The 42,206-nt window shown below is 70.5% G+C and carries 32 protein-coding genes and 2 pseudogenes; 18 read left to right on the top strand and 16 right to left on the bottom strand.

Annotation, left to right across the window (positions count from 1 at the left end; translation table 11 throughout):
• Nucleotides 1-218: 218 nt before the first annotated feature.
• Together PUR53_RS00970 and PUR53_RS00975 are read right to left on the bottom strand one after the other, a co-directional pair.
• Entirely contained in the window at nt 219-1,574 is a 1,356-nt protein-coding gene (locus PUR53_RS00970; protein WP_329907051.1) for an MATE family efflux transporter, read from the bottom strand.
• A complete protein-coding gene (locus PUR53_RS00975; RefSeq protein ID WP_329907052.1) occupies nt 1,574-2,881 on the bottom strand; it encodes a condensation domain-containing protein in 1,308 nt (435 codons plus the stop codon). Before PUR53_RS00975 ends, PUR53_RS00970 begins: the two co-directional genes overlap by 1 nt.
• A gap of 224 nt (nt 2,882-3,105) precedes the next feature.
• On the opposite strand from PUR53_RS00975, the pseudogene PUR53_RS00980 reads away from it, so the two are divergent.
• Nucleotides 3,106-4,620, top strand: a pseudogene (locus PUR53_RS00980) (amino acid adenylation domain-containing protein); the annotation flags it as partial.
• Nucleotides 4,621-4,958: 338 nt separating this feature from the next.
• Here the strand turns inward: PUR53_RS00980 and PUR53_RS00985 are convergent.
• Genes PUR53_RS00985 through PUR53_RS00995 form a run of 3 tightly spaced genes read right to left on the bottom strand, consistent with a single transcriptional unit; the run spans nt 4,959 to nt 8,046 of the window.
• Nucleotides 4,959-6,464, bottom strand: a complete 1,506-nt coding sequence (locus PUR53_RS00985; protein WP_329896009.1) for a tripartite tricarboxylate transporter permease — start codon at nt 6,462-6,464, stop codon at nt 4,959-4,961.
• Between the two features lie 44 nt (nt 6,465-6,508).
• Complete coding sequence (locus PUR53_RS00990; protein ID WP_329907053.1) at nt 6,509-7,033, bottom strand: tripartite tricarboxylate transporter TctB family protein; 525 nt, start codon at nt 7,031-7,033, stop codon at nt 6,509-6,511.
• Nucleotides 7,034-7,038: 5 nt separating this feature from the next.
• Nucleotides 7,039-8,046: a tripartite tricarboxylate transporter substrate binding protein gene (locus PUR53_RS00995; protein WP_329896007.1), complete on the bottom strand. Its 1,008-nt coding sequence runs from the start codon at nt 8,044-8,046 to the stop codon at nt 7,039-7,041.
• A 127-nt stretch (nt 8,047-8,173) separates the two neighbouring features.
• Between PUR53_RS00995 and PUR53_RS01000 the strand changes: the two genes are divergently transcribed.
• A complete protein-coding gene (locus tag PUR53_RS01000; RefSeq protein ID WP_329907054.1) occupies nt 8,174-9,139 on the top strand; it encodes a LysR family transcriptional regulator in 966 nt (321 codons plus the stop codon).
• Nucleotides 9,140-9,181: 42 nt separating this feature from the next.
• Nucleotides 9,182-10,105: a 5-dehydro-4-deoxyglucarate dehydratase gene (gene kdgD, locus PUR53_RS01005; protein ID WP_329907055.1), complete on the top strand. Its 924-nt coding sequence runs from the start codon at nt 9,182-9,184 to the stop codon at nt 10,103-10,105.
• Nucleotides 10,106-10,280: 175 nt separating this feature from the next.
• Here kdgD and PUR53_RS01010 read toward each other — a convergent pair whose 3' ends face one another.
• The 6 genes from PUR53_RS01010 to PUR53_RS01035 form a co-directional block, all read right to left on the bottom strand.
• Nucleotides 10,281-13,472: an RICIN domain-containing protein gene (locus PUR53_RS01010; protein WP_329907056.1), complete on the bottom strand. Its 3,192-nt coding sequence runs from the start codon at nt 13,470-13,472 to the stop codon at nt 10,281-10,283.
• A 71-nt stretch (nt 13,473-13,543) separates the two neighbouring features.
• A complete protein-coding gene (locus PUR53_RS01015; protein ID WP_329907057.1) occupies nt 13,544-15,313 on the bottom strand; it encodes an amylo-alpha-1,6-glucosidase in 1,770 nt (589 codons plus the stop codon).
• 99 nt (nt 15,314-15,412) lie between these two features.
• Nucleotides 15,413-16,255, bottom strand: a complete 843-nt coding sequence (locus PUR53_RS01020) for a carbohydrate ABC transporter permease (RefSeq protein WP_329907058.1) — start codon at nt 16,253-16,255, stop codon at nt 15,413-15,415.
• Nucleotides 16,252-17,235 carry a carbohydrate ABC transporter permease gene (locus tag PUR53_RS01025; RefSeq protein ID WP_329896001.1) on the bottom strand — a complete coding sequence of 328 codons (984 nt, stop codon included), beginning with the start codon at nt 17,233-17,235 and terminating at the stop codon, nt 16,252-16,254. The genes PUR53_RS01020 and PUR53_RS01025 overlap by 4 nt, the downstream gene beginning before the upstream one ends.
• 21 nt (nt 17,236-17,256) lie before the next feature.
• Nucleotides 17,257-18,504 carry a sugar ABC transporter substrate-binding protein gene (locus PUR53_RS01030; RefSeq protein WP_329896000.1) on the bottom strand — a complete coding sequence of 416 codons (1,248 nt, stop codon included), beginning with the start codon at nt 18,502-18,504 and terminating at the stop codon, nt 17,257-17,259.
• Between the two features lie 291 nt (nt 18,505-18,795).
• A complete protein-coding gene (locus PUR53_RS01035) occupies nt 18,796-19,812 on the bottom strand; it encodes a LacI family DNA-binding transcriptional regulator (RefSeq protein ID WP_329907059.1) in 1,017 nt (338 codons plus the stop codon).
• A gap of 519 nt (nt 19,813-20,331) precedes the next feature.
• Here PUR53_RS01035 and PUR53_RS01040 point away from each other — a divergent pair.
• Complete coding sequence (locus tag PUR53_RS01040) at nt 20,332-23,985, top strand: LamG-like jellyroll fold domain-containing protein (RefSeq protein ID WP_329907060.1); 3,654 nt, start codon at nt 20,332-20,334, stop codon at nt 23,983-23,985.
• A gap of 195 nt (nt 23,986-24,180) precedes the next feature.
• On the opposite strand, the gene PUR53_RS01045 is transcribed toward PUR53_RS01040, so the two are convergent.
• Nucleotides 24,181-25,323, bottom strand: a complete 1,143-nt coding sequence (locus tag PUR53_RS01045) for an ABC transporter substrate-binding protein (protein ID WP_329907062.1) — start codon at nt 25,321-25,323, stop codon at nt 24,181-24,183.
• Nucleotides 25,324-25,731: 408 nt separating this feature from the next.
• On the bottom strand, nt 25,732-25,965 hold the full coding sequence (locus tag PUR53_RS01050; protein ID WP_329895996.1) for a heavy-metal-associated domain-containing protein: 234 nt from the start codon (nt 25,963-25,965) through the stop codon (nt 25,732-25,734).
• Between the two features lie 213 nt (nt 25,966-26,178).
• Between PUR53_RS01050 and PUR53_RS01055 the strand changes: the two genes are divergently transcribed.
• The 6 genes from PUR53_RS01055 to PUR53_RS01080 all read left to right on the top strand — a co-directional run bounded on the left by PUR53_RS01055 (nt 26,179) and on the right by PUR53_RS01080 (nt 33,648).
• Nucleotides 26,179-27,987, top strand: a complete 1,809-nt coding sequence (locus PUR53_RS01055) for a methylmalonyl-CoA mutase subunit beta (RefSeq protein ID WP_329907063.1) — start codon at nt 26,179-26,181, stop codon at nt 27,985-27,987.
• Complete coding sequence (gene scpA, locus PUR53_RS01060; RefSeq protein WP_329895994.1) at nt 27,987-30,179, top strand: methylmalonyl-CoA mutase; 2,193 nt, start codon at nt 27,987-27,989, stop codon at nt 30,177-30,179. The genes PUR53_RS01055 and scpA overlap by 1 nt, the downstream gene beginning before the upstream one ends.
• Nucleotides 30,176-31,171, top strand: coding sequence for a methylmalonyl Co-A mutase-associated GTPase MeaB (meaB, locus tag PUR53_RS01065; RefSeq protein ID WP_329895993.1), 996 nt, complete (start codon nt 30,176-30,178; stop codon nt 31,169-31,171). The genes scpA and meaB overlap by 4 nt, the downstream gene beginning before the upstream one ends.
• A gap of 111 nt (nt 31,172-31,282) precedes the next feature.
• A complete protein-coding gene (locus PUR53_RS01070; RefSeq protein ID WP_329895992.1) occupies nt 31,283-31,831 on the top strand; it encodes a hypothetical protein in 549 nt (182 codons plus the stop codon).
• 201 nt (nt 31,832-32,032) lie between these two features.
• Nucleotides 32,033-32,674, top strand: a complete 642-nt coding sequence (locus PUR53_RS01075; RefSeq protein WP_329907064.1) for a class F sortase — start codon at nt 32,033-32,035, stop codon at nt 32,672-32,674.
• A 152-nt stretch (nt 32,675-32,826) separates the two neighbouring features.
• Nucleotides 32,827-33,648, top strand: coding sequence for a carbonic anhydrase (locus tag PUR53_RS01080; protein WP_329895990.1), 822 nt, complete (start codon nt 32,827-32,829; stop codon nt 33,646-33,648).
• Nucleotides 33,649-33,763: 115 nt separating this feature from the next.
• On the opposite strand, the gene PUR53_RS01085 is transcribed toward PUR53_RS01080, so the two are convergent.
• Nucleotides 33,764-34,213 carry a DUF6299 family protein gene (locus PUR53_RS01085; protein ID WP_329895989.1) on the bottom strand — a complete coding sequence of 150 codons (450 nt, stop codon included), beginning with the start codon at nt 34,211-34,213 and terminating at the stop codon, nt 33,764-33,766.
• A 279-nt stretch (nt 34,214-34,492) separates the two neighbouring features.
• Between PUR53_RS01085 and PUR53_RS01090 the strand changes: the two genes are divergently transcribed.
• Nucleotides 34,493-34,681: a DUF5999 family protein gene (locus PUR53_RS01090; RefSeq protein ID WP_329895988.1), complete on the top strand. Its 189-nt coding sequence runs from the start codon at nt 34,493-34,495 to the stop codon at nt 34,679-34,681.
• A 19-nt stretch (nt 34,682-34,700) separates the two neighbouring features.
• Here the strand turns inward: PUR53_RS01090 and PUR53_RS01095 are convergent, their stop codons facing one another.
• A complete protein-coding gene (locus PUR53_RS01095; protein ID WP_329907066.1) occupies nt 34,701-35,099 on the bottom strand; it encodes a RidA family protein in 399 nt (132 codons plus the stop codon).
• Nucleotides 35,096-36,235 carry an acyl-CoA dehydrogenase family protein gene (locus tag PUR53_RS01100; RefSeq protein ID WP_329907067.1) on the bottom strand — a complete coding sequence of 380 codons (1,140 nt, stop codon included), beginning with the start codon at nt 36,233-36,235 and terminating at the stop codon, nt 35,096-35,098. The genes PUR53_RS01095 and PUR53_RS01100 overlap by 4 nt, the downstream gene beginning before the upstream one ends.
• Nucleotides 36,236-36,400: 165 nt before the next feature.
• Between PUR53_RS01100 and PUR53_RS01105 the strand changes: the two genes are divergently transcribed.
• The 7 genes and pseudogenes from PUR53_RS01105 to PUR53_RS01135 all read left to right on the top strand — a co-directional run.
• Complete coding sequence (locus PUR53_RS01105) at nt 36,401-38,053, top strand: AMP-binding protein (RefSeq protein ID WP_329895985.1); 1,653 nt, start codon at nt 36,401-36,403, stop codon at nt 38,051-38,053.
• Nucleotides 38,054-38,068: 15 nt separating this feature from the next.
• Entirely contained in the window at nt 38,069-38,887 is an 819-nt protein-coding gene (locus tag PUR53_RS01110) for a PaaX family transcriptional regulator (protein ID WP_329907068.1), read from the top strand.
• 84 nt (nt 38,888-38,971) lie between these two features.
• Entirely contained in the window at nt 38,972-39,868 is an 897-nt protein-coding gene (locus PUR53_RS01115) for a sulfotransferase family protein (RefSeq protein ID WP_329907069.1), read from the top strand.
• Nucleotides 39,850-40,275, top strand: a complete 426-nt coding sequence (locus PUR53_RS01120; protein WP_329907070.1) for a hypothetical protein — start codon at nt 39,850-39,852, stop codon at nt 40,273-40,275. Before PUR53_RS01115 ends, PUR53_RS01120 begins: the two co-directional genes overlap by 19 nt.
• A complete protein-coding gene (locus tag PUR53_RS01125; protein WP_329907072.1) occupies nt 40,272-41,510 on the top strand; it encodes a glycosyltransferase family 4 protein in 1,239 nt (412 codons plus the stop codon). The genes PUR53_RS01120 and PUR53_RS01125 overlap by 4 nt, the downstream gene beginning before the upstream one ends.
• Nucleotides 41,507-42,067 (top strand): adenylyl-sulfate kinase, encoded by a 561-nt coding sequence (gene cysC, locus PUR53_RS01130; protein WP_329895980.1) that lies wholly within the window; start codon nt 41,507-41,509, stop codon nt 42,065-42,067. The genes PUR53_RS01125 and cysC overlap by 4 nt, the downstream gene beginning before the upstream one ends.
• Nucleotides 42,064-42,206, top strand: a pseudogene (locus PUR53_RS01135) (sulfate adenylyltransferase subunit CysD); the annotation flags it as partial. The gene cysC and the pseudogene PUR53_RS01135, both read left to right, overlap by 4 nt.

Raw genomic sequence — 42,206 nt, forward strand, 5'->3', positions numbered from 1 at the left:
ACGGCCCCACTGAGGGCGTCAACACCAAGACCAAACGGATCGCGCGCCAGATGCACGGACGAGCAGGCTTCACCCTGCTCCGGCACCGCATCCTCCTCGGATAACAGCACGCTCCGTCACCACCGAATGTGAGACAGGGCCGCTCGTTTGACAGACCCCGTCGCGGAAGGCCGTGGGCGAGCTCGAAACTGCCCTGCTGCCCTGCTTGCCCTACTGCCCTACGGCGCCACGGCGGCTCGGCGCATACGGGCGGCGTAGCGCAGCGCGATCACCACGACGCAGGCACCGAGGGCGTTGGAGATCGCGACGGTGTCGTACAGAGCCTGCGCGTTTCCCGAGGCCTCCACCGCGAGCTTTCCCGCCACCGCGACCAGCCCGAAGTACACGGCGTTGAGCACGATGGCGAAGTAGCCTCCGCCGGTCTGCTCCATGAGTGTGAGCGCGGTGAGCACCGGGCCCTGGATGGCGTACGTCAGCGCGACCGTCCCCAGGTAGTGCGCTGTTGCGGTGGCGATGCCCGGGCTGCCGGTTATCGTTTCGGACAGTTGGTCACGCACCAGCCAGATGGTGCCGCCGAGCACCAGGTACAGCGCCGCGGACAGCAACAGACCGTCGCGCACCACGGTGTCGACGCGCTCCCAGAGGCCGGCACCACGGCGCTGGTTCACGACGACCGCCGTGGCGGAGCCCAGTGCCATGCCGGGCAGCAACGCGAGCCCCTGGAGCATGACGGCCACGGAGAACCCGGCGATGATCTCGGGGTCGAAATCCCTGAGGACCCAGAGCATCGCCCCGTTGTAGCCGGCGATGAGCAGCAGCGTGCCCGCGACGGGAAGCCCCACTCCGCGCACGAGCCCCCACACCTCGGACTGCCACAGGCGCAACCGGCGCGGATGCCAGAGCTCGGTCCGGCGCAGCATCGTCAGGCCGAGCGCGAGGCCGATGCAACCGGCCGACGCCGCGCCGACGGGGACACTCCACAGGCCCATTCCGGTGCCGAGGCCCAGCCCGGCCACACAGGAGATCCGGACGCCGGCCACCGTCAGAGTGATGACCGTGGCCAGTCCGATACGGCCGAATCCGCGGAGGGCGGAGGCGCACAGGGACGGGCCGATCACGCACAGTTCCGCGAGTGCGGTCCAGCGCAGGAACACCACGAAGCTGTGCCGCACCGAGCCGGTGACGCCGAACAGATCCGCCAGCGCGGGAGCGCCCAGCCCGAGCGCCAGGGCCAGGATGAGGCCGGTCCCGGCCCACACGCGGGCGAATCCCCCGCAGGCGGCCATGACGTCCTGCGGACGCTCCCGTCCCCGGTTGATCGACGCCGACACCTGGTTGCTGACGGCGAAGCCCACGGCGATCGCCACGAGCACGCCGCCGATGGGCTGGTACAGAGACCTCACGTAGAGGGCGTCGCCCTCCATCCGCGCCATGAGCGCGACCGTTCCGAGCAGGACCAGGTAGTCGACGACCTCGACGAGTGCCATGGGCCCGGCGAGCCGTCCGATGGCCGCGGTCTCCGCGGAGCGAAGCCGCCGCAGCCCGGCCGAGAGGATTCCGGACGAGGACGCCATCACGCCACCTCTGCCTGGACCACCGTACGTTCGACGTCCCTGAGGCAGGACTCGATCTCGGTCAGCGGGTAGTAGCTGGTGTCCGCGTACAGGGCGATACGGTCCGGCGCGAAGTAGTCGGCGAAGCGGAGGCGCTCGATGTCCGTCGCGGTCTTCCGTATCCAGTGGAACGAGCTCGCCGACGCCGGGGGCCGGCCGGCCTGCTCCTCGTCGCGCCAGAGGGGTTTGAGCGCGTTGAAGGTGGTTGCGAAATCCAGGACCCCACCTCGTTGCTCGCCGACCGAGCTGATCAGTGCGCGTGCAGCGGCGGGGTCGTACATGCCGAACCGGTAGCCGTTCAGCGCGGCCGTGTGCGCCCTGCGGGCGATGTCGGTGAAGGAACCGGTGAGATCGACCGTCAGGGGCACCCTCTGGGGGAGGTTCATCACGGAGTCCCGCAGCGCGGGCGTGTGCCGGTTGCTGCACATGACGGCCAGGCAGTATCGGTCCCGTCCTGCGAGTCGGCCGAGCACCAGTGCCACTGCGGCCGTGAGCACGGAGTATGTGCTGATGCCCGCCCGTTCCGCGAGCGCCGGAGCAGCCCGTCCCAGACCCGGCGACTCCAACAGCCCCTGCCAGAACCGTGGTTGCCCGGGCTCCACCGCCGGACGGTCGAAGACCGGAACCTCCTGGAGCTGGTGCCGCCAGTAGTCCAGGGCACGCCGGGCGCCCCGGGCACCGTCCGGTGACCTCTCATGCGCTGCCTGCTCCAGGGGCTGGCGGCAGGAGAGGTCGATGCCGTCGGCGTCCGGGGCACCGTCCAGCACACTGAGCAGGTGCCGGCGCAGGATCCGGGCTCCGGACGCGTCCGAGGCAAGGTGGGAGAGCATGAGCACAAGCCAGTGCGCGCGCCGCCCGGAACAGAGGACACCCACGCGGATCGGCCACTCGCGGTAGTGGTCGAAACCCTGACCCGTCACCAACTCCCTGAGCTCCGCCAGGGCGGCCGGCCCCGGATGGTCGCTCTCCACCACGGTGAGGGGCAGCTCCCCGTCGCCGGCCACGACCTGGGACGGTGGTCCGCTCGGTTCCGGACGCAACGTGGCACGCAGCGACTCGTGCGCGGACAACAGCACGGACAGGGCGTGGCGGACGTCCGCCGGCGTCGAGTGCGGCGGCAGCGCGATGTTCATGTGGAAGTTGTGCTGGTCCTCAAGGGCCTGACTGCGGATCGAATTCCAGATGTACGCCTGTCCGTAGGTCAGCGGTCCCGAGCGCGAGCGGCAGCCCCGCACCTGAACCGGTAACTGCTCCGCGCGGACCGTCAAGGAGACCTCACATGAGTGCGTAGGGGGGACCAGGTGTGGGGCAAGGTGTGGGACAAGGCCAACCGGCGACGAAGGTACTCATCGCTGCTCGGACATTTCAACGGCCTCTTCCGGCTATGCCGTTCCGTCCACGGCGATGGCGCGGCCGCTCGCGGCTGCCGCGCCGACGCGTCTCCCCACACGTTGTCTCCTGTGCGAAAACCGGGAGAAGGAACGGGAGACCGATGCCGGAGCTGGGTCAGGGAGTTCACCGCCTCGTCCTCGCGCGTGTCCACGAGTCGCCGCAGGCCCCGGCGGTCACGGATGAGCATGGGACGTACACGTACGCCGACCTGGACGGGCTGAGCAACCGCCTCGCGCGGACGCTGCTGGCTCAGGGGCTCGAGGCCGACGACCGGGTTTGTCTGCTGGTGCCCCGGTGCGGCGCGGCGGTCGCGGCCATGCTGGCGGTCCTGAAGTGCGGGGCCGTCTACGTGCCGATCGACGCCGACGGGCCGGTCGCCCGGCTCAGTGGTGTGGTGCGCCGCTCCTCGCCGACGTGGATCATCGCGCATCCTTCGTGTTCCGACGCGGTGGAACGGTGCGGGCTGACGGGGGGCGGCGACACTCCGCGGGTGCTGTGGCTGGGCCACGTCGACGAATCCCAGGTACGGGAGCGCGACGTCTCCTGGAAGGAAGTGGAGGCCGCCGACGGGAGCCTCGGCCCGGTACGTCTGGCTCCCAGCGGGCTGGCGTACATCATGTTCACGTCGGGCTCGACCGGTGTTCCCAAGGGTGTGCCGGTCACTCATCGCGGGGTCGAGCACTTCGCCGGCTGGGCCGGGGAGCACTTCTCGATCGGCGCGGGGGACCGGATTTCCGGCCACCCGGCGTTCCACTTCGACCTGTCGGTCCTGGACATCTACGCCACGCTGACCTCGGGAGCCCATCTGATGCTGGTCCCGGAGCGGGACCGACTGGTGCCGGAGAGGGTCGCGCGGTTCATCCGTGACGCCCGGCTCACACAGTGGTGCTCGGTCCCGTCCGTCCTGACGTCACTGCGGCTGCGGGACGCGGTCGGCCAGGGCGACTTCCCCGAGCTGCGCAGAGTCATGTGGTGCGGTGACGAACTGCCCGTCGACACGCTGCGCCACTGGATGCGCCGGCTCCCGCACGTGCGGTTCACCAACATGTACGGCCCCACCGAGGCGACGGTGGCCAGCACCTGTCACACGGTCACCGCGGCACCGATGGACGGGCAGACCGTTCCCATCGGCAGGGCGATCCCCGGTGAGCGGGTGGCCGTCTTCACCGGCGGCGAACCGGCCGGCGCCGACGTCACCGGGGAGATCTGCATCAGCGGCCCGGGGCTGAGCCCCGGGTACTGGCACGACCCGCAGACCACTGCGGAAGCCTTCTTCGAGCATCCTCCCGGGTCCGGCACCCGGTGGTACCGGACGGGAGATCTCGGTCGCGCCGACGCGTCGGGGCTGCTGTCCTTCCGAGGACGCAAGGACCGTCAGATCAAGTCACGGGGATACCGGATCGAGCTCGACGAGGTCGGCCTCGCGGTGAGCTCCCTGACCGGCATCGCCCAGGCGGCGGCGGTGGCGATTCCCGTGCCAGGTGTCGAAGGCCGCAGGATATGCGTCGCCTACACGCCGGAACAGGGCAGCGAGCGCGATCCCGCACACCTGCGTGCGGAGCTCCGGGAGCTCCTGCCGGCGTACATGGTGCCGACGCACTGGCTGGCCCTGCCCCAGATCCCGACGAGCGGCCGGTTCTCCAGACAGGTGAACCGCTGGGCCTTACCAGCCGGACATCTGTCTGAACCGTTCACGGCCTGTCGTGCTGCTTCTGGATCGCGAATGCCTCCGACGAGACCGTCTGTTGGCGACGGGCCCTACCGCATGCGGTGGCCGCCGCGCTGCTGCTGCCGCCGAGCTGTCGAGCTGTCGAGCTGTCGAGCTGTCGAGCAGCACAGTGACCACGTGTTACTGGGGTTCGACCACCGTCAGGGGAACCTTGGACCTCCGAGGGCGCAGGCGCGACCGTGTCACCAAGACGGTGACGGGGGGCAGGTGGCCGACGTGGACGGTCATACCGGTTCCTTGCTGTGTCGGTGGTCGGTTCTGCGGTTGCGCCGGATCGCCCGGGCGGTCGGCACCAGCGCGACGGCGAGGAAGAGCGCGAACAGCGTTCCCGAGATCGGGCGGGTGAGGAAGCCGCCGGGGTTGCCTTCGAAGAGCAGCAGTGAGCGGCGCAGTGAGCTTTCCAGGAGTGATCCGAGGACGAAGGCGAGGACAAGTGGGCCCGGGTCGAATCCGAGTTTCTTCATGAGGTATCCGAGGACGCCGAAGAAGACCACGAGTCCGATGTCGAAGACGCTGTTGTTGACGGTGTAGGCGCCGATGAGGGTGATGAGGACGGTGATGGGGGCGAGGATGGTCGGGCGTATGCGCAGGATGCGTACGAACAGTCCTACGAGCGGGATGCTCATGATGAGCAGAAGGATGTTCCCGAGGTACATCGAGTTCACCACGCCCCAGAACAACTCGGGTTGCTCGGTGACGAGTTGAGGGCCGGGGGTGACGCCCTGGATCAGGAGGGCGCCGAAGATGACCGCCATGGTGGCGTTGGCGGGTATGCCGAGGGACAGCAGCGGGATGAACGAGGATGTGGCGGCCGCGTTGTTGGCGGTCTCGGGTGCGGCGACACCTTCGACGGCACCACGGCCGAAGCGCTCCGGGGTGCGTGATCGGCGTTTTTCCAGGGCGTAGGCGGCGAGCGAGGCGAGGACCGCGCCGCCACCGGGGAGAATGCCGAGGACGAAGCCGATGACGCCGCCCCTGCCGATCGCGCCGGAGGACTGGCGCAGGTCGGAGCGGCTGGGCCAGACGTTGGCGACCTTGGTCGGTGCGTGGACTGCGCGGTGGCGTTCTTCCAGGGTGTGGAGGATCTCGCCCAGGCCGAAGAGGCCCATGGCGATGGGGACGAAATCCAGGCCGTCCGCGAGCGACAGGCTGTCGAAGGTGAACCGTTCGGCGCTGGTGAAGCCGTCTCGGCCGACGGTGGCGAGCAGCAGGCCGAGGGCGGCGGCGATGAGGGCTTTGAGCAGGCCGCCGCCTGAGACGGTGGCCACCAGCAGGATGCCGAGCAGCGCCAGCAACGTGTATTCGGGTGGTCCGAAGTCCAGGGCGAATTCGGCGACCAGGGGGGCGACCAGGCTGAGGGCGACGATGGCGAGGGTGCCGCCGACGAAGGAGCCGATGGCGGCGATGCCCAGGGCGGTGCCGGCCTTGCCCTGGCGTGCGAGGGCGTGGCCGTCGAAGACGGTGACGACGGAGGATGCTTCACCAGGTAGGCGCAGCAGTACGGAGGTGATGGTGCCGCCGTACTGGGCTCCGTAGAAGATGCCCGCCACCATGATGATCGCGGTGACGGGTTCGAGGCCCAGGGTGATCGGAAGCAGAATGGCTATGGTGGCGGCCGGTCCCAGACCGGGCAGGACACCGATCAGCATGCCGATGACGACACCGACAAGGCAGTACAACAGATTGGTCGGCTCGAGGACGACGGCAAAGCCGTCGAGCACGGGGGACACGTCCAACCATCCTCCCCAACGTGTGGTGGTGTGCGGTCACGCGATCAGAACAGGTGCGGGATGGTGACCTTCAGCGCGCCGACGAACAGGGCGTAGAACGCGCAGGTGGCGGCGAGGCTGACGACGATGGAGATCCGCGGGCTCTCCCGGCCCAGGATCCGTAGCCAGAAGAAGGCCAACAGGGCCGTGGGGATCTCGAAGCCGATCACGCCGATGACCGCTACGTAGGCCACCATGGTCCCGACCGCCACGATCACCAGGAGGCTGGTGCGGGTGAACTGCTCGGCGTCGTCCATGCGTCGGGCAGCGGCGGCCAGGAGCACGCCGAGAACGATCAGTGCCGCGCTCACCAGGGCCGGCCAGGTGCCGGGCCCGGGTTTCGAGGGGCTGCCTGTGCCCAGGCTCAGCGCTCCGGCGAGCGCCGCGCCACCGAGAACCACGACGACTGCGGCCGTGACGAGGTTGGTCACCGTGCCCGCTGTCGGCGGCCGGGTGTCGTCGGAGGGTTCGTCGGCGGTCGACGGGCTCTCGGTCGACGGGCTCTCGGTCGACGGGTTCTCGGTGGACATGGTCCTCAGTTCCCGCTCATGTCGATCTGGTACTCGTCGACGAGAGCACGGTACTTCTCCAGCGAACCCGTCCACTGCTTGAGCAGCTCGGTGCCCTCGACCTCGCTGGGTGTGAGGAGCCGCTGAGTGTTGAAGTCCTGGTACTTCTTGTCCTCGAACGCCTTGCGGAACGCCGTCCGCAGCCGGTCGACAACCTCCTTGGGAGTGCCCTTCGGGGCGACGACGGCACGCGACTGCTGCACCGGGACGTCGTAGCCGGCCTCGACCGCGGTGGGGATGTCGGCCATGTACGTGGGCCGCTTCTCCGCGAAGGTGACGAGGGGGGTGATCTTCCCGGCCTTGATCTGGGGCTGGGCCTCACCGAGTTGGATCGAGGCGACATCGACCTGACCGCCCAGGAGGGCGGTGAGTGTGGGTGCTCCGCCGTCGAACGGCACGGCGGTCGCCTTCACCTTCGCCTGGGAGAACAGCAGCGCCTGGCTGAGGTGGCTGCCCGTGCCGACGCCGGTCGTGCCGTACTTGACCGAGCGGTCGGCGTCGACGATGTCCTTGACCGTCTTGAAACCGGACTTGGGGCTGGCGACCAGGACATAGTCGTCCTGGGACAGACCGGTGACGACTTCGTAGTCGTTGATGTCGACGGCTTCGTCGGCGGATACGGCCAAGGGCGTGATGTAGGCCAGCGAGCCCACGAAGAGCATGATGGTGTGGCCGTCGGGCTTGGCGCCGGCCAGTTCCTTGGCGGCGACAGCGCCGTTGGCGCCGGGCTTGTTGACGACCGTGATGTTCTCTTCGAGGTCGGCGCCGGCGGGCTCGGCGGCCGCGCGGGCGATGAGGTCGGTGCTGCCGCCGGGGTCCTGACCGACGAGCAGGGTGATGGCTCTGTCCGGGAACGAGCTGTCGTCCTTGGACCCCTCATCTCCGACGTTGCCACCGCAGCCGGGCAGCGCGATCACGGCGGCGAACGCGGCGACCGCGGCTATGCGGCGGTGAAGCCGAAGCCTGGTGTGCATGAGCGTCTCCCTCAAGCGAGTTGGGCGGAGATGTGACATGGGTCTCGGTTCCACGGTGTCGCGCAGCCTATGACCGCCCGTCATGCCTGTCCAACTCCGTTAGCGCATGGGGTGATACCTTTTTTGCATGACGTATACCTTGGGGCAATTACGGGGATTCGTCGCCGTTGCCGAGGAACTTCACTTCGGCCGGGCGGCGGCACGACTGTGCATGACCCAGCCGCCGCTGAGCCGTCAGATCCAGAAGCTCGAAGCGGCCGTTGCCGTACAGCTCCTCGAGCGGGACAAGCAGCATGTGGCTCTCACGCCGGCCGGTGCGGCGTTCCTGGTCGAGGCCAGGCGCATCCTGGCGATCGCCGAGGCCGCCCCGGACCTGGCCCGCCGTATCCACTCGGGTTCCCGTGGCGTGGTGCGGCTCGGCTTCACCGCCGCGTCGACCTTCGGCACGCTCGGCCGCATCCTCAACCGGCTGGAGCAGAGCCTGCCGGAGGTCCGCATCGAGCTGTTCGAGATGGTGACGCGCGAGCAGATCGACGCCCTCGCCGGCGAGGACATCGACCTCGGGCTCGCCCGTCCGCCGTTCGACTCCGAACTCTTCGACTCGCGCCTGATCCAGCAGGAGGCGCTGTTGCTCGCGGTGTTCGACGGCCACCGGCTGGCCGGCCTGGACCGGCCCGCTCGCGCCGACGACCTGGCCGGCGAACCGCTGATCTTCCACTCGCAGCGCAAGGCGCGGTACTTCCACGACCTGATGGTCAGCATGGTCCCGCTGGCCCAGGAACGGGTGGTGCACAGCGTGAGCCAGATCCTCACGATGCTGTGGCTGGTCTCCGCCGGGCGGGGTGTCGCCTTCGTGCCCGCCTCCGCCACCTTGCTCCGCATTCCCCATGTCGCGTTCGTCCCGCTGGCCACGCATGTGCCCCGACCGGTGGAGCTGCATCTGTTGTGGCCGCGGCAATCGCGCAATCCCGCCCTCGCGCAGGTGCTGGCCGTGCTCGAGGACCTGGAACCGCGGGAACACCCGAGCGGGCCGGTGGTTTCGCCCCGTGCCGGTGAGGAGACCGATACCGCAGCGGCATCACACAATGCGTGAACACTCTTGGACAAGCATCATGGCCGCTCCTAACGTGGCGGGGTGACGCTGACTCCCCCTGCTGGACTCGCCCGTCAATTGACCACCGGCCTGCTCTCCTTCCCTGTGACGCACTTCGATGACCAGGGCTCCTTCGACGAGACCAGGTATCGCGACCATCTCGCATGGCAAGCCGACTTCGACGTCGCCGGGCTGTTCGCCGCCGGCGGCACCGGCGAGGGTTTCTCGCTCACCTCGCAGGAGATCGACGACGTCGTGCGCAGCGCCGTCGACGAGGTCGGATCCCGTGTTCCGGTCATCGCCCCGGCCACCGGCGGCACCGCCCAGGCGACCGCTCAAGCCGTCGCCGCGCAGCACGCCGGCGCGGCCGGCATCCTGCTGATGCCGCCCTACCTCACCGAGGCCAGCCAGGCCGGACTCATCGCGCACATCAGCGCTGTCTGCCGGGTGACCGACCTCGGTGTCATCGTCTACAGCCGGGCCAACGCGGTGCTGGAGGACGACACAGTCGCCGAACTCGCGGAGCGCAACCCCAACCTCATCGGCCTGAAGGACGGCGTCGGCGACATCGAGCGCATGACCCGCACATACGCCAAGGTCGGCGACAGGCTCATCTACATCGGCGGCCTGCCGACGGCCGAGACCTTCGCCCTGCCCCTGCTGCAGCTGGGCGTGAACACCTACTCCTCGGCGATCTACAACTTCGTCCCGCAGTTCGCCCTGCGGTTCTTCGCGGCGGTCCGCGCCCAGGACAGGGACTCCGTCTACGGGATGATCAACGACTTCATCATCCCCTACATCGACATCCGCAACCGTGCCCGAGGCTACGCGGTCTCCATCGTCAAAGCGGGCCTCACCGCCGTCGGGCGCGACGGCGGGCGGGTCAGACCGCCGCTGACCGACCTGACCATCGAGGAGCGCGAGGAACTCGCCGCGCTGATCGACAAGATCAATCGGCCGTCATGAACGCGAGCCGCGAGCAGGACGTCATCGCCGCTGCCGAGGCCGGCGCCCCACACCCGCTTACGCACGCGTCGGAGTGATGCCCGTCCCGGCCGCGACAACATGCTGCCGCGGATGCCGCCGCGCCCCGTCCGAATCGGGTGCGGCGGCGATTCCGCTCAGCTGGGGTGACGTGTGGTCAGTCCTTGCCGGTGAGCCTCCAGATCTGGTTCTTCTTGGTGGTCAGGGTGCTCCCCGTGTCGCACGGCCACTGATGGACGAGGGCGCCGGGTGCGGTCGAGATGGTGCTGACGTCGACGCACTTGCCGCTGTGGACGGCGACGAGCTGGTAGTCGTGGCTGTTGCCGAGCGCGGTCACCGCCGCCAGTCTGAACCGCTGGTTGTTGCCGCCGTGGCAGGTCCACTGCTGGACGGCGGCGCCGTTGGCCGTCGAGATGCCCGCGACGTCCAGGCACTTGCCGCTGGAGTGGTTGACGACGGTGTAGGTGTCGGTCGTGCCGGAGACACGGTGGAAGTCGAAGACCTGCTCCTCGCCGCTTCCGCAGGTGTTCTGCCGGTACTGGGTGCCGTCCGCGGTGGACTTGGCGGGGTTCTCGAGGCAGAGCCCGCTGTGCTGGGCCACCGCGGTGGAGGAGAAGGCGGCCGGGGCGCCGATGTGCAGGCTCGCCGGTGCGAAGGAGACCTGGTCGAGGTGCGGGGCGGAGCTGGAGCGCATGGGCTGTCCGATGTCGCTGCCGCCGCCCGAGTACACCTTGCCGATGGTGGTGCCGTCCCAGTCGTAGAGCTGTGACGAGGTGAACTTGACCGTGTTGGCGCCCTTCTTGAGGGTGACGTGGGCGGTGTAGTCGGCGAACTGGTTCCAGTGCAGGGTGCTGGCGAAGTGGACGCGGGTGGCGTCGCCGCCGTTGACGCTGACGTCGGCGTGCTCGGCGTACAGGTCGGGGTTGTAGTGGTTGGAGGGCAGTTCCTCGGCGTTGGCGTAGCGCATCGTCATGGCGTAGGTGCCGGCCGAGGGCGCGTCGACGTCGAGGGTGAGGGAGTTGGCGGTTCCGTCGGAGATGCCGGTGACGACACCGCCGTCGGCCTGGCTGTAGCTGGTGGAGACGTCGGCGGTACCGGTGAGGGTGCCGTCCTCGGCCTGGTAGGTGACGACGTTGCCGGTGGTGACGGCCGAGGTGGCGCTGAACGGGGTGACGGCCAGGTCGTCCAGGGCGAGGGTGCCGCCGGCGCCGGTCACCTTGACCTTGTTGATGCCGGCCTTCAGGTACACCCGGTTGGTGGAGGTGGACCATGCGTCGGGCGTCGCGCCGGAGAGGGTCTGGTCGTCGGCGGTCCTGCCGTTGACGGTGAGGCCGGCCCGGCCGGTGTTCCGGTAGCGGGCCGTCAGGTCCGCGTATCCGTCCCGCGCGGAGTAGACCCAGAACGTCGCGGACTTGCCGGAGGTGAGGTTCACCGCGCCGGCGCCGGACTGGCCCTGGGAGGTGTAGGTGGTGCTGCCGTTGTCGGAGAGGGTGGCCTGCTCGGCCTCGTAGAGCGTGGTGCCCTGGACGTCGGCGTCCCGGTACCGGAGGTCGATCTTGTCGATGATGGCGTCGCCGTCGGTCTTCGCGCCGTTGTCGCCGGTGGTGGCCAGGGTGATGGTGTGGCTGCCGGCGGTGAGGTGCGCGGTGGTGTCGCTGTGGCCCCACACCACCCACTGGAAGCCCACCGGGATGTCGACCCTCTTCGAGGCGCCGCCGTCGACGCGCAGGTACACATCGGTCGGGCCCTTGACCTCGGCGTCCTTGGCGTAGCTGCTGCCGAACACGGACAGGTCGTAGTCGCCGGTGGTGGGGACGGAGACGGGGAACGAGATCACCGTGGTGGAGCCGGTGCGCAGACCGCCGACGTCCTTCGTCCCCGAGGCGGGGAACTTGCTGACGTTGCCGGTGGTGCCCTCGGTGTTGATGTTGTAGCCACTGCCGCTGAGTGTGGCGTTCTCGGCCTCGTACGTGCCCGTCCAGGTGCTGTCGGAGGGGGTGGCGCTGCCGGTGCCGCCCGGGGAGACGATCACCTGGTACGCGGACATCGCGTCGAGGGTGACGGGGACGGTGATCGAACCGTCGGATCCCACGGCGACGTCGGCGTCGGAGAGCCGGGTCGGGGTGGCCGCCGCGCCGAGGTAGCCGCTGTAGCGGTCCTGGAAGACACTGACGTGCACGGTGTTGCCGAAGACCGCGGGATCGATGTTCTTGATGACCGTGTCGGAGGCGCCGCTGGTGCCGCCCCCGGCGAGGATGACGCGGGCCTGCTTCTTGGCCGTGTCCAGGCTCGCCAGGCCCTGCAGGGTGTACGCGGCGTTGTTCCCGGAGCTGGTGACCTTGACGGTGTTGCCGCTCATGGAGCTGTACCAGTTGTAGAGCCACCACTGGGCGTTGGGGGTGTTCTGGGCGGCGGCGGAGTCACCGAGGTTGCCGTTGATGTTCCAGTAGGGCAGGTTGCCGTCGATCTTCTTGTCCTCGATGGCCGAGATCCACTGCACCATCTGACCGGGGTCGGTCAGATGGTAGCGGTGGGCGTACTCGTTGAGGTTGACGGTGATCGGCGAGGTGATGCCGGCGGCGGTCTCCACCGCGCGGTAGGAGTCGACGGTGCTGCGGACGTCCGCCGGGCTGCCCAGGGTGTGCCAGGTGACCACGTCGGGCAGGCAGTTGTTGGTCTTGCAGTAGTTCAGGAAGCCGCTGAGGGAGGAGGAGGTGTAGCTGGAGGTGTTGGGCCCCGCCAGCCGCGCCTCGGGCCAGATGCCCTTGATGAAGTTGTACGTCTGGCGCCACTCCGCGTTGAAGTTGTTCAGCGCGGTGGAGTTGGTGCGCATGCCGCTGAACCAGTTCAGGTCGGGCTCGTTGTAGGGGACGAAGACGATGTGGTCGGCGTGGGGGCTGGCCTTCGCCTGCTCCACCTGGGTTCTCATCGTCTCCTGGTAGGCCGCGTAGCTCGTGCGCTCGTAGTTGGCCCGGTAGACGTCCGTCATGTAGATGAAGACGTCCCCGCCACCGCTGTCCACGAACGGATCGGCGATCTCCAGGGCGTCCGATCCGGGGTGCTGCTGTCCGTCCTGGTACTTGGTGTTGGTGGTCTGCACCCCCATCCCCTCGATGAGGTTGTTGGTCGGCACGTCCGGGCCGTACAGGCCGTACAGCACCCCGGAGGCGCCACCGCGGAAGGCTCCGGTGGTGGTGCCCAGGTCGACGGTGAGGGTGGGGTCCGCGGCGGCGGCCGGCGCCGCGATCGCGGTGGTGAGGCCGGCCAGGACGGTCAGCGGAAGCAGTGTCCGGGTGATGCCGTGAAGAAGCCGTCTCGAGGCCGAGCGGCTCTGCCCGAGTCTTCGCATGTGCTCACGTTCCTTCAGGATGGGGCTTGTCTGTGCTGCGCCGGCCCCCGTGCCGGACGTGTGGGTGGGTGCTAGCTCGCGGTTCGGACGGGAGTGTCGCCGGTCGCGGCCTGCGCGCGCAGGTGGTGTTCATGGGCGAGGAGGAGGTAGCTGCTCGCGGTCCAGGTGTAGGCGCGGTCGCGCAGGCCGGTGCCGGTGAGGGCGTCGAAGTTCTCGGCGAACCCGTGGGTCTCGCACAGGGCGCGGAAGCGGGCGCTGATGTCGTCCGCGAGGCGTTCGTGGCCGGCGCGGCGCAGGCCGTCCTCGACGAGGACGGTGGCGGGGGCCCAGATCGGGCCGCGCCAGTAGCCGTCGGCGAGGTAGTGCGGGGACGTGGGCAGTTCGGTGGCGAGGCCGTACGGGGTCAGATGGGCCTTGATGTGGTCGGCGAGGGTGCCGGCGACCTCGGCGGGCAGGTGCTCGCCCAGCGCGATGGGCATCAGGTCGAGCAGGCCGGCGCTGCTCCAGGTGTCCCCGGTACGGGCCGAGCGGGCGACGAACCTGTCCCCGGTCCAGAGCCGGTCGAGCAGCGCGGTCCGGGTCTCCTCGGCCGTCCGCGTCCACCGTACGGCCTCGTCCTCCTTGCCCAACTCCTTCGCCAGGTAGGCGAGTTCGTGGAGCTGGAGGACGAGGAAGGCGGCGAGGTCGGCGGTGACGACCACCCGCTCGGGGTCGAAGGTGGTGGCGTTGTCCCAGCCGCTGTCGTTGCCGTGCTGGTAGTGGGGCAGGTCGGCACCGGGGACACGCCGGGCGGTGAGCCAGAAGTCGGTCCAGCGTTCCAGACGCTCGTACGCCAGGGCGAGTTCGGTCCGGTCCGGAGGTGTCGGCAGGGTGCGGCGCAGATGGCCGAAGGCCCAGCCGTGGATGGGCGGCTTGACGTAGTTGTACAGCACCTCGGAGTGGGTGACCGAGTCCGGCAGCGCGCCGCTCTCGTCCTGGTGGTCGAAGGGCAGGTGGAACTGGTCCAGGGCCAGTTCGGGGCGGCCCGGCGCGAGGGCGAGGGCGTTGAAGCAGTGGTCCCAGCTCCAGACCTTGTCCATCCAGTGCTTGGACATCAGCACGCCCGGCCGGGTGACCAGGCCCTTCGCGGCGACGGTCGCCGACCAGACGACGTAGGCGGCGAGTTCGGCGGCCGGGGTGGCCTCCGAGCGCCAAGGGGCCACGGTGTCGACGAAGTCCGCGAAGGCGGCGCGTGCGGCGCCCGTGACGGCGTCGAAGGGCGCCGAGGACACGTACGGGGGGCGGGCGGTGTCGAACTCCTCGATCGCGATCTCCCAGTCGCCGTCCCCCCGCGCGGACACGGTGACACCTCGGTCGGCGCCGCCCAGGGCCTGGTCACCGACCGCGTCCGCGAGGACGCCGGACAGCAGGGTGACGCGGTAGCGGCGGCCGGTCTCGTACGAGGTGAAGACGTGCGCGTTCGCCGCCGGGTCGTGGAAGAAGTACGTGCCGCTGAACGGGGTCAGGGTCCGCGCGGCGGCGAGGACGGCGAAGTCCGGGCCGCTGCCCCGCAGGCGTACGGTGTCCGGTGTCTCGTAGGCGAGTTCGACCCGTCCCTTCCCGTCGGTCCAGGTGAGCAGGCCCGGTACCGCCTCGACGCGGGTCTCGGCCCGGTCACCCGTCGCCGGGTCCAGGGGGACCAGACGCAGCACGCCGTGCATGCCGTTCTGGTGCGAGACGAGGTGGAGGTCCTCGGCGTAGGTCTTCTCCGCCACCACGGGGGAGATGTCGAACCAGGATCCGTACGCGCTGAACGGGATGTCGTGGACGGAGAAGGCCGGGCCGGATCGGGCGGCGGTCATGTGGCGTGACTCGTTTCTGGAGCAGGGGGTGCCGACCGGCCGGCGCGGGAGGGCGCCGGTCGTCGTGGCGGGTCGGGGGGCTCAGTCCTTGCCGGTGGCTCAGTCCTTGACGGCGCCGGTGGTGACACCGGCCGCCACATAGCGCTGGGCGAGGACGAGGATGACCGCCGCGGGCAGGGAGGCCACGACGGCGGTGGCCATGATGGCGTTCCACTCCTGGTTGTTGTTGCCGATGTAGTGGTAGATGCCGAGGGTGATCGGTTCGTGGGCGCCGCCGTTGACCAGGGTGTTGGCGAAGACGAAGTCGGACCAGGACCACAGGAACGCGAACAGCGAGACCGTGACGACGGCGTTGCGGCTCATCGGCAGGACGATCGACCAGAAGGTGCGCAGGGCCCGCGCTCCGTCCATCTGCGCGGCCTGGAGCAGTTCGCCGGGGATGCCGGACATGAACGCGGTGAAGATGAGCACCGCGAAGGGGACCGCCAGGGTGGAGTCGGCGACGATCAGGCCGGGCACGGACTGGAGCAGGCCGAGCTGGAGGTAGATGGCGTAGAAGCCCATCGCCATGATGATGCCGGGGATCATCTGGGCGGCCAGCAGGACGAAGCTCAGCAGGCCGCCGCCGCGTGGGCGCAGCTTGGCCAGGGCGTATCCGGCGGGCGCGGCCAGGGCCACGGTCAGGACGACGGTGCCGAGGGCGACGACGAGGCTGGTGCCGAGGTAGGGCAGTTGCTCGTCGAGCACGGTGCGGTAGCCGGCCAGGGTGCCGTGGGTCGGGAACAGGTCCGGCGGGCTCTTGCGCATGTCCTGGTCGCGGGTGAAGGAGACGTTGACCATCCAGTAGACCGGGAAGAGCATGACCCCGGTGAGCAGCAGGCCGAGGGCCGTCTTTCCCGCGCTGCCGCGGCGCCGCCTCGGGGCCGCCTGGGCGATCGTCATGACAGTGCCTGCTTTCGCTGGACCCGGACGTACACCAGGCCGAAGACCAGGGCGGCGACCACGAGCAGGTTGCCGACGGCCGCGCCGGGGCCGAAGGCGGGCAGGAGGTTGCCGAAACCGAGTTGGTAGGACCAGGTGGCGAACGTGGTGGACGAGTCCGCCGGGCCGCCCTTGGTCATGATCCAGATGATGTCGAAGACCTTGAGGGTGTAGACGAGGCCCAGCAGCAGGGTGATGGCGGAGACCGGGCGCAGCAGGGGGAAGGTGATGCGCCAGAACCGCTGCCAGGCGTTCGCCCCGTCGAGGGCCGCGGCCTCGTACAGCGATCCGGGGACGGACTGCAGACCGCTGTAGAGCACCACCAGGTTGAACGGGACGCCGATCCAGATGTTCGCGATGATCACCGAGGGCAGTGACCAGTCCGGTGAGGTCAGCCAGTTCACCGGGCCGATGCCGACGGCGTGCAGGGCGGTGTTGACGATGCCGGAGTCGCTGTTGAACATCCACGACCAGGTGGAGGCGGACACGATCAGCGGCAGCAGCCAGGGCACCAGGAACAGGGCCCGCAGCGTGGTGGAGAGCCGGAAGTGCTGGTTGAAGAAGACCGCGAGCGCCAGGCCGATGGCGTACTGGAAGACCAGGCACACGACGGTGAAGACGACGGTGTGCAGCAGGGCGGGCGCGAAGGTCGGGTCGTCGAAGACCTTCTGGTAGTTCGCCAGGCCGGTGAAGGGCGCGTCGCCGTCGACGAAGGAGCGGACGGTGTAGTCGCGCAGGCTCAGGTCGAGGTTGCGGTAGAGGGGATAGGCGTAGAAGAGGACGAGGTAGAGGGTGACCGGGGCGAGGAAGGCCCAGGCGGCCCACTGCGAGGAGGTCGGACGGCGCCTCTCTCGCGCGCGGGCCCGTGGCGGGGCGGCGGTGGCCGCCCCGCTCAGGTCGTGCGCGGACCGGCGGTCCGAGAGCTGTTTCGTGTCGTTCATCGTCGGCCCGCGAATCCTTGGTTACTTGACGGCCGACTGGGCCTTGGCCAGCGCGTCCTTCGGCGACTCGGCGCCGCTGAGCGCGGACTGGACGGCCTTCCACATCTGCTCGGAGATCTTGGGGTACTTGGTGCCCAGGTCGTCACTGGTGCGGCCCTTGGCCGCCTTGACCGCCTCGACCCACGGCTTCAGGTCGGCGTTCGCCGCGACCTGCTTGTCCTGGACTTCGGTGGTGGGAGCGACGTAGGACAGGGTGGTGTCGGTGTCGTAGAGGTTGTCGGTGCTGGTGAGGCACGTGACGAGCTTCTGAGAGGTGGCGTAGCGGGCGGCGTCCTTCTGGACCGGGACGGTCACGAACTCTCCGCCGGTCGGGGCCGCCGCGTTGCCGCCCTTGGCGGCCGGGACGGGTATCACACCGTAGTCGAAGCCGGCCTTGTCGGCGCCCGCGAGCTGCCAGGTGCCGTTCTCGCTGAACGCGTAGTCACCGGTGGCGAACTCCTGCCAGCTGGTGGTCTGGGTGTTGTTGATGACCGAGTTGGGGGCGTAGCCCTTGTCGAGCCAGCCCTTCCAGAGGGACAGCGCGGAGGCGGCCTCGGCGGAGTCGAGTGCGGTGAGCTGTGCGCCCGAGCCCCAGAACCAGGGCAGGAACTGGAAGCTGCCCTCCTCCGTGCCGATCGCCGAGAAGGTGATCCCCTTCTTGCCGGCCTTCTTGACCTTCGCCAGCGCCGCCGTCAGCGACTTCCAGTCCTTGACCGAGGCGATGTCTACGCCCGCCTTCTTCAGCACCTCCTTGTTGTAGTAGAGGGCGAGGGTGTTGGCGCCGATCGGCATGCCGTAGGTCTTGCCGCCGGACTGGCCGGCCGCGAGCAGGTTGGGGTCCATCGCCGAGGTGTCGAGCTTGTTGTCGTCGGTCGTGGTGAGCACGCCCGCCTCGGCCAGGGTCGAGACCACCGGGTTGTCGACGATGAGGACGTCCGGGGAGTTGCCCTGCTGGGCCGCCAGCAGGGTCTTGTTGGGCAGGTCGCTGGTGTCGAAGCCGGTCCGCTTGATCTTCACGCCCGCGTCGGTGCCGCACTTGTCCAGCAGCTTCGTCCAGGCCGAGCCCTTGGCGAACTGCGGGTACGGGTCCCAGACGGTGTACGTGCCGCTGTCCGCGTCCTTGGCGCCGGTGCTGCCCGAGCCGGAGGAGCAGGCGGTGGCGCTGACGGCCACGGCCAGGGCCGTCAGAGCGGCGGCGGTCAGACGGCGCTGTCTGGAGGTGCTGTGCATGGCGGGTTCCTTAGTTTCTGGCATGGGTGTGCCGTGAGAGGGAGGGATGACGGGGGGAACCGGGGTACGCCGAACAGCGGCGGTGGGGCCGGTGGGGCCTTCGGTGCGTCAGGAGGTTGACGCCCTGGGCCGGTCAGGAGGTGCAGGCCTTCGGCAGGTCAGGAGGCCGGCGTGGCGGGAGGTCGGGGCCTGCGGCAGGCGGGAGATCAGAGTCTGTGGCGGGCGGGAGATCAGAGTCTGTGGCGGGCGGGAGGTCAGAGTCTGTGGCGGGCGGGAGGTCGGGGTTCGGCTTCAGGTGGGGCCGAGGGCGGGGCCGGTGCTGGCGCGCAGGGAGATCGGCGGTACGAGCAGGTGGCTGCGGGGCGTCGCGTCGGGGGCGTCCAGCCGTTCGACGAGGAGGTCGACGGCGAGACGGCCCATCTCCTCCGCCGGTACGTCCGCCGCGGTGAGCTGCGGGGTCACCGTCTCCGCCCACCGGCCGGCGACCACCCCGGTGACGGAGAAGTCGCGTGGCACATGGCGGCCGGCGCGGGCCAGCCCCCGGTAGAGGCCGCCCAGTGCCGCCTCGTTCAGCGTGACCAGGCCCGTGGTCGCCGGGTCGTCCCGGAGGATCCGCTCCAGGCACGCCTGCCCGGAGCCGGCGTCGTCCCCGCAGGTGTACGACCGGACGGTCAGGCCCCGCTCGGCCGCGGCCTTGGTGAAGCCCTCCAGCCCCCGGTGCGCGGACTCGTACCCGGCCCGCAGGAGCTGCTCGGGCCGGTTGACGAAGGCGACCCTGCGGTGGCCGAGGTCCGCGAGGTGGTGGACGCACGCCTCCGCCAGCGCGGTGTGGTCCAGGCCCACCCACCAGCCGCCCTCCGGCCGTGCGGTGCGGCCGATGGCGACGGAGGGGAAGTCCAGGTCGGCCAGGTGATCGACCCGGTCGTCCTCCAGCCTGATCTCCATCAGGATCGCGCCGTCGACCCGCCGCTCCCCCAGCAAGCGTTGGAAGGAACGGTCGCTGTCGACGCCGCTGGGCGACAGCAGTACGTCGTAGTCGTGGGCCGCGGCGGCCTCCACCACGCTGCCGATGAAGTCCAGCTGCATGCCCGTGTAGTGGTTTCCGGCCGGTGGGAAGACCAGGCCGATCGTGTTGGTCCGACCGTTGGCCAGAGCGCGGGCGCTGGCGTTGGGCCGGTAGTCCAGCTCGTCGATGACCTGCTGGATCTTCCGGCGGGTGTCGTCCGACACGGGGCGTTTGCCGCTCAGCGCGTAGGACACGGTGCTCCGCGAGACACCGGCTCGCCGGGCGATCTCACCGATGTTCACGGAGGACTCCTTGCTCGAACCGGTTCGGCGCTCCACGGTAGCGGAGCCGCCGAGCCGCGTGGGCCGGTCGGGTATTGAGGAGGATGAGGAGGATTCGCTTCCCGGTCGTCGAACCGGTTCGCGTGAAGTGAAGGTAGGAACAAGACGGACAGCTGTCAACACCTCAAGAGGCACTTCTCGTCACAGCACGGCAATCTGGACGTTTCACGGCCTTCACCGGCCCCGCTCGCGTCCGGGGTATTGCTGCCTGATTTCTCCGGTGCTAGCTTCCTGCGAACCGGTTCGACGAAGTGATCCTTCCGGCGGCCGGGACCCGGTTTCCGCGCACCTCCTGGTCCGCGGAGCCCCCGTCACGGCCGCACGGATCAGCCGCCCCGGCCCCCGAGCACGGCCGATCGAACCGATTCCGCAGCGCCGCCCCCCTCGGACCCGCCTCATCGATCTCGGCACACGGACGCACGGCCGGGCCCCGGGTGGGTCGACCGGGACCCGTTACTCACAGGATCGAGGACGCACTCCATGTCATCCGCTGACAGATCTGCCCGGCGCCGGGCCCCGGCCGCCGTGGCGCTGGCCCTCGGCGCGGGCGTGCTGGTCTCGCCGACCGTCCCCGCCCAGGCGGCCGACGCGCCCGAGCCCACGGCCCGCTACACCTTCGACGAGGACGACGTCACGTCCGGGAAGATCACGGACGTCTCCGGCAACGGTCTGACGGCGAGCCTGGTCAACGGCTCCACCGCGCGGTCCGTCGAGGGCACCGGCGGCGGCAGGGCGCTCGCCCTGCCCGGCGGAGCGCCCACCTCGGACGGCGCGTACGTGCGTCTGCCGCGGGCGGTGGTCGGCGACGCGACCGACCTGACGGTGTCCGCCCGTCTGAAGTGGGACGGCGACAAGTCGTCCTGGCAGCGGATCTTCGACCTGGGCACCGACACCACGAAGTACCTCTTCACCACCCCGTCCAACAACGGCGGGGTGCTGCGCACCGCCGTGACCACCGGCGGCGGGGGCGCGGAGTCCCAGGTCTCCGGGTACGCGGCGCTCCCCGCCGACGCCTGGCGGACGGTCACGGTCACCCTCGACACCGCCGCCGGACGGGTCACCACCTACCTCGACGGTGTGGTCGTCTCCTCCGCGAAGACCGGGGTCAAGGCCAGGGAACTGCTGGACGCCTCGGCCACGGCCGCCGGTTACATCGGCAAGTCGTTCTGGCCGGACCCGCTGCTCAAGGGCGCCATCGACGACTTCGCGGTGTGGCACTCGGCGCTGAGCGCGGAGCAGGTGGCGCAGGTGGTCGGCGACACCCCCACACTCCGGACGCTGTCGCGGACGTCCTTCGACGTGCGCACCACCACCGGGACCGCTCCGTCCCTGCCCGCGTCGGTCCGCTCCTCCTGGTCCGACGGCTACGACCGTGACACGCCGGTCGTCTGGGACGCCGTACCGGAGGAGAAGTACGCCCGGCCCGGCACGTTCACGGTGGCCGGTCGCGCGGCCGGACAGGACGTGCAGGCGACCGTCGCCGTGGTCCGGGAGGGTCAGCTCACCGTCGACCTCGCCTCGGACACCGGCGCGTTCCACGGCGGCGCCTCCGGCACCCTCTACGGCGTGTACGGGCCGGACGTGCCCACCAACAACCTCATCGAGGGCATGGGGCTGCGCACGGTCTCCACCAAGGCGCAGGACGGTCCGCAGCACCCGGGCGCCGACGCGCTGGAGGTGGTGAAGCCGCTGGCGGACTCCACCGACGGCGACGTGTACATCTACATGACCGACATCCACCGCGGCTTCCCGTACCAGTGGCCCGGCGACACCCCGGCGGAGAAGGTCGAGCAGTACGAGGAGAAGATCGCCAAGCAGGTCGACCAGGTCCTGAAGCTACCGAAGGAGTACCAGGACAACATCGTCTTCGTGCCGTTCAACGAGCCCGAGGGCAACATGTTCGGCACCGGCGAGTGGAGCTATGACAAGGTCAGCTGGCTCGACGACCCCGACGACTTCTTCGCCGCCTGGGACTCCGCGTACCGGCTGATCAAGAAGAAGATGCCGGACGCCCGGATCGCCGGCCCCAACACCAGTGTCCTGTACGACCAGGTGAAGGGCTTCATGGCGCACGCCCTGGCAGCCGGCACGCTCCCCGAGGTGATCACCTGGCACGAGCTCAGCCACCCGGAGGCGGTGCGCGACAGCGTCGCCAAGTACCGGGGCTGGGAGAAGGAACTGTTCCAGGGCACCTCGCGTGAGGGCACCCGACTCCCCATCAACATCAACGAGTACGCCTTCAACTACCACACCTCGGTCCCCGGCCAGATGATCCAGTGGGTGTCCGCGATCGAGGAGTCCAAGGTGGACGCCGACATCGCGTACTGGAACATCGACGGCAACCTCTCCGACTCGGCCGTGCAGTCCAACCGCGGCAACGGCCAGTGGTGGCTGCTCAACGCGTACGCCTCGATGAGCGGGCACACGGTGGAGGTGGACCCGCCGTTCCCGGGCGAGAACTACACCATGCAGGGCGTCGCCACGCTCGACGAGAGGAAGAAGCAGGCCCGGCTGATCTTCGGCGGTTCCACCGGCAAGGGACACATCACCTTCGCCGGCGTCCCGAAGAAGGTCTTCGGCAAGCGCGTCCACGCCTGGGTCCGTGAGATCGAGTGGAGCGGACAGCTCGGCGACAGCGCCGGCCCGAAGCTGCTCACCGAGACGAACCTGAAGGTCTCCGACGACGGCACGGTCTCCGTCGACTTCGGCGACGCCGCCCTGCCGACGCTGAAAGAGTCCTCGGCGTACGAGATCGTGCTCAGCCCCGCCGGGAAGGCCAGGGCCACGCAGGACTCACCCGCGCGCTGGCAGCAGTCGTACGAGGCGGAGGACGCCGCCCACACCGGGTCCGGCTACTCGAAGAACGGACCCGAGGGCTCCCCGCGCGACGTGTCGAAGTTCTACACGTCTGGCGGCTACAACGTCGGCGGTCTGCGCACCGGTTCGGACATGACGCTCGACTTCACCGTGGACGTGCCCGAGGACGGCACCTACGACCTGAGCGTCTTCGCCAACTCCCTCAACACCTTCGACAAGGTCAAGGACCAGGGCCCCACCAATGTCTTCCTGCGCGTCGACGGCGGGTCGGACGACGAGCAGGAGCTGTATCTCCCGCTGGGATACAAGTGGGTGGTGTGGGACCACACCAACACCACGGTCCGTCTCACCAAGGGCAAGCACACCCTGACGCTCGCCGCGAGGAGCGCCGACGGCAAGCGCGCCACCAAGGGCGACGCCATCGTCGACCGCCTCGTCCTCACCCTGCCCGACGCCTCCGCCCGCACCCAGGTGTACGAGGGCGAACTCGCCTGGCTGGGCGGCGGGGCACGTCCCGTCTACGACCTGCCGAAGCGGGCGGCCACCGGATCGGGCGCGGCCCGGCTCCCGAAGAAGGGGACCGCCACGTTCTGGGTCTACTCCCCCGCCGACCGTGAGGCCACTCTGCGGTTCGACACCCTGGAGGGGTCGGGCGCCCGCGTCTCCGTCAACGGCCAGGACGTGCTGCGGCTGGACAAGGGCGGGAACAGCGTCGCGGTCTCCCTCTCCGGGGGCGTCAACAAGGTGACGGTGACCGGGGGTTCGTCCACCACGCTCGTCGACCGCCTGACGGTCACCTCCACCGAGGGCGCGCTCCCGACGCGTACGTACGAGGGCAAGGACGCCGAGCTCGCCGGTTCGGCCGCGCTCAGCCCCCTCTCGCTGGCCACGGGCGGCACCGCGATCACCGGAATCGGCGGTGACCCGGGCAACGGCAACACCGCCACGTTCACCGTCACCGCGGACCGGGCGGGCACCCACGCGCTGCGCATCCGCTACTCCAACCCCGAGCAGTCGCCGGCCACGCACTACAACCCGGACCCGCTCGCCCGCCACGCCGACCTGACCGTCAACGGCGGCGGGACACGGCGGGTCACCTTCCCGCACACCTTCCACCAGAACAACTTCTGGGAGCTGACCGTCCCCGTGGAGCTGAGGAAGGGACAGAACACGCTCACCTTCCGCTCCGAGGAACTCCCGAACTTCGACGGCGCGACGTACGCCTCGGACACCTTCCCCGGCGTGCTGCTCCGCTCCCGCTACGCCCCGCTGATCGACCGGATCACGGTCGCGCCGTACGCGAAGGAGGTGCGCTGAGCCGAGCGGCGCCGGCGGTGAAGTGACGAGCACGAGGACCGGGTGGCGGAGCATCGCCTCCCACCCGCCACCCGGCGCGGTGCGCCCCACCCCGTCAGCGATGCCGCGCGAGCGGGCGCCCGGATCCGTCGGAAGGACGGACCCGGGCGCTTCGCCGTCCAGCACTTCCGCCCGGCCGAGCGGGCGGCGAGGGGGTCAGGCGCCGGGGTGCAGGCCGGGCCAGCCGGGCGTCGGGTCGCCCTTGACCTCGCCGAAGTAGAGGGCGAACGTCTGCTTCCACCGCTCGACGGCGGCACGGTCCTCCATGAAGCGGGGGAAGCCGTCCACGTTGGCCTCGGGGTACTCCCAGATCGGCTTCAGCCCGGCGGGCGGGGCGATGTCCGTGCGTACCGACCAAGCGTTGGAGGTCTGGCGCTCGGTGGAGATCTGCCAGCTCAGGAAGAGCTTGGCCGCCGTCGGGTTGGCGGCCTGCCGGAGGATCGCGATGCGCTGGCCCCACGCCATGAACGGGTGCCCTTCGGGCAGCCCCATGCGGATCGGGCCGGTGCTGGTCGGGCTGCCGCCCGTACCGACCCCCACGACCGCCCGCTTGTTGTTGATCGCGGTGCTGGGCGAGAACGAGCCCCGGGCGAACTGCGGCTGCTGGGCGGCGAGTGCGGCCACCCAGTCCCAGCCGTAGGTCTGCGCGTAGAGGGCGTAGAGGTAGAGCACCGCGTCGTCGTCGTGCGGGTAGGAGGAGGCGACCGCGTTCTTCCAGCGCGGGTCGATCAGATCCAGCGGAGTCCTGGGCGCGTTCGCGCCGGCGGCCGCCACGTCGTAGACGTAGCTGAAGGCGATGACCACGCCGGCGACCCAGGCGCCGTCGGGGTCCCGGAACTTCTTGTACAGCTTGCCGAACCCGGCGGGCTTGTAGCGCAGCAGCCGTCCCTCGCGCTTCCAGCGGGTGAAGTCGTGCAGGGTCTGCAGCTGTACGACGTCGGGGACCAGGGTGTCGGTGGCCAACTGGTTGTCCACGCGCACGTCGTGGTACTTGCTGTAGTCGACGATCAGCTGGAGGTCGATCTCGGGGAACCGCTGGCGGAAGGCGGTCCGGGCGCCTGCGCCGCTGCCCGAGTCGGCGAGGTCGCCGCCCGCGTAGACGACGAGCTTGCCGCCCTCGGCTATCGCGTCCCGGTACAGCTCGTCGAGGGTCCTGGTGTCCTCGGCCACGGTGCCGCGCGACGACTCGGCGGGGGCGGCGGAGGCCGCCGGCGACGCGGTGGCGCCGAGCGCGCCGAGGCCGAGCGCGGTGCCTGCTCCGGTCACCAGGAGACGCCGTCGGCTGGGAAGGCTGGTCACGGGGTGCCCTTTCTCTGTGGGGGTGGGGGCTCGATGAACGCGGGCCAGGGGCACGGGGGTCTGCCTGCGAGGCCGGAACATCTGATGAAACAGTATCTGCTTCCTCAGGTAAATCTGCCTACGACAGCCATGCGATAGCCACGTGACAGCCGCGCGACAGGTGATTCCCCTGTGCGTCGTCTCCGTGTAACTCCGGGGTCCGGTCGGCCGGTCGAGGGGGCGGTCGAGGCGGCCGCACAGCCGGTGTCGAAGTACGCCGTGAGCGTGTCGAGCAGGCGGCGTGCCCCCGCTTCACGCACCCCACACGCCGTCGGCGTCTCACCAACCACCACTCGAACGAACTCACACAATCGGTAAAGTGCTACCCATTTCCCACCGAGGAGTGTTCCCGAGGAGTACCCCGGCTCCTCACCGCGCTCCGGCCACGACCTGCCGTACGACCTCCGCGACCTCGTAGCCCGCCTCGACGATCGCCGTGCGCACCGCCGCGTCGTCGACCGTCTCCCCGCGTACGGTCACCAGGCCGGCCCGTACGTCGACGTCGACCTCGATGACACCGGGCACCGCGACGACCTCCTCGGTCACGCTCGCGGCACAGTGGCCGCAGCTCATGCCGGACACGGTGAAGTACTTCTCGGCCATGGGGTCGCTCCTGTCCTCGGTCGGCCCGGTGACCGCGCCGCGGGGGCGCACGGGCCGCGTGGCACGAGGTACGGCGGACGACCCCACGACGTTCACCACCGGCCCACAAGTGACCGGCAGGTAACCCGCCCGATTGCAAGGTCGCCCCAGAGAGGGCAAGGTCACAGCCGCGCCCCCTCCTGCTCCTTTGCGCCTCTGGCCTAGCATCCGAGCATGACGGTCCTGCCTGACGACGGGCTTGAGCTGGCCGCCGAGTTCCCTGACGCAACCCACGAGCAGTGGCAGCGCCTCGTTGCGGGCGTGCTGCGCAAGTCGGGCAAGGACGTCGAGGGCGCTCAGGCCGAGGAAGCCCTGTCCACCGCGCTGGAGGACGGGCTGCGCACCCGTCCTCTCTACACCGCGCACGACACCGCGCCCCCCTCCGGCCATCCCGGCTTCGCGCCCTTCGTACGAGGAGGGAGGGCCACGGGCAACACCGTCGCCGGCTGGGACGTACGCCAGCGCCACACGGCGGCGGACGGCGACGCGGTGCTCGCGGATCTGGAGAACGGCGTCACCTCCCTGTGGCTGGTGCTCGGCGAGGGCGGCGCCCCGGTGGCGTCGCTCGGCCGGATCCTCGACGGCGTCCACCTCGACCTCGCACCCGTCGTCCTGGACGCGGGCGCCGAAGTGGAGCCCGCCGCACGGGAGTTGCTGCGGCTGTACGCCGAGCGGGGCGTCACCGGGGCGGCGGCGCGCGGCAACCTGGGCGCGGATCCCCTCGGCCACGAGGCCCGCACCGGACAGACCTACGACAGCGCGCCCGTCGTCGATCTCGCGCGGCGGTGTGCCGAGGAGTACCCGGGGCTGCGGGCCCTGACCGTGGACGCCCTGCCGTACCACGAGGCCGGTGGCTCGGCGGCGCAGGAGCTGGGCGCCTCGCTCGCCACCGGTGTCGCGTATCTGCGGGAGCTGACCGGGGCCGGGCTGAGCGTCGAACAGGCCTGTGCGCAGCTGGAGTTCCGGTACGCGGCCACCGCCGACCAGTTCCTGACGATCGCCAAGCTGCGCGCCGCGCGCCGGCTCTGGGCCCGGGTCGCCGAGGTGTGCGGGGCGCCCGCCGCCGGGGCACAGACCCAGCACGCGGTGACCTCGACGGTGATGATGACGCGCCGCGACCCGTGGGTGAACATGCTGCGCACGACCATTGCCACGCTGGCCGCCGGCGCGGGCGGCGCCGACTCCGTCACCGTGCTGCCGTTCGACCACGCGCTGGGCCTGCCGGACGCGTTCGCGCGACGTATCGCCCGCAACACCTCCACGATCCTCATCGAGGAGTCCCACCTCGCCCGGGTGATCGACCCGGCGGGCGGCTCCTGGTACGTGGAACGGCTCACGGACGAACTCGCCCACGCGGGCTGGGAGTTCTTCCAGCGGATCGAGCGACTCGGCGGCCAGGCGGCCGCGTTGCGCTCGGGGGACCTCGGCCGCGACCTCGCCGACACCTGGGAGGCCCGCACCGGCAGGCTCGCGAAGCGCCGCGAACCCATCACCGGCGTCAGCGAGTTCCCGCACCTGGCGGAGAAGCCGGTCGTCCGCCGACCCGCGCCCGAGCCGCCGTCCGGCGGTCTGCCCCGCGTCACCCGCGACGAGACGTACGAGGCGCTGCGCGCCCGCTCGGACGCCCACCTCGCCGCGACGGGCTCCCGCCCCCGGATCTACCTGGCCGCCCTCGGCCCGGCCGCCGCCCACACCGCCCGGCTCACCTTCGCCGCCAACCTCTTCCAGGCGGGCGGCATCGAGCCCGTCGCCGAGGGCACGTTCGAGGAGAGCGGCGCCACCGAGGCGTGCCTGTGCTCCAGCGACGCCCTGTACGAGGAGCGGGCCGCGACCGAGGCGGCCGGGCTGAAGGCCGCCGGCGCCGCGCACGTGTTCCTCGCCGGGCGCCCCGGGCAGTACGCCGACGTCGACGCGTACGTCTTCGCGGGCTGTGACGCCGTGGCCGTCCTGACCGCCACCCTCGACCGCATGGGAGTGTCCTGATGACCGCCCCTTCCGGCCCCTCCGTACCCGACTTCACCGGGATCGAGCTGGGTTCCCCGTCCGTCGACGGCGGCGCCGACGAGTGGCGTACGGCGGTCGAGAAGGCGGCCGGCGGTGACCATCCGCTGTGGGAGACCCCGGAGGGCATCCCGGTCAAGCCGCTCTACACCGGGCAGGACCTGGAGGGCCTGGACTTCCTGGGCACCTACCCGGGCATGGCCCCGTATCTGCGCGGCCCGTACCCGACGATGTACGTCAACCAGCCCTGGACGATCCGCCAGTACGCGGGTTTCTCCACCGCGGAGGAGTCCAACGCCTTCTACCGCCGCAACCTCGCGGCCGGGCAGAAGGGCCTGTCCGTCGCCTTCGACCTGCCCACCCACCGGGGCTACGACAGCGACCACCCGCGCGTGACCGGTGACGTCGGCATGGCGGGCGTGGCGATCGACTCGATCCTCGACATGCGGCAGCTCTTCGACGGCATCCCGCTGGACAGGATGACCGTGTCGATGACGATGAACGGCGCGGTGCTGCCCGTGCTCGCGCTCTACATCGTGGCGGCCGAGGAACAGGGCGTGCCGCCCGAGAAGCTGGCCGGGACCATCCAGAACGACATCCTCAAGGAGTTCATGGTCCGCAACACCTACATCTACCCGCCGAAGCCGTCGATGCGGATCATCTCCGACATCTTCGCCTTCACCTCGCAGAAGATGCCGCGCTACAACTCCATCTCCATCTCCGGCTACCACATCCAGGAGGCGGGTGCGACGGCCGACCTGGAGCTGGCGTACACGCTCGCGGACGGGGTGGAGTACATCCGGGCGGGCCGGGAGGCCGGCCTGGACGTGGACGCGTTCGCGCCCCGGCTGTCGTTCTTCTGGGCGATCGGCATGAACTTCTTCATGGAGGTCGCCAAGCTGCGCGCGGCCCGCCTGCTGTGGGCGAAGCTGGTCAAGCAGTTCGACCCGCAGAACTCCAAGTCGCTGTCCCTGCGTACCCATTCGCAGACCTCGGGCTGGTCGCTGACCGCGCAGGACGTCTTCAACAACGTCACGCGTACGTGCGTCGAGGCGATGGCGGCCACCCAGGGCCACACCCAGTCGCTGCACACCAACGCGCTCGACGAGGCGCTCGCGCTGCCCACCGACTTCTCCGCGCGCATCGCCCGCAACACCCAGCTCCTCATCCAGCAGGAGTCCGGCACCACCCGGGTCATCGACCCGTGGGGCGGCAGCGCCTACGTGGAGAAGCTGACGTACGACCTCGCCCGCCGGGCCTGGCAGCACATCCAGGAGGTGGAGGCGGCGGGCGGCATGGCCAAGGCGATCGACGCCGGCATCCCCAAGCTGCGCATCGAGGAGGCGGCGGCCCGCACCCAGGCGCGGATCGACTCCGGGCGGCAGCCGGTCATCGGCGTCAACAAGTACCGCGTCGACAGCGACGAGCAGATCGACGTGCTCAAGGTCGACAACTCCTCCGTGCGGACCCAGCAGATCGAGAAGCTGCGGCGGCTGCGCGCGGAGCGCGACGAGACCGCCTGCCGGGACGCCCTCGACGCCCTCACCCGGGCGGCCGGTGGCGAGGGCAACCTGCTGGAGCTGGCGGTGCGCGCGGCCCGCGCCAAGGCCACCGTCGGCGAGATCTCCGACGCCCTGGAGAAGGTGTACGGCCGGCACGCGAGCCAGATCCGTACGATCTCCGGCGTGTACCGCAACGAAGCAGGCGAGTCCCCGAACGTGGAGCGCACCCGGAGCCTGGTGGAGTCCTTCGCGGAGGGCGAGGGCCGCCGGCCGCGCATCCTGGTCGCCAAGATGGGCCAGGACGGCCACGACCGGGGCCAGAAGGTCATCGCCACCGCCTTCGCCGACCTCGGCTTCGACGTCGACGTCGGCCCGCTGTTCCAGACCCCGGCCGAGGTGGCCCGTCAGGCCGTCGAGGCGGACGTGCACATCGTCGGGGTGTCGTCACTGGCCGCCGGTCATCTCACCCTCGTACCGGCGCTCAAGGAGCAGCTGGCCGAGGAGGGCCGCGAGGACATCATGATCGTGGTCGGCGGGGTGATCCCGCCCCAGGACGTGCCCACGCTCCTGGAGATGGGCGCGGCGGCCGTCTTCCCGCCCGGGACGGTGATCCCGGACGCAGCGTACGACCTGGTGAAGCGGCTGTCGGACGAGCTCGGGCTCGACCTGTGATCGATGTCGACGCCTACGCCAAGGGTGTGCTCGACGGGAAGCGGGCGATCGTGGCCCGTGCGATCACCCTCGTCGAGTCCACCCGGCCGCAGCACCGGGCCCTGGCCCAGGAGCTGCTGACGGCGCTGCTGCCGCACAGCGGCCGGGCCCGGCGGATCGGGGTCAGCGGGGTGCCGGGCGTCGGCAAGTCCACGTTCATCGACGCGTTCGGCACGATGCTGACCTCGCTGGGACACCGGGTGGCGGTGCTGGCGGTGGACCCGTCGTCGAGCCGTACGGGCGGCTCGATCCTCGGCGACAAGACCCGGATGGAGCGGCTCGCCGTCGACCCGGCGGCCTTCGTCAGGCCCTCCCCCACGGCCGGGACGCTCGGCGGCGTGGCCAAGGCGACCCGTGAGTCGATCGTGGTGATGGAGGCGGCCGGCTACGACGTGGTGCTGGTGGAGACCGTCGGCGTCGGCCAGTCCGAGACGGCCGTCGCGAACATGGTCGACTCCTTCCTCCTCCTCACCCTCGCCCGCACCGGCGACCAGCTCCAGGGCATCAAGAAGGGGGTCCTGGAGCTGGCCGACGTGCTCGCCGTCAACAAGGCGGACGGCCCGCACGAGCGTGACGCCCGCACGGCGGCACGGGAGCTGGCGGGTGCCCTGCGGCTGATGCACGGCAAGGACGCGGTCTGGACGCCGCCGGTGCTGAGCTGCAGCGCCCGCGAGTCGACCGGCCTGGACGCCGTCTGGGAGCGTCTGGAGCAGCACCGCACGCTCCTGGACTCCACCGGCCGCCTCACCGCCAAGCGCCGGGACCAGCAGATCGACTGGACCTGGTCGATGGTCCGCGACGAACTCCTCGGCCGGCTGCGCACCCACCCCGGCGTGCGTTCCCTCGCGCCCGGACTCGAACAGCGGGTCAGGGACGGCGAGTTGACGGCGACACTGGCCGCCGAACGCATTCTGGAGGCCTTCGGGGAACCGGCCCCCGGTTCACCCGGCTGAGCGCCCTGAGTGGTGGAGGAGTGCGATCCGGCTGACGGTGGATCACGTCGGAGTCGGGTCAAGTCAGCTGACGAAGCACCAGCTGCCCGGCTGCGGCGGAAGGACCATCAGATGCGTTCTGCCCGCATGCTGCTCGTCACCGGGGCGGCGGCCGCCGTCCTCGCCGTCACCGCTCCCGGCGCCTACGCCGACGGTGACGAGTGGGAGCACAAGGACAATGGCTACAGCAAGGAACACGGCAAGGACAGCAGCCACGACGGCCCGCGCGGCGGGGTTCACACGGGTGGCGGTGCGCTGACCGCTCCGGCCGACACGGGGCAGTGGGACTCCGAGCGGGCCGGCAAGCCCGGCGCCGGGGGCTACGACAAGGAGGAGGAGTCCACCAAGGAGTCCTGGAACGGCGACCAGGCCAAGGACTCGTGGAAGGGCGGGAACGACAAGGAGTCCTGGAAGGACGAGCACGAGAAGGGCTCCTGGAAGGACGGCGAGGACGCGGGAGCCTGGAAGGGCGACCACGACAAGCCGCGCGGCGGGATGCACACCGGTGGCGGCGCGCTCGCCTCGCCGGCGGTGACCGCGGGCGGGATGGCGGTCCTCGCGGTGGCCGGTACGGGCATGTACGCCCTGCGCCGCAAGAAGACCGCCGGAAGCGTGGCCTGAGCCCATGCCGGGCGCGATACCTGGCGCGATAGCGAGCCGCGGCCGCCACACCGTGTGTCGTGTGGCGGCCCGGCCGGCGTGCGGAATGCGCCCCCGGCGGGCGTGCCGGAGTGCGGCCCGGCCGGCGTTCCGGCGTGCGGACACCGCGCGCCCGTCCTTCCGTCTGTTCGTTCTGCTGCCGTACCTGTGAGGTGGTTCCCGATGGCAGCCCACCCTTCTCCCCCCGGCACCCGCGTCAATCTGACCGTGCTGAGCGCCGTGGTCCTGCTGATCCTGGCGGTGAGCCTGTTCGGCGGCGAGGACTCCTCGTCCGACACCTCCCGCCCGCCGGACGCGCGCCACGCCCCGCAGGCCGCGCCCGTCGAACGTCCGGCGGACCGGCGACAGCGGCCACCCCGGGTCAGACCGGTCCGGCTGCTCATCCCCGAGATCCGGGTGAGCGCCCCCTTCGTGCCCCTCTCCGTCGGCCGCTCCGGGCAGCTCGACGCCCCACCCGCCGACGACGTGAACCTCGTCGGCTGGCACGCCGAGGGGGCCGTCCCCGGGGAGACGGGTACCTCGATCATCGCCGGGCACGTCGACACGGCGACCTCACCGGCGGTCTTCGCGGGGCTCGGCGAACTGGAGAAGGGGGACGTCTTCCATGTGGTGCGCTCCGACCGGACCCGGGTGTCCTTCGTGGTCGACGCCCTGGAGACGTTCGAGAAGGACGACTTCCCCGACGAGCGGGTGTACGCCGACGCATCCCGGCCCGAGGTGCGGCTGATCACCTGCGCGGGCGACTACGACCGCAAGGTCATGGACTACACGGAGAACCTGGTCGTCTTCGCGCACCGGACCTGAGGGCGTGGGCGAACACCAGAAGACGGGCTGTCCAAAAACCCTTCTCGAAGTGGCCAAGAACGATTCAAGGGACGGCCATGATTGATCAACGCACGTCCATGATTCAGCAACTTGAACACTTGAGCGTTTAGGCCGGACGTACGTTCCTGCCCGTGAACTCTGACGCAACACCCCACAGAGGCGACGGCGCCGAGGCGACCGCCACCGGCGCGGACGCCCCGATAACCCACGCCAAGCCGCGCGGCCGACGCTCACTCCTGCGCGCCGCGCTGGCCGGTACCGCCGTACTCGGCGGCGGTCTCGCGGTCGGCGCCTTCCCCGCCGACGCCGAGCCCGTGTCCCGCTCCGCCCGCACCACCCCCTCGCCCTCCCCCACCACCCGTACGCGGCCGAAGACGGCGGACGAGGCACTGACGGAGCTGTCGAAGGGCAACCGCCGCTGGCGGACCTTCCACGAGCAGCACCCCGACGAGGACTACGCCGTGCGCAAGGCCCTGACGACCGGTCAGCAGCCCTTCGCGCTCGTCCTCGGCTGCATCGACTCCCGCGTCCCCCCGGAGCTGGTCTTCGACCAGGGCCTCGGCGACCTGATGACCGTGCGCAGCGCGGGCGAGGTGCTGGACCAGTCCGTGCTCGGCAGCGTCAAGTACGGCGTCCTCGAACTGAAGATCCCGCTGGTCGTGGTGCTCGGTCACCAGTCCTGCGGCGCCGTGAAGGCGGCCGTCGCGGTGGACGAGAGCGGTGAGGAACTGCCGAGCGGCATCCAGTACATCGCGGACGAGATCGCCCCGGCCATCGACCACAGCGTGACCGGCGACGCCCGGGTCGCGGCGACCATCGACGCGAACGTGCGGCTCGTCCGCTCCAAGCTCATGGCCGACCCCGACATCGCCGCCAAGCTGAAGGCGGGCGAGGTGGCCGTCGTCGGCTCCCGCTACGACCTGACGACCCAGCGGGTGCATCTCCTCAAGTAGCGGCCCCGGTCAGGGAGAAGGCGGCTCCGGTGCACCACCCACCACCGGGGCCGCCTTCGCGTCTGTCGTGGCTCGGCCGGCCGCGTGGCGTCGCCGATCACGCCCGGCCGGTGGCTCAGCCCTCGACGAGGGTGATGTCCTGTTGCCGGACGGCGTGGAATCTGGGCAGGGGCAGTCCGCTGCCCGAGAGTTCCATGACGGTGGCCTCCACCCGGGCGGGGCCCGGCCGGTAGCGGCCCGGGGCGGCCTTGTCCGTGTTGGTCCAGGCGTGGTCGGCGCCGTCGCACACCGCCGAGGTGCCGCCGACGCCCTTGCGGACCTTGCTCTCGCCCTGCTGGAGCGAGGACGAGACGAAGACGGGACCGTTGCCGCCGAGACAGCGGTAGGTGCCGGACAGGGTGAGGGTGCCGTCCGGGGCCACGAGCCCGGTGGGGTCGATGGTCACCGTCTCCAGCGGCTCGATCGTGGCACCGGCGGACGGGGCGGCGGCGAGCATCAGCAGCGCGGCGGCGCCGGCCGCGCCGAGCAGCCGGGGGACGCGCGCGAGGACCGGGGACAAGGGCATGGGGTACCTCCTTGGACGGGATTCCAGCGAGGTTCCAGAGGTACCGGCCACCCCCGTCCGATCTTGTGATCATCACCCTTCGGTCGGCGCGCCGTTCCGCCGAACTCACCACCGCGTGCGAGCCGTGCGGACGGGGTTATGTCCGCGTCCTGTCACGGCACGTCCGGGTGCTGTCACGTCTCCCGCCGGGGTGTGGCGATGAGTTCCGGGCGCGGGCATGGTCTGTAGTGCGAGGCGGTGACGCACCGCCGGCACTCGACAACGACGTGGAGGCGCGCCATGTGTTCACACCAGCCCCTGTGCCCCTCGGCCGACAGCTCCGACCGCGACGCCGCGCACGTCGTCGCCTTCCACCCCGAGCAGGGCTGGAACCTGCTCTGCACCGGGGCGATCGTGTTCGACGACACCGGTGAGATCCTGCCCGACGGCAGCATCGTCGCGCCGAGCCGCCTCGCGGTCGCGGCCTGACACCCACCGCGCATCGGGGCTACGGCAGGACGGCGAAGCCGTCCAGTTCCACCAGCGCCCGTTCGTCCCAGAGCCGTACGATGCCGACGACCGCCATCGCGGGATAGTCGCGGCCCGCCAACCTCCGCCAGATACCGCCCAGTTGAGGAGCGCGGCGCCGATAGTCGGCCACATCCGTCGCGTAGACCGTGACCCGGGCGAGGTCGGCCGGTGTACCGCCGGCGGCCTCCAGCGCGGCCAGCAGATTGCCGAGGGCCCGCTCGAACTGCTCCTCCAGCGTCTCCCCCACCACCTTGCCGTCGGCGTCGAGCGCGGTCTGGCCCGCCAGGAACACGACCCGGCTCCCGGTGGCGACGACGGCGTGGGAGAAGCCGGTGGGGGGCGACAGGTCGGCCGGGTTCACCCGCTCGACGCTCATGACGGCCTCCCCACCGGCCCGGTCCGCCGGTACAACTCCTTGGCGATGACCGTCCGTTGCACCTCGCTCGCCCCCTCGTAGATCCGTGGCGCCCGCACCTCCCGGTAGAGGTGTTCGAGCAGATGGCCGCGCCGCAGCGCCCGCGCCCCGTGCAGCTGGACGGCCGCGTCGACGACGTACTGCGCGGTCTCCGTGGCCAGCAGCTTCGCCATCGCGGCCCGGCGTGGCACCTCGGGGTCCCCCGAGTCGTACGCCGTCGCCGCCGCGTAGACCATGAGCCGGGCCGCCTCCGTGCGCAGCGCCATCTCGGCGACCTGGTGGGAGACGGTCTGGAGGTCCCGCAGCTTGCCGCCGAAGGCGTCCCGTCGGGCGGTGTGCGCGAGGGTGGCGTCCAGGGCCGCCTCGGCCATGCCGACCGCGAAGGCGCCGACGCTCGGGCGGAAGAGGTTGAGGGTGGCCATGGCGACCCGGAAGCCGTGGTCGGGTGTGCCGAGGACGTCGTCGGCGGTGACGGGGACGGCGTCGAGGGCGAGGGCGCCGATGGGGTGCGGCGAGAGCATGTCGAGGGGCGTGCCGGTGAGGCCGGGGCGGTCGGCCGGGAGCAGGAAGGCGGTCACCCCGCGGGAGCCGGCGTCCGGGGTGGTGCGGGCGAAGACGGTGTAGAGGTCGGCCTCGGGGGCGTTGGAGATCCAGCACTTCTCGCCGGTGAGCCGCCAGCGGCCGGGGCCGTCGGGTTCCGCGCGCAGGGAGAGGGCGGCCGCGTCCGAACCGGCGCCCGGCTCGCTGAGCGCGAAGGCCGCGACCGCGTCGCCGTCAATGACCCGGGGCAGCCAGCGGGCCCGCTGCGCCTCGGTGCCGTGGGCGTGCACCGGGTGGGCGCCCAGCCCCTGGAGGGCCAGCGCCGTCTCGGCCTCGGTGCAGACGTACGCCAGGGACTCCCGCATCAGGCACAGGTCGAGCGCGCCCGAGGTGAACAGCCGGGAGAGCAGCCCGAGTCGGCCGAGTTCGGCGACGAGGGGGCGGTTGACGTGGCCGGGCTCGCCCTTGTCGGCCAGGGGGCGCAGACGTTCGACGGCCAGTGCGCGCAGTTCGGCGCGCCAGGCGAGTCGTTCCGGTTCGAGCGAGAATGCGGTCATTGCCCGTCCCTTCTCCCCCCAGGGGGCCACTGCCGAGGTTATCGCGAACTGTTGACTGCCGTCACCAAGGCGATACGCTCGCTGATGCGAGCCCACCCACGCCGGGCCGGTCCGGCACTCCGTGCGAGCCCACTTCGGCAGGGACCACAGCAGGGGGCGAACGTCATGAATTCCAGGGTCACCGCCCATGTCGACACCTTCGCCCGGGACTGTCTCCCGCCGCCGGACCAGTGGCCCGAGCTGTCCTTCGACCTCCCTGAACTGCGCTATCCGGACCGGCTGAACGCCGCCGCCGAACTGCTCGCCGGTGGTGGGCCCGAGCGGCCCGCGTTCCGCACGCCCGCCGGGGAGACCTGGACCTACGGCGAACTCCGGGCCCGTGTCGACCGGATCGCCCACGCGCTCACGTCGTCCCTCGGGGTGGTGCCCGGCAACCGGGTCCTGCTGCGCGGGCCCAGCACACCCCTGCTGGCCGCGTGCTGGCTGGCGGTGCTCAAGGCGGGGGCGGTCGCGGTGACGGTCCTGGCGCAGCAGCGGCCGCAGGAGCTGGCGACCGTCTGCGAGCTGGCACGGGTGTCCTTCGCGCTGTGCGACCTGCGGTACGTCGACGACCTCGTGAAGGCGGACGTCCCGGGCTTGAGGATCACCACCTTCGGCGGGGACGGACCCGACGACCTGCTCGCCCTGCCGTCGGCGGACGGGACGCGCGGCCCGTACGAGGCGGTGGACACGGCGGCCGACGACGTGGCGCTGATCGCGTTCACCTCCGGGACGACCGGTCGCCCCAAGGGGTGTGTCCACTTCCACCGGGACCTGCTGGCGGTCGCGGACACCTTCTCCACCCATGTGCTACGGCCCCGGGCGGACGACGTGTTCACGGGTTCTCCCCCGCTCGGCTTCACGTTCGGCCTCGGTGGTCTCGTCGTCTTCCCGATGCGGGCCGGCGCCAGTGCCCTGCTGCTCGAACAGGCGGGCCCGAGGCAGTTGCTGCCGGCGATCGCCGAGCACGGGGTGTCGGTGCTGTTCACCGCGCCGACCGCCTACCGGGCGATGCTGGGCGAGCTGAACGGGACGGCCGGTTCGGAAGGGGTGGGCGGGGTGGGCGGGACGAACCCGTACGACATCTCGTCGCTCCGGCGGTGCGTGTCGGCGGGCGAGAACCTGCCGGAGGCCACCTGGCGGGCCTGGCACGAGCGGACCGGGCTGCGGATCATCAACGGCATCGGCGCGACCGAACTGCTGCACATCTTCATCTCGGCGGCCGACGACGCCGTACGGCCGGGGACGACGGGCGTGCCCGTACCGGGTTGGCGGGCACGGGTGCAGGACACGGAGGGGAAGCCGGTGCCCGACGGGCAGCGGGGGCTGCTCGCGGTGCGCGGCCCGGTCGGGTGCCGCTATCTGGCGGACGAGCGGCAGCGGGAGTACGTACGCGACGGCTGGAACGTCACGGGGGACACATACATCCGTGAGCCGGACGGGTACTTCCGCTATGTCGCGCGCGCCGACGACATGATCATCTCGGCCGGGTACAACATCGCGGGCCCCGAGGTCGAGGAGGCGCTGATGCACCATCCGGACGTGGTGGAGACGGCGGTGGTGGGCCGGCCGGACGAGGCGCGCGGCCAGGTCGTCGTCGCCCATGTGGTGGTCGCGGCGGGCGCGCGGCGGGACAGCGAGGCGCTGCGCGCGTTCCTCAAGTCGCGACTGGCGCCGTACAAATGTCCGCGCGAGTTCGTGTTCCTGGACGCGCTGCCGCGCACGGCGACCGGCAAACTCCAGCGGTTCCGGCTGCGCACCCAAGGTGACCAGCAGTGATACCGAAGACCTAAAATGATCAACGTGTCCGAACAGCACGCACCACGTTCGCTCATCGTCACCTTCTACGGCGCCTACGGCCGTTCGGTGCCGGGCCCTGTGCCCGTCTCCGAGCTGATCCGGCTGCTCGCCGCGGTCGGTGTCGACGCGCCCTCCGTCCGCTCCTCGGTGTCCCGGCTGAAGCGGCGGGGCCTGCTGTTGCCGGCCCGCACCGCGACGGGGGCGGCCGGGTACGCGCTGTCGGACGACGCGCGGCAGCTCCTGGAGGACGGCGACCGGCGGATCTACGCGACGGCGCCCGAGCGGGACGAGGGCTGGGTGCTGGCCGTGTTCTCGGTGCCCGAGTCGGAGCGGCAGAAGCGGCACGTGCTGCGCTCCCGGCTGGCCGGACTGGGTTTCGGCACGGCGGCGCCGGGCGTGTGGATCGCGCCGGCCCGGCTGTACGAGGAGACCCGCCACACCCTGACCCGGCTGCGGCTCGACCCGTACGTGGACCTGTTCCGGGGCGAGCACCTGGGGTTCGCGGCGACCGCCGAGGCGGTGGCGCGGTGGTGGGACCTGGCCGGGATCGCCAAGCAGCACGAGGCGTTCCTCGACCGGCACGCGCCCGTGCTGCACGCCTGGGAGCGGCACGAGGAGACCGGACCGGAGGAGGCGTACCGCGACTATCTGCTGGCCCTCGACTCCTGGCGCCATCTGCCGTACGTGGACCCGGGGCTGCCCGCCGAACTGCTGCCCGCCGACTGGCCGGGGGCACGCTCGGCGGCCGTGTTCCGGGCGCTGCACGCACGGCTGAGGGACGCGGGAGCCAGGTTCGTGGACGTCGGAACGTAAAGACCTGGAACAGTTTCGTTCACTCAGGGAACCCTCAGGTTCTTACTTCAGTCTTCTCAGAATCTTTACTTACCATCCTGACGCATGAGCCTCATGCGCAACCTGAACCGTGCCCTCGCCGCCACCACCGGTCTGCACGTACGCAAGGCCGCCCCGGTCGCGCCCGCCGCGCCCAAGGCCACGGCGCCGAAGCAGGCCGCGAAGAAGCCCACGGCGGTGTACCGATGTCCGGCTCCCGAGGACCTCGCCACGGACCGGCTGCTCAGGCGGCCGGTCTTCATCATGTCGCCCGTGCGCTCGGGCTCCACCCTGCTGCGGATGCTCCTGAACGCGCACCCGCGCCTGCACTCCCCGCACGAACTGCACATACGCCGCCTGGAGGTCGGCTACGGCAGCAAGCTCTCCCAGAAGGCGATGAGCGCCCTCGATCTGGAGCGCGGTGACCTGGAGCATCTGCTGTGGGACCGGGTCATGCACCGCGAACTGGTCAGATCGGGCAAGGACTTCATCGTCGAGAAGACCCCGAGCAACGCCTTCGTGTACGAGCGCATCCGGGACTGCTGGCCGGACGCCCGCTTCGTGTTCCTGCTGCGCCACCCGGTCTCCATCGCCCAGTCCTGGCACGAGGGCGATCCCGGCAAGCGCACCCGTGACGAGGCCGCCGCGGACGCGCTGCGCTACATGAAGGCCGTCGAGAGGGCGCGCGAGGGCACCACCGGCGGGTACACCGTGCGGTACGAGGACCTCACGGCCGACGCGGAGAAGGAGCTGCGGGGGCTGTGCGCGTACCTCGACCTCGACTTCGAGCCCTCCATGCTCGACTACGGCAGGAAGGACGACGCCCAGGTCGTCAAGGGCCTCGGCGACTGGCGGGACAAGATCAGGACCGGTCGGGTGCAGGCCGGGCGGGCGCTGCCCACCGAGGAGGACATCCCCGATCTCCTGCGGCCGATGTGCGAGGCGTGGGGCTACAGCAAGTGAAGCCGCACGCCGAGATGGCCGAGGTCTGGCCGCGCGACGGACACATCAGACTGGTCGGACGGATCCACGGGGTCCCGGCGGACGGGACCTGGCGCCTCGTCCTCACCCGCCGCGCGCACCCCGACCGGACGCTGCGCTACGACGCCGACGTCGAGGGGGACCGTTTCGAGACCGAGCTGCCCGTCGGCGACCTCGCCGTCGCCGACTACGCGCCCGTCGAGGAGTGGGACATCCATCTGACCGACGGCGCGGTCGAACTGCGCGCCGGGAAGCACCTCGACGACGTGCGCGGCAAGAAGAAGATCTTCGTGTATCCGGAGCAGCGCAGCGGGGACCTCCGGGTGCGGCCCTACTTCACGATCAAGGACAACCTGTCCCTGGAGTGCCGCACGGGAGGCTCCGCATGACCGATCGCCGACCGCTCCCCCAGCGTCCCCGCATCCGCTATCTGCTGCTGCACGCGTACGGCCGGGGCGGCACCATCCGCACGGTGATGAACCAGGCCAACTCCCTGGTCGCGGCGGGCTGGACCGTGGAGATCGTCAGCGCCGTGCGCCGCCGCGACGACATCCAGTTCCCGCTGGACCCCCGGGTGCGGGTCTCCACCGTCGTCGACCTGCGCGAGGGGGCCCACACCCCGCCGACCGGCCTCCTCGCCCGCTGGCGCGACCGCAGGCGCGGCGAACTGCTGGAGACACCCGCCCGGCACATCCCCAAGGGCGAGTTCGGCTACCGCTACTTCAACCGGTATGTCGAGGACCGGCTCATCGCGTACCTGCGGTCGTTGACCGACGGCGTCCTCGTCACCACCCGGCCCGCGCTGAACTTCCTGGCCGCGGAACACGCCACCGGTGGTGTGGTGCGCGTCGCCCAGGAGCACATGAACCTCGGCACCCACAAGCCTGACGTCCAGCGGCGCATCCAGGAGACCTACCCGCGCTTCGCGGCGGTCGCCGTGCTCACCGAGCGCGACCGCGACGAGTACGCCGAACTGCTGCCCGGGACCCGGGTCGTCCGCATCCCCAACGCCGTGCACTCCCTGGACCAGATCCCCGCCGACCCCAGGTCGAAGATCGCGGTGGCGGCCGGCCGGCTCTTCCCGCAGAAGGGCTTCGACCTACTGATACCGGCGTGGGCGAAGCTCGTCGAGACGTACCCCGACTGGCAGCTGAGAATTTACGGCAGCGGCGAGAAGAAGTCGGAACTTCGTCATCTCATCGAAGAACACCATCTCTACAATCACGTGTTCCTCATGGGACACACCGACCGCTTGGACGACGAACTCGCCAAGGCCTCCTTCTACGTGCTCAGTTCACGGTTCGAGGGACTGCCGATGGTGATGATCGAGGCGATGAGCCACGCCCTCCCCGTGGTGAGCTTCGACTGCCCGACCGGCCCCGCCGACGTGCTGACGCACGGCGTGGACGGACTGCTCGTCGCACCCGAGGACCCCGACGCGCTCGCCGACGCCATGGCCAGGCTGATGGCCGACGAGGTGCTGCGCGCCGACATGGGCGTGGCCGCGGTCCTCACGGCCGCCTCCTACGGCCCGGACTCCGTCCACCACCGCTGGGAGTCCCTCTTCACCTCCCTCCACGAGCAACGGCACGGCATCGCCGCCGCGAAAGGAACCCACGCATGACCACCTCGTCCAGGGCCTCCCAGGCCCAGGGAGCCACGGTCTGGCTCACCGGACTGCCGAGCGCGGGCAAGACCACGATCGCCCGCGTCCTCGCCGGCCGGCTGCGTGCCGAGGGGCACCGGGTGGAGGTCCTCGACGGCGACGAGATCCGCCGCTTCCTCTCCGCCGGCCTCGGCTTCTCCCGCGCGGACCGCAACACCAACGTGCAGCGCATCGGCCTGGTCGCCGAGGTCCTCGCCCGCAACGGCGTGCTGGCCGTCGTCCCCGTCATCGCGCCCTACGCCGACAGCCGGGAGGCCGTCCGCAAGCGCCATGACGTCAGCGGCACCCCATACGTCGAGGTGCATGTCGCCACCCCCGTCGAGGTGTGCAGCGAGCGCGACGTGAAGGGGCTGTACGCCCGGCAGGCCGCGGGCCGGCTCAAGGGCCTGACCGGCGTCGACGACCCGTACGAGCCGCCGGTCGACCCCGCGCTCCACCTCACCACCGAGGACCAGACGCCCGACGAGTCGGCCGCTGCCGTGTACGCGCTGCTGGCGGAGCGGGGCCTCGTATGACCGGCACCCCGTACACCCTGTCGCACCTGGACGCGCTGGAGTCCGAGGCGGTCCACATCTTCCGCGAGGTCGCGGGCGAGTTCGAACGGCCGGTGATCCTCTTCTCCGGCGGCAAGGACTCCATCGTCATGCTGCACCT

Source organism: Streptomyces sp. SP18BB07 (genome assembly GCF_036322545.1).
GTDB classification, from domain to species: Bacteria; Actinomycetota; Actinomycetes; order Streptomycetales; family Streptomycetaceae; genus Streptomyces; species Streptomyces deccanensis.

Excerpts from the sequence above, each read along its gene's own strand:
- PUR53_RS00970 (WP_329907051.1), bottom strand. The coding sequence starts at position 1,574 with ATGGCGTCCTCGTCCGGAATCCTCTCGGCCGGGCTGCGGCGGCTTCGC.
- PUR53_RS00990 (WP_329907053.1), bottom strand. The coding sequence starts at position 7,033 with ATGTCCACCGAGAACCCGTCGACCGAGAGCCCGTCGACCGAGAGCCCG.
- PUR53_RS00995 (WP_329896007.1), bottom strand. The coding sequence starts at position 8,046 with ATGCACACCAGGCTTCGGCTTCACCGCCGCATAGCCGCGGTCGCCGCG.
- PUR53_RS01000 (WP_329907054.1), top strand. The coding sequence starts at position 8,174 with ATGACGTATACCTTGGGGCAATTACGGGGATTCGTCGCCGTTGCCGAG.
- PUR53_RS01010 (WP_329907056.1), bottom strand. The coding sequence starts at position 13,472 with ATGCGAAGACTCGGGCAGAGCCGCTCGGCCTCGAGACGGCTTCTTCAC.
- PUR53_RS01015 (WP_329907057.1), bottom strand. The coding sequence starts at position 15,313 with ATGACCGCCGCCCGATCCGGCCCGGCCTTCTCCGTCCACGACATCCCG.
- PUR53_RS01020 (WP_329907058.1), bottom strand. The coding sequence starts at position 16,255 with ATGACGATCGCCCAGGCGGCCCCGAGGCGGCGCCGCGGCAGCGCGGGA.
- PUR53_RS01025 (WP_329896001.1), bottom strand. The coding sequence starts at position 17,235 with ATGAACGACACGAAACAGCTCTCGGACCGCCGGTCCGCGCACGACCTG.
- PUR53_RS01030 (WP_329896000.1), bottom strand. The coding sequence starts at position 18,504 with ATGCACAGCACCTCCAGACAGCGCCGTCTGACCGCCGCCGCTCTGACG.
- PUR53_RS01040 (WP_329907060.1), top strand. The coding sequence starts at position 20,332 with ATGTCATCCGCTGACAGATCTGCCCGGCGCCGGGCCCCGGCCGCCGTG.
- PUR53_RS01050 (WP_329895996.1), bottom strand. The coding sequence starts at position 25,965 with ATGGCCGAGAAGTACTTCACCGTGTCCGGCATGAGCTGCGGCCACTGT.
- PUR53_RS01055 (WP_329907063.1), top strand. The coding sequence starts at position 26,179 with ATGACGGTCCTGCCTGACGACGGGCTTGAGCTGGCCGCCGAGTTCCCT.
- scpA (WP_329895994.1), top strand. The coding sequence starts at position 27,987 with ATGACCGCCCCTTCCGGCCCCTCCGTACCCGACTTCACCGGGATCGAG.
- PUR53_RS01070 (WP_329895992.1), top strand. The coding sequence starts at position 31,283 with ATGCGTTCTGCCCGCATGCTGCTCGTCACCGGGGCGGCGGCCGCCGTC.
- PUR53_RS01075 (WP_329907064.1), top strand. The coding sequence starts at position 32,033 with ATGGCAGCCCACCCTTCTCCCCCCGGCACCCGCGTCAATCTGACCGTG.
- PUR53_RS01085 (WP_329895989.1), bottom strand. The coding sequence starts at position 34,213 with ATGCCCTTGTCCCCGGTCCTCGCGCGCGTCCCCCGGCTGCTCGGCGCG.
- PUR53_RS01090 (WP_329895988.1), top strand. The coding sequence starts at position 34,493 with ATGTGTTCACACCAGCCCCTGTGCCCCTCGGCCGACAGCTCCGACCGC.
- PUR53_RS01095 (WP_329907066.1), bottom strand. The coding sequence starts at position 35,099 with ATGAGCGTCGAGCGGGTGAACCCGGCCGACCTGTCGCCCCCCACCGGC.
- PUR53_RS01100 (WP_329907067.1), bottom strand. The coding sequence starts at position 36,235 with ATGACCGCATTCTCGCTCGAACCGGAACGACTCGCCTGGCGCGCCGAA.
- PUR53_RS01105 (WP_329895985.1), top strand. The coding sequence starts at position 36,401 with ATGAATTCCAGGGTCACCGCCCATGTCGACACCTTCGCCCGGGACTGT.
- PUR53_RS01110 (WP_329907068.1), top strand. The coding sequence starts at position 38,069 with ATGATCAACGTGTCCGAACAGCACGCACCACGTTCGCTCATCGTCACC.
- PUR53_RS01115 (WP_329907069.1), top strand. The coding sequence starts at position 38,972 with ATGAGCCTCATGCGCAACCTGAACCGTGCCCTCGCCGCCACCACCGGT.
- PUR53_RS01125 (WP_329907072.1), top strand. The coding sequence starts at position 40,272 with ATGACCGATCGCCGACCGCTCCCCCAGCGTCCCCGCATCCGCTATCTG.
- cysC (WP_329895980.1), top strand. The coding sequence starts at position 41,507 with ATGACCACCTCGTCCAGGGCCTCCCAGGCCCAGGGAGCCACGGTCTGG.